The organism is Burkholderia sp. KL41 (assembly GCF_057005415.2).
In genome coordinates this window covers 3114150-3170413 of sequence record NZ_CM174446.1, presented here as the reverse complement: position 1 = coordinate 3170413, position 56264 = coordinate 3114150, and the positions used below count along the sequence as shown (strand labels likewise).

Here is a 56264-nt window from a genome sequence, read left to right as displayed (position 1 = left end):
GTCGTGCATGTGCCGGCGATGAACCCGGCCGCCTGCCAGGCCGCCACTGTCCTGCACATCACCCCATGCTCGAATTCCTGACGTCGCTGCACTGGGGCGCCGTGCTCCAGATCGTCATCATCGATATCCTGCTCGGCGGCGACAACGCCGTCGTCATCGCGCTCGCCTGCCGCAACCTGCCCGCGAACCAGCGGCTGCGCGGTGTCATCTGGGGCACCGCGGGTGCGATCCTGCTGCGCGTCGCGCTGATCACGTTTGCGGTCGCGCTGCTCGACGTGCCGTTCCTGAAGTTCGGCGGCGGGTTGCTGCTGCTGTGGATCGGCATCAAGCTGATGGCGCCGGCCGCCGACGCGCACGACGACATCAAGCCGGCCAGCCGGCTGTGGGACGCCGTGAAGACGATCGTGATCGCCGACGCGGTAATGAGCCTCGACAACGTGATCGCGATCGCCGGCGCGGCCGAGCAGGCCGACCCGTCGCACCGGATCCCGCTCGTGATCTTCGGGCTCGTCGTCAGCGTGCCGATCATCGTGTGGGGCAGCACGCTGGTGCTGAAGCTGCTCGACCGTTTCCCGATCGTCGTGGCGCTCGGCGCCGGGCTGCTCGGCTGGATCGCGGGCGGCTTGATCGTGAACGACCCGGTCGGCGACCGCTGGCCGGTGCTCGATACGCAGCCGGTGCTCTACGGGGCGAGCATCGCGGGCGCGCTGTTCGTGGTGGCGATCGGTTACGCGCTCAGGCGGCGCAGCGGCGCACCGCGCGCACACTGACACTGGCCATCCGGCGGACTGCCGGATTCACGGCCTGCTGGCTACGATCGAGACGCCTGCCTTTAACGGCAGGCGTTTTTCGTTTCCGGAGCCTGCCATGTTCGAAGCCTTTTCCGTTTCCCTGTTCCGTCGTGTTGCCGCCGACCTGCGGCGCGCAAACCGGTCATCGCCGCGCTGGCGGCCGGCCGGCTTCACGCTGATCGAACTGATGATCGTGCTGGCGATCGTCGGCGTGATCGCCGCCTATGCGATTCCCGCGTACCAGGATTACCTTGCGCGCTCGCGTGTCGGCGAGGGGCTCGCGCTTGCGTCGTCCGCGCGGCTGGCCGTCGCCGACAACGCCGCGAGCGGCGCGGGCCTCGACGGCGGCTACAGCCCGCCGGCCGCGACCCGCAACGTCGAATCCGTCGCGATCGACGGCGAGACCGGCCAGATCACGGTCGCCTTCACCACGCGCGTCGCGGCGGCGGGCGCCAATACGCTGGTGCTCGTGCCGTCCGCGCCCGACAAGGCCGACGCGCCCACCGCACGCGTGCCGCTCAAAAAGGGCGCGATGCAGGCCGGCGCGATCGCGTGGGAGTGCTTCGCCGCCGGCAAGGACGCGTCGTCGCTGCCGGCGCCGGGGGCCGGGCCGTTGCCGGGCGATGCCGCGACGCTGCCTGCGAAATATGCGCCGGCGGAGTGCCGTGCGTAGTGCCGGCAGCGGAGCAGGGCGGCACGGGCAGCATGCCGGCCGCCGCTTCGGTCGGCCGGGGCGGCCGCCCCGCGCCGGGGCGCGGCGCGAAGGCCCCGCACAGAGGGGGGAAAGTTTTGTATAGTGCGCCGGTTGCTGACATCCGGTTCGCTCATGCCTTCTACTTTTTCCCGTTCGTTGCCGCTCGTTGCGCTGGCTGTCGCCCTGATCGTGCCGTACGCGATCACGAATCACACGTATCCGATCCCGACCTTCTATTCCGAGTTTTCCGCGCTGGTGCTGTATCTGCTGGTGGGGGTGTCCGTCGTGCTGCTCGCGCGCACCGGTCGCCCGGCCGAACCGTTCGCCGCGCCGGCCGCGTTCGTTGCGCCGCTCGGGTTCGCGATGGTGCTCATCGCGCAGGTCGCGCTGATTCCGCTCAAGGTGCCGTCGATGAACTGGCTCGCGGTCGGCTATCTCGCCGCCGCGCTGGTCGCGATGCAGGCAGGCTTTACGCTCGCGCGCGACGGGCTGGCCGAGGCCGTGTCGCGGATGATGGCCGGCGCGCTGCTCGTCGGCGGCGTGTTCGCGGTCGGCACCCAGATCGTGCAGTTGTTCCACCTCGAGTCGGCGCTGTCGCCGTTCGTCGTGATGTACAACGTCGCAGTCGATCGCCGCCCGTACGGCAACATGGCGCAGGCGAACCATCTGGCCAGCTACATCGCGTTCGCGCTTGCGGGCGCGCTGTATCTCGTGCAGACGCGCCGGCTCGCGGTGTGGGCGTGGCTCGCGCTGTCGCTCGTGCTGTCGGTCGGTCTTGCGCTGACGGTGTCGCGCGGGCCGTGGCTGCAGGTCGCGGTGATGGTCGTCGCGGGCTTCTGGATGGCGTGGCTTGAAACGCGCCGCGCGCCGGGCAATGCGCGCGCGTGGCTGATCCCGGTCGTGCTCGCGGTGGCGTTCATCGCGGTGAACGTCGCGGTGCGCTGGGCCAACGTGCACTATCACCTGAACCTCGCGGAATCCGCGGCCGACCGGATGCGTGACGCGGGGCAGATCGCGCCGCGCCTCGCACTGTGGAAGTACGGGCTCGCGATGTTCCGCGAGCACCCGCTGCTCGGCGTCGGCTGGGGCGAGTTCCCGTCACACCAGTTCGCGCTCGTGCGCGCGCTGGGCGGCGTCGAGATCGCGAACAACTCGCACGACATCTTCATCGACCTGCTGGCGAAGTCCGGCCTCGTCGGCCTGGGCGTGCTCGTCGTCGCGCTCGTGACGTGGTTCGTGCGTGCGGTGCGCGCGCCGCAGTCGAGCATGCGCGTGTTCGGCTTCGCGCTGATCGGCATCCTGCTGATGCATGCGCTGGTCGAGTATCCGCAGCAGTACATGTTCTTCCTGTTGCCGGCGATGTTCGTGATCGGGCTGCTCGACGTGAAGCCGCTGCGTTTCCTGCCGGGGCGCGCAGCCTTCGGGCTGTTCGCGGTGCTGTCGGTCGGCGGCGTGCTGGCGGCGGTGCCCGTGCTGCGCGACTACCAGCGCGCGGAAGTGCTGTATTACGGCAGCGATCCGGCCGCGCAATACCGCGACGCGCCGTCGTTGCTGTTCGGCGCCTGGGGCGAATACGGCGCGGCCACGCTGCTCCCGATTTCGGCGGACGACCTGCCGGCCAAGCTCGCCGCGCACGAGCGCGCGATCGCGCTGCTGCCCGGCGAGACGGTGCTGCGCCGCTATGCGGTGCTGCAGGCACTGGCCGGCCGCGAAGCCGGCGCGCTCGACACCGTCGCGCGCCTGCACGTGTTCGCGAAGGAGCTGAAGGACTGGCCGCAACAGCTGGCGGCGCTGTACAAGCTGTGCGACCAGCAGCCGGCGCTGAAGACGTTCAAGGCGGCGGTCATCGCGAAATACGGCGAAGTTCCGGCCGACGCGGCCGACGACGAGGACGACGACGATTCCGATTGATACGCGCGGCCCCTGCCGGAACGGGGAATGCCCGCAGGGGCCGTGCCGTGCGGGAGCAGCGGCGCGTGCCGAACGCAACCGCCCGGCGTGAACCGGGCGCGGGCGAATCCGGCGCGTATCGATTACCTCGTGGATTGCGCGGATTCCGGCTGAAGGCACGGCGATTCGCGTCAACCATTGTCAATTCGCCGCCGCTCGCCGGGCGGCGCGTGCACAATGCGCGAAAGCGCTCGCGTGCCGGCCCGTGTGAGGCAGGGGCGACGCGAACACCGGCAACACCGGGCTACCCGGGAAGTCCGCCACGCAGGATCGCGGCCGAGCATCGATCGGCCGTGCGGCCGTAACGGGGCGCCGGTCCGATGGCCGCGGCGCGGTGTGACGCATGCGATGCGGCCGGGCGATGTTCCCCGGCGCGCGGCGCGTTCGTCCGCAACAGTGCTGAAGAACGATATTCGACCATGGTTATTCGCTCGACCTACCTGATCCTGCCCGCCGTCGCGATGCTGTTTTCCGGCTGCGCGATGCTGTCGTCGTCGCAGGAAAGCAAGCTGACCTGCCACATTCCGCGCGCCGTCTATCCGGATACCGCGAAGCCGCTCACGCGTCCGGCGACCGTGCTCGTGCGCGCGCTGATGACGACGTCTGGCGAAGCGCAGAACGTCACCGTGACGACGAGCAGCCGTAATGCGGCGGCCGATCGCGCGGCCGTCGACGCGATGACGCACGCAACCTGCGTGCAGACGGGCGCGACCGCGAATCCGTTCCTGCTGACCCAACCGTTCGTGTTCGAGCCGCAGCGCGGCAAGTGATGCGCGGGCGGCGCGGCGTGCGTGCCGGTTGCCGTCCGGTATGGTTTCCTGCCGGCTCCTTCGTGGCGCGCGGCCGCCGAATGTCGCTGCGCGCGGCCGTGGGGCCACGCGTGCCCGACGTTCAGTGCCGCGGCATCAGGTTCGCGCCGCGGCAAGCCGGCTCGGCCGCCGTGCTCAGCCCGAGCAGCGTGAACCCGTTGCGTTCCTGGCGTATCTGCGCATAGTGCCGCGCAACCGTTTCCCCGGTGTTGCCCGTCAGATCGAGTTCGACCTGAAAGCGGTCCTTGCTGTCCGAGCAACTGCGCACCGGGCCGTACTCGAACCCGGTGCCGGGTGCCTTGCGGGCCTTGTCGAACGCCTGCCGGCCCTTTAGCGCGGCAGCCGCGGCGGCGGGTTCGCTCCATTCGCGCGCCTGCACATCGTTCACGTTCAGCCATTCGTCGACGAAATCGCGGCCGTTGAGCGCGACGGGTTGGACGCGCTGCACGGTGTCGCCGTCGACGCGATAGCGGAAGACGCCGGGCCGCGTCAGCACTTCGCTGTCCATCGAGCCGACCGTTGCGCGCACCTCGAAGCCGTCGGGGCGCACCTTGAACCGGAGCGGGTTTTCGTCGAGCACGTAGCTGTTCTCGGCATGGAACAGCACGCGTTGCGCGGTCGGGCCGTTGGCCGGTGCGACCACGTCCGCGGCGAACTGGCTCCAGCGCGACGCGCACCACGGCGTGCCGTGGACGACCGCGACCTGCCCGCCGGGCAGCGCCGAGAACCAGAAGCCGCCGCCGTACGCGCCGCCGATGTCCTTGTAGTCGTCGGCCTGCCAGCGCAGCACGCGCCGCCAGCCGCCGTTTTCCCATGCGTAGGCGGTCAGCAGGTTGTCGTCACCGCATGCGATGTCGAAGCCGGCGCGCACGAAGAGCAACGGGCGGGACGTGCCGCCGCGTTCGACGTCGACGTCCGGATTGCGGCCGAACGCCGATTCGCCGTCTTTCGGCTGGACGGGCCGGGCCGGCACGCCGAGCGCGGCTGCGAGCGTGCGTTTCAGCGCGGCCGGGTCGACCTGTTCGTCGCTGCAGGCGAGCCGCGCATCGATCGCGCCGGCGAGCGCCTGCTTGTACGTACGCAGCGCGTCGCGCAGCGGCGGCGAAATCTCGACGCCGGGCCCGTCGCTCGGCGGATTGCGGACCTGCTGTACGCGGTGCTGCGCGTCGATGGCCGCGCGCGCGGCGGTGTCGGCGGCGGGGCAGGCGCCAGCGGCCGATGCGGCGGCCGGCAGCAGGAGGAACGCGCACAGCAGCGGCGCGGCGCATTTCAGCGTGAGATTCTTCATGAGTGAGGCGTTTTTCTGGTTTTTATCGTTCGAACGGGGCATCGCTACGGCCGGCGCTGCCCCGTGAATGGCTGCTCTTACCGCTGGCGGTCAACTCGCGACGTCTTCCGCTTTCCAGTCTCCCGACTTCCCGCCGCGTTTCTCGCGCACGCTCACGTCGGTGATCACCATCCCGCGATCGACGGCCTTGCACATGTCGTAGACGGTCAGCAGCCCGACCTGGACGGCCTTTTAAATCAAGGGCTTACCGATGGCGATTCATTCGATCTTGTCCCACTCGGTTGATAAAGTGGGACAGCAGTGGGACGGATTTGGGACAACAATCGGGCCGCACTGTGCCGCAAGTTTACGCGATTGGACCGTTCGGGCGGAAGTACATATCGCAGCACGACAGGATGTCCTGGACGCTTTCATTCGGTGCATTGTTGGACGCGCGCCGAAGCGTTCCGACGTGCTGTACCGGGCTGGATCAGATTCACTTAGAGTTGCTGGCGGGGGCATCGTGATTCCGTCAGGTGTCGAGGAATTGGCTGAACGGCATAATGTCGGCTTCGTGGCTTGATCGTCACAATAACAAGCACCTCAGCACTATGACCGCACTCGAAATGCTTCTCGACGCCTTCCGCCAAACCTCCGTTACTGAACGGGAGAAGGGAACATACTTCGAAGAGTTGATCGTCACCTATTTGCGGAACGAAGCCACGTACCGCGACCTATACAGCGACGTGTGGACGTATGCGGAATGGGCTGACCTCCAAGGGCTGGACAAGCGCGACACTGGTATCGACCTTGTGGCAAAAACGCACGGTACGGGTGAATTCCATGCGATCCAGTGCAAGCTATATGCCCCGGACTACAAGGTCCAGAAAGGCGACATTGACAGCTTCTTCACGGCATCGGGCAAGAAGCCATTCATGCGCCGGATCATCGTCGCCACGACGAACCACTGGAGCGAACACGCCGAAGATGCGTTGCTGGATCAGCAGCCACCCGTCAGCAAGATCGATCTGACCGCCCTTGAAGAAAGCCAGATCGATTGGGGCCAGTACCATCCCAAGGCCGCGCCGGTCATCAAGGCGAAGAAGGAACTGCGCTCGCACCAGACCAATGCACTGAATGCAGTTGTTCATGGTCTGGCCGATGCCGACCGTGGCAAGCTAATCATGGCCTGCGGCACCGGGAAGACGTTCACCAGCTTGAAGGTCGCCGAAGCGATGGCCGGTGCTGGCAAGCGAGTGCTGTTCCTTGTGCCAAGTCTGTCGCTGCTTTCCCAGACCTTGACGGAATGGACACAAGAAAGTGCGACGCCGCTGCATAGTTTTGCCGTGTGCTCGGACAGTGATGTTGGCAAGAAGCGCAAGAAAGAAGACGACATGGTGCAGACCTTCGTCCACGAATTGCGCTACCCGGCCACCACGGATTCGGCCCGGCTGGCGGCAGAGATGGCGAAGCGGCACGACGCGGCGCATATGAGTGTCGTTTTCTCCACCTATCACTCGATTGATGTCATCAGCCGTGCGCAGAAACAGTTCGGGATGGCCGACTTCGACCTGATCGTCTGCGATGAAGCGCACCGCACCACTGGCGCGACCTTCGGCGACGATGACGAAAGCACGTTCGTTCGGGTTCACGACGCCGACTACATTCGCGCTTCCAAGCGCCTGTACATGACGGCGACGCCACGTATCTATGGGGATTCGGCCAAGGCAACGGCTGAACGTGACAACGTTGCGCTTTGCTCGATGGACGACAAGGCGCTGTACGGTGACGAACTGTTCGTCATCACGTTCTCGGAAGCGGTCAAGCGTGGGTTGCTGGTCGATTACAAGGTGATCGTGCTGGCAGTTGAAGAAACACACGTCAACCGGCGTCTGCAAGACCTGCTGCGGGATGAGAACAACCAGTTGAAGGTGGACGATGCTGCCAAGATCGTCGGCTGCTGGAAGGCGCTTTCGAAGCAGGGCTTGACCGAAGACTTGGTTGGCGACGGCGATCCTATGAGCCGTGCGGTGGCCTTCTGTCAGGTCATTGAAGTTTCGAAAGGGGCCAAGACGCACAAGGTCAGTTCGAAACAGATCGCCGGGATGTTCCAAGCGGTCGTTGAAGCGTATCAGGAGTCTGAAGAGACGGAAGAATTCGAACAGGCGACGCGACTTCAGTGCGAAGCCGAACACGTTGACGGTGGCATGAATGCCAGCGAGAAGGAAGCGAAGCTGGCATGGCTGAAGGCCGAGACGCCCGAGAACACCTGTCGCATTCTCAGCAACGTCCGGTGCCTGTCCGAAGGTGTGGACGTTCCCGCACTGGATGCCGTGCTATTCCTGACGCCGCGTAACTCTCAGGTTGACGTAGTGCAGTCGGTCGGTCGCGTCATGCGCAACGCACCTGGCAAGAAGCGCGGGTATGTGGTTCTGCCGGTGGTGATTCCGGCTGGCGTCGAACCACACGAAGCCCTGAACGACAACAAGACCTATGCCGTGGTCTGGCAAGTTCTACAGGCACTTCGTTCGCATGATGACCGCTTTGATGCGATGGTGAACAAGCTCGAACTGAACGGGCCGAACACCAGCAAGATGGAAGTCATCGCGATCACTGACAAGATTCAGAAAAAGCAGCAGAAAACCAGCGGAACGAAGAACAAGGACGCCGGTAAGGGCGGATTCACAATCGGCGAAGCGGTCAAGAAGCGCACGACGCCGGAACAGGGCGAACTGCAATTCGAGATCGGCGAGATCGAGAAAGCTATCTATGCCAAGCTGGTCCAGAAGGTCGGCAACAGACACCATTGGGAAGATTGGGCGAACGACATTGCGAAGATCGCCCGCACCCACATTGACCGCATTACGGCCATCGTCGAGAACCCTGCCAACGCGAAGGAACGAGACGCGTTCAATGAGTTTGCCGCAGAACTGCGTGATGACCTGAACGGCAGCATCACGGATGGCGAAATCATCGAGATGTTGGCGCAGCATCTCATCACGAAGCCGGTATTCGATGCGTTGTTTGCGGACTACAGCTTCGCGAAGCACAACCCGATGTCGCTGGCGATGCAGCACGTGTTAGACGTGCTGGAAGAGCACCGACTGGATAAAGAAGCCGACACGCTGGAAGGGTTCTACGAGAGCGTTAAGATGCGGGCCGAAGGCATCGACAATGCCGGTGGCAAGCAGAAGATCGTCGTCGAGTTGTACGATAAGTTCTTCCGCAACGCCTTCCCGAAGATGACCGAGCGGTTGGGGATCGTCTATACGCCGGTGGAGGTCGTGGACTTCATCATCCATAGCGTAGCCCACGTGTTGCAGACCGAGTTCGACCAGACCTTGGGTAGCAAAGGCGTTCATATCATCGATCCATTCGTGGGGACGGGTACATTCGTGACACGTCTTCTGCAAAGCGGCCACATCACACCCGAAGAACTGCCGCACAAGTACAAGCATGAAATTCATGCGAACGAGATCGTGCTGCTGGCTTACTACATCGCAGCCGTGAACATAGAAGCGGTGTATCACGGCATCGTCGGCGGCAATTACCAGCCGTTCGAAGGCATCTGCCTTACAGATACGTTTCAGATGTACGAGACGGAAGACATGGTTGACGCGCTACTGGAGCAAAACAGCGCCCGCCGAAAGCGTCAGAAGAAGCTAGACATTCGCGTGATCATGGCGAATCCGCCCTATTCAGTCGGACAGGAGACGGCCAACGACAATAACCAGAACGTCGAATATCCACATTTGGATGCCCGCGTCCGTAATACCTATGCGGAACGCTCCAAGGCTACAAACAAGAACGCGTTGTATGACAGCTATATTCGTGCGATCCGTTGGGCCAGCGATCGGATTGGGAAGAGCGGCGTGATCGGTTTCGTGACCAACGCGAACTTCTTGGATACAGGCACCTTCAGTGGTCTACGCCAGTGTCTGGCTGACGAGTTCAGCAGCATCTATGTGTTCCATCTACGCGGCAACGCACGCATGTCGGGCGAATTGCGCCGCAAAGAGAAAGATAACGTGTTTGGTATGGGAAGTCGCGCTCCTGTCGCAATTTCGATACTTGTGAAGAACCCGGATGCCGAGCAGCACGGCCAGATTTATTTTCACGACATCGGTGACTACCTGACCCGAGAAGAGAAACTGAACAAGGTCGGTGCGTTTGGCAGCATCGCAGGAATCACGCAAAGCGGTGGCTGGAAAATCATCACACCTGACACGCATGGTGACTGGCTTAAACAGCGGGATGATCGCTTTGGCGATTACATGGTGCTCGGCGACAAGGGAGATGTGGACGAAAAGACTCTGTTCGAGAACTATTCGAGCGGCGTAAAGACGCAACGCGATGCGTGGTGCTACAACGCATCGCGGGCCGGGGCCGAATCAAATATGGCGCGGATGATCGATTTTTATAACAACGAAGTTAAACGGTTCAACAAGACGCATGCTGGACTCGACAAGAAGGCCCGAGAAGCTAAGGTAGACAGATTTATTAACACGGACCCGTCGAAGATCAGTTGGACACGGGCCTTGAAACAGGAATTGGCGAAGGACCGGTGCTTTAAGTTCGACTCGGACCGCCTTAGTCCGAGCATGTACCGACCCTTCACGAAGCAGTGGCTGTATTTCGACCGCCGATTCAACGAAATGGTCTATCAAATGCCACGCATGTTCCCAGATGTGATGGCGCAGAATCGCGTCATCTGCATTAATGGCGTTGGGGCGCAGAAGGAATTCTCGGCCTTGATGACGGATTACCTTCCCGACCTTCATTTGCTACAGACCGGTCAGTGTTTTCCGCTGTACCTATATGATGTCGCCAGACCCGATAACGACGATGAAGGACCGCAAACCGGGCTATTTGCTTCAGACGGTCATGAGAAGGCAAGTCACCGATATGCACTGACCGATGCAGGACTGGTGCACTTTCAGGCAGCCTATCCCGCCGAACAGATCAGCAAGGAAGACATTTTCTACTACGTCTACGGCTTGCTGCATTCGCCGGACTATCGCGAACGCTATGCCGACAATCTAAGCAAGGAACTGCCGCGCATCCCATGCGTGAAGACTGCTGGCGACTTCTGGGCGTTCTCGAAGGCTGGTCGGAAACTGGCCGACCTGCACGTCACCTACGAGACGGTGGAGAAGTACCCGTTGCAAATCGAAGGCGGCGGATTGCTGTTGACCGATGCGGACTACCGCGTCGAGAAGATGAAGTACGGAAAGAGCGGCAAGGACAAGGACCTGACTACTTTGATCTACAACGACAAGATCACTGTGAAGGGCATTCCGTTGGAAGCCTACGAATATGTAGTCAACGGCAAGCCCGCGCTGGATTGGGTGGTCGAGCGCCAGTGCGTCAAGACCGACAAGGACAGTGGCATTGTCAACGACGCGAACGACTACGCGATCGAGACAATGAACAATCCTCGCTACCCGCTGGAATTGTTTCAGAGGGTTGTGACGGTCAGCCTGGAAACGATGAAGATTGTGAAATCATTGCCGAGTCTGGACGTTCAGCAGCCAGTTCACTCCGGCGCCTGCTTGCCGGAAACCACGCCGTGGGTAGCAAGTTAGTGCTTGCGTTCCTCTGCCTGGGGTGATGCCTCCCGTTGCTCATACGGCCCGCTGCACGTTCGGCGGGCCGACACACATTCTCATTCCGCTGACTACTTCGATTCGACCATGAGTGCAGCCACTTTTAAGTTCAAGACCGATTCGCTCAGAAAGCTACAGCTACGCCTATCGTGGGAGTCACCTGAGTTCGCGGGGAAAATCGGAGAAGCTTTGGCGAGAGAGGCTTTCGACGCACTGGGGATCATTTTCGCTGAGGTTGACCAGTCGAGAGGTGCGATCAATCAGGACCTCTGGATGCGTGGAGGCAAGCGCCCAGACTTTATTTTGGAATCTTCTGCTAGTAACCACATCGTCTTGGCCGATGCCAAATACCACAAGACAGCGGGCCAAACCGCGTTCGCACTGACCAGAGACGAGATAGAGAAATACAGAAACCTCAAGGCATACACCGAAGATGAATTTCCGAACCATATAGTGGACGTGGTGTTTTTCCTGTTTCCGCAAGAAGGTCTGGGAGAAAGTCTTGCGCTGATTCTTCTCAGCGACTTCGACAAGGGCACGTCGTGCTTCCTTCAAGGCGAGGATGCGATCTGCGTTAGTCTCGCTGAAAGGCTTCGAGACCCCAAAAGCGGCGAAGTGATTGGTTAAGGAGGAGGCGGTTTGTTCGATAGTGTCAGGCTATAACTCCGTAGAGGGGCAACCCGAACAATATCGGTCGATGCGACGATCGAATGGTTTCGAGAGACCGATGCTCACACGTACCATCATTGCGCACCACCTCCGGTGGCCACTGCTATATCGCAATTGATGGCGCGGGCCACTGCCATTGTGCCACCGCCACCAACGATAGCTCGCTGCGGCGGAAGCCGGACGACTGCAATGCTTAACGCGGCGGCGGATTGTTCAGCTTAAAGTAGGTCAATCCACGGATAGGGACACCGTCTTTCTCATAGCGCCCAAACCCCCAAACGTCATGGTGCTGTTGAAGGACGATCCATACGAATAGTCCAAAGCACTTGCCCGATTCGACTTCATCGTATTCACACGCTTTCCGGTAGATCGGATCGTACACCGTGCCAGACCAGTCGTTCCCGGGCATCCAACTAGACGTGTGAATGTCGTCGCCGTCGATCCGGTTGTTCAGTTCCCCCACGATGGCATCGTATTCGGACTGTGAGAGACGACTTTTCCAGCGATGAAAGTCCTTCTCATAGGGCACGTCCATGATGTACTTCCCGCTGTCGATTGAATAAAGCATTCGATTCCGGTCTCCGTGATGGTTGTTTGTGCGTATGCGACAACGATCTAATTGTAGTTGCATCTCATCGCCATTGAACGGTACGTTCAGCGCGCAACGCTGACTATCGGACAGTGGATGGAAGCGAAGAGGGAATCGGATGCGCTCACTTGGGGATTGGTTCGTGACGGTCCGTGTATGTATGAGCTGATCGATGCCTGGTGGATAGTGGTCGGTTGGATCGGCATCCCCATTGGGAGCGACGAAGTACTGCTGCCATCAATGGACGCAATGTAATGGCTTCGCCGCATCGAGTACGCACCTGGCACCATTGCCGCTGCGGCCTGCCGTTGTCATTGGTGTCGCGTTGCCTCATCGGGATTCATGTACTGCGGTATGGCCGCCATCGGGACCACAAGAATGATGGCGGTGACGCGATTGGTTGCAATCGCCGGGACACCGTTCGACCGGTTCTGTGGCGACCTATGGAGGGCACGGACGATGCGGTACCATACAAAACAACGACCGTCAAATTTTATTGACGTGCCGGTCGCTTTCCTGTATAATGTCAGCTTCTTGGTCAGGATTCTTTCCGAAGTCCAGGTCGAGAATTCTCAAAATTCTCGAATGTATAAATAGTAAGTACGTCCGAATGTCTATTGGACGAAGTCAACGGATACCTGTTCTGGTTCCGTCTACATGAATCTCCCTGATGTTGTCGAACGGCCCCTTGGGCGATTGCATTTGCCTTGCCTCGATGCGAATTATCTTTGATGAAGAACGGAAGGCGTAAACAGCGCCCTTCTATGACAGGGAACAGACACCCTCACAAACAGAAACGAGACGACAAACCTACCTGTCGTTGGCGCTCGAAGACCCTTGTGCAGTCGAGTCAAAATAAAAACACGGAGACAGTAACCAATCTGTCGGGTTAGCCGGAACTAACTTTCAACCCGTCCCTGAAGGTCAGGCTCCTGTTCGTCTATTGGTTTTAGTTGGGCGGTCCCCCTCGTCACGCTATCGTTTTCCTCAAAACGTAAAGTGGGGAGGTAACGATTGTTCTTCATTGTTAACAATCGGTGACCGGTTGGTTCCTAATAAATTAAAAAAAGAGGTTGAGAGCGAACGAAGTGAGCGAACCACCTGCCCAGGGCAGGTGTATAAAAAGAAGACCAACTAATTCATAAATTGTGTTCTTCATATAGCAGCCAACCAGTTCACGTGATGGTCCGAGCGCAGCGAGGACCAGCAACGTTGTTCGGACGCACAGCGGACGAACATATTTGTCCATTGACGAGAACTCAATGAAATCTGATTGCTGCTGGATTTCTGCCGAACAATGAACAAAGAACTTCGGCCTGCGGCCTCAGCAATCAGTGAACTACTTGGACTTCATTCCTAGCACCTGCCATGTGCAGGTGGCTCGCTCCCGGTGGTCGCTCACCAGATCATCTCTTTAGTTCAATGATGAATCAACGAGACGAATGACGACCGATTGGTTCTGCACTACTTGTGACCAATATTCACCGGTCATCACTTCTGCTTGTCTTCTGTGCCTCATTGCCCCGATGGGTTCCGATTGGCCTCATCTTATATGATTGGTGATCTCCGGGTCTCGATTTGCGGTCAACTTCGTGCAATCGAAATCAAAGGCGATGTGGAACTTCATCGATGAACAGAGAACGTCCGCTGCGCGTCCGTGCCGTTGCCGACCCACGCTGCGCTCGGGCCGTCACGTCGTACTGGTCGATGGAATGTGCAAGTCCCCAGTTGCTTCCTACTCGATCTCCACCTCAGTGAATCAATTTTTTCTAGTTGACTTCCTCGTTGTTGGACCGATTCCGCTTGCACTCATCGCGGCCTGCGGCCTTGGTGCGCGTACTAGTTGATGTCATGGCGACCTATGATCGACCTGTGATGCACATCAATGACCTGATCGGGTCAATTGCGAAGCCCAAGCAGAAGAAAAAATTGGATAATCACACCATCAGAAACGCGGCGCGTCCCACCAACTGCGGGAAGAGGGAATCCTACATGGACAATCAACTAGTCAAGTTTTTGAGACAGAAAGACTTCGTGCTTGAGAGGCGCCTCGGGCAAGGAGCGACTGGCAATACAGTGTTGCTTTTTGATAATGTGATTAATGAATATTTTGCCTGCAAGAAGTATGAGCCGTCCCAGCAAGCCTTAGCCACGAAGCTTTTCGATACGTTCGTGCGAGAAATCAAACTCTTGCATCAGGTCAATCATCCAAACGTGGTGCGGGTGTTTAACTACTACCTGTACCCTGACAGGCACTTGGGTTATATTTTGATGGAGTATGTCAAGGGCGCGGATGTTGGAACCCATCTTTTGTTTTCGCCGGAAGATATTAATCGGATATTCGAACAAACGATCAATGGATTCGCATATCTTGAGGAAAGCGGTGTGTTGCACCGAGATATCCGGGAAGACAACATCCTTGTAACTGAACAAGGTGTTGTGAAGATCATTGATTTCGGTTTCGGGAAGCGCGCCAACACACCATCTGATTTTGAAAAAAGCGTGTCTTTAAGCTGGTGGTGTGATCTTCCCGCTGAGTTCAAAAATTCGATCTACGATTTTCGTACGGAAGTGTATTTTGTCGGAAAGCTATTCGAGAAAATCATATCCGATATGAGTATTGAAGTTTTCAAGCATGGTGATCTGCTTGATAGCATGTGCAAGATTGAACCGGATAATCGGATATCATCATTCGCTGAAGTTCGAAATGCCGTATTGACGGCGGATTTTTCCGGTTCAACTTTTGGTTTTTTCGAGCGCCAGATTTATCAGGATTTCTCTCAGAAATTGAGTGATGTCCTCATTGGTATCGAGGCAAGCGCAAAATACTACACGGATGCGTCTACCGTATTAAATAATCTCGAAAGCACCTACAAAAAAGTAATGCTTGAGAAAGATGTGCCGAATTCAAGTGTCGTTTTGCTTTGCTTCGTCAAGGGTGGCGTAAAATATCGCACTAAAATAAAATTTTCCGTAGAGGATCATCTGCGAAAATTTATCGATATGTTTCGATCGGTATCGCGTGAAAAGCAAAACATCACCATTGCCAATCTCTCGAATAGACTTGATGCGGTTGATCGATATACGGACGAAATGGACGATGACATTCCTTTCTAGGTGGCAGCATTCCGGTTTCTGCGACCGTCGAGGCTAGCCAAACGCCCGGTTAAAGCATCGAGTAGAAAATCGAACGTGTGAATTTCTATTTTCGACTCGCGACTGATCTGACGACGCATGTGTCTGGTGTCTTCGGACTCGGTTGCGCGACGCCCCATCAAGATCAGTCCAGGCACTTCGGCATCGATGTCGGTAAGGCCCAGGCCGTCGTCACTGCGCGGTCGCGACGCGTAGTTCTGGTTGTGGGAGAGCCATATGCGCCAGTCTCGAATTTGGCGGATGGCGTGATTCAGCGTCGCAGAAGGGTTACCGGCCTTGGTGAACATGTTTGCCAACGGGCTTTCGAGTTCCACCGCAGTCCAATGAAAGCCCATCGAGTCACAATCGGCGATCATGAAGTCGGTGACGTGCTCACTGCCGAGTCGCTGTTTCGGGATGATCCAGCGTCCATGACCGCCCCCTAAATGCTGGATCAAGAGCAACGGATTCTTTTGCAGGAACTGCTGGATGTCTTCTTCGCGCGTTGCCGTATTCAACACATGACGGAGTGTTTCTACGTCAGACGGCTGCACATCGTCCCACGGGCTGAAAAAGTCCCTGAGCGGGTCGCGTGCACGCAACTTTTCATAAGCTTCACGTGCCGGAGTCAGTTTCATGTGGTTACCGCGTAGAAGTGGTTTGTCAAATTCTATCCTTGACCACCGTGGCACTGAACGGAAGCCACGGAAAACGCCGAAGCAACTTTCGCAAATGCGTCGCTGTCCGAAATCGACCGGTTCCGGACCCCCTAACTTCGCTATGTCCGAAAAATAGCTTGTATACGTATCGGACAGGGAGTATTATTCGTACGTCCTTTTCGGACATGCTGAGGTGTGAATGACACGAATCTTCGCTTACTGCCGGGTATCCACCGCCGAACAGACGACGGACAATCAAGTACAAGAAATCGAAGCAGCCGGTTTTGCAGTAGCGAAGCAGCGGGTCATCAGTGAAACGACCAGTGGATCAGTTCCGGCATTCGAGCGGAAGGCATTCGCGAAGCTGGTAGATCGACTGGAAGATGGTGACGTTCTGATTGTCACAAAACTCGATAGGCTTGGCCGCAACGCAATGGACGTGCGGGCCACGGTCGAACGACTGGCATCCAACGGGGTTCGCGTTCATTGCCTCGCCCTTGGTGGCGTGGACCTGACCAGTGCAGCCGGGAAGATGACGATGGGTGTGATTAGCGCCGTCGCCGAATTCGAACGCGACCTTCTCGTTGAGCGCACTCAGTCGGGGCTTCGCCGCGCCAAGGCAGAAGGCAAGACATTCGGGCGTCCATCTGTACTGACTGAGGCACAGCGTGCGACCGTCATGGACCAACTGAATGCAGGCGTATCCGTTGCGCAGATTGCACGAGACATGATGACCAGCCGTCAGACCATCATGCGGGTACGGAAGTCGGCAATTGCGCCAACGGTCTCATAGTCCAGCTTCGGCCATTAGTTCAGTCATCGTCATTCCGAGCGCATCGGCTATCCGCTTGAGCCTTAGAACGGCGACATTGTTGTCGCCGCGTTCCACTCGCCCGAGATAGCTCATATCGACTTCGGCGGACAGCGCGAGTTGTTCCTGCGACATGTCGCGTTCTTTGCGCATGCGGCGGATCGCTTGCCCGAGGGCGACGAGTACGGGGTCTTGGCGGTGGCTGCTGAGGTTTGGCATCCACCGAATCATTCGGATATGATGCGACCACCACTACGGTACATGTACCTTATTAAATGAAGCCCTGAAATTTGCTGTCGTGAAGCAAGCGTCTGTGCGGGGAATCACAACAATCCGGGGAGTCCAATATGAAGAAATGCCCTTACTGCTACGAAGCCATACAAGATGAAGCCATCCGGTGTAGGCACTGCGGGGCGGACTTTGCCGCTGCCTTGGCGAGCGCGCGGGCAGCCGAAGCCGCAGAAAAGGCTGAGGCACGTGATCGAAGGGACGCAAAGGTGATTGGATGGATCGTGGGCCTTGTCGGGGCCGCGATCTTCTGCATCGTGGCCTTCTTTGCAGTTGCTCTACTAGGGCTGAAGTACGGGGTCATCAGCGTAGTATTCGCGCTCGCGTTTCCGTGGGTCGGTATGCGTGCATTCGCTTTTGGGGCGGCCGTTCGACATGACATGAAGCCTGACATGATCATCGCGTCCAGCATGACCGATCTGTACGTGTCAGCGTCGGATAGATACTCCCCACTTTCGTCGAAGTAAATTTCCCCAGTTTTCATGAGTGCGGTGCGCGGCAGGGATGCCGCGCACCGCACTGACTGATCACCGACCATATCGCCCTTGAGATCCGTCCTGGGAGGTGTCGGTGGTCGAGCTGGGAGAAGTGATGACGATTCTGGAACTGCACCGGCAGGGGCTGAGTATCTCTGCCATCGCCGCTCGACTGAACATGGATCGCAAGACGATTCGCAAATACATCAAGGATGGCGTTCAGGCGCCGCGCTACGGCCCGCGTGCACCGCGACCGTGTGTAGTCGACCCCTTCGTCAGCTATGTGACCGAACGCGTACGCACGTTCCCGGAACTCAGTGTTGAGCGGCTGCTGCGCGAAGTCCGGGCGATGGGTTACAAGGGTGGTCGCACTGCGCTGGGCGACCTGGTACGGGAGGTTCGGCCGCCACGCCAGCGCGGCTTCGAAGTGCGCTTCGAGACCGCCGCCGGCCATCAGGCGCAGGTTGACTTCGCACACTTCAACGTTGAATTCGACGACGCACCGGGCCAGCGACGCTCGATCTGGCTGTTCTCGATCGTCCTCGGACATAGCCGGTACCTGTGGGGCCGATTCGTTGAGCATCAGGACCTGCAGACGGTGCTGCGCTGTCACATGGAAGCGTTCGAACATCTGGGCGGAGTGCCGCGCGAGATTCTCTACGACCGGATGAAGACCGCTGTGCTGGGCGAGGTCGAGAAGCACATCGTCTACAACGCGAAGCTGGTCGCGTTCGCGCAGCACTACAGCTTTACTCCACGGGCTTGCAAGGCTTATCGCGCCAAGACCAAAGGCAAGGTCGAGCGCCCCTACCGGTACATCCGGCAGGACTTCTTCCTGGCTCGCCGCTTCCAGAACCTCGGCGACATGAACCGTCAGTTGCGCGAATGGCTCGACACGGTTGCCAATGTCCGCCTGCATGGCACCACGCATCGTGTCGTCACCCAGCACTTCAGCGAGGAGCGGCCCGCATTGCAGGCCTTACCCGCTGGAACGTTTAACGGTGTGATCCGGCTTGAGCGGCGCGTCAGTCACGAAGGGCTCGTATCCGTCGGCGGCAACTACTACAGCGTGCCGGACCGTACCCGCAGGCGCACGCTCGACATTCACAGCCTGGCTCACGAGATCCGCATTTACGAGGACGGGGAGCTGCTGGCCGTTCATCCAGTGCTCGAAGGCCGTCGACGAACATCGCTGCTGCCGGGGCACCGACGTTCACACGACCGTCAGAAGCAGGCTACACAGCATGCCGCTCCACTGCCAGCGACGCCGGTTGTGCGTCGCCCGCTGGCGTTTTATGACCAGGTGGCCAAACGCCTGGCCGGTGCCGGGAGGCCTGCATGAACAGCATGCCATCATCGACACTCGAACGGATTCGCCGATACCTGGTTGGCCTGCGCATGCCGCGAGCGCTCGAAGCGCTGGACGCCACCATGAAGCGTTTCGAGCAGGGCGACAGCTCCATGATGGAGGTGCTCGAAACCTTGTTGGGCGAGGAGTTCACGACACGTGAAACCCGGCGCATCAAGATGGCACTGCAAACTGCGCGGCTCGGTACGATCAAGACGTTGGCTGGCTACGACTTCAGTTTCCAGCCCAGCCTGGACCGTGATCGCATCATGGCGCTCGCGCAGCTCGAGTTCATTGAGCGGCGGCAAACAGTTCACTTCCTCGGCCCGCCTGGAACCGGGAAGTCCCATCTATGCGTCGCGCTCGGCGTCGAAGCCGTGCGAGCTGGCAAGAGCGTCTACTTCGGCACGCTTGCCGAAATTGTTGCCTCGATGGCCAAGGCCGAGCGCGAGGGCAATCTCACGCAACGTGTGCGATTCCTTGCACGCAACAGCCTGTTGATCGTTGACGAAATCGGGTACCTCCCGATCGGCTCGAACGGCGGCAACCTGTTCTTCCAGCTCGTCAATGCCTGCTATGAGCGATGCGCCATCATCCTGACTTCGAACCGCAGCTTCGGCGAATGGGGCGAAGTGTTCGGCGATAGCGTGGTCGCAGCGGCGCTGCTTGACCGTCTGCTACATCACGCCATTGTGGTGCAAATCGAGGGGTCGTCGTATCGCCTGCGTGAGCACGCCGATCTGCTGCCTGACCATCTGCGCAACCGCACATCCTCGCTGACCCCCGTGCCCGTTGAACCCGCTCGCCGGCGACCGGGCCGCCCCCGTAGGAGTTCACCTGATCACGATGGCGGCTGATCACCGTTCGCACAGGGTGGGGATTTTTACTTCGACACTTCTGGGGAAATTACGCCCGACGTTGACAGTACGCGCAGGAGATGAAGCTTGAAGTGGGGCCGCCGTTTTTCATGGCTGCCGTGGCGTTCGTCGGTGCTGCGTGCCTCTTGGCGGCAGTGCTTTATGGCGTTCATCGAATCGACGGTGGTTCAGCACCTCATGCCGATACCGAACATGTCGTGGCGACCATTGCGGGTGCAACAACCCGACAAGGGGCATCAGTTGCATCCCCGGCAGTTGCATCCTCTACTGGCGAGCGGGCAGATGCGGGCAATGCGACGACGCGAGTTCAATCGACCGTAGAGACGGCTGACAATCAACGTGCCGGCGCGTCAGTTCCTGAGAATGCTGACGTAGTCGGAGCGCATGCGGCGTTTGGCGTCGCAAATGCCGGAAATTTCGCATCCGCCACCTCGGTGATTCAGGCGAGCTTCGACTGCGGTAAGGCTGTGTCAAAGATCGAGAAGCTGATCTGTTCGACGCCTGAAACAGCCGACGCGGATCGCCGACTGAACGCTGCTTATTCCGCCGCACGCTCGAAAACGAACGATCCAGTTGGCCTGAAAGATGATCAGCGCCAGTGGTTGAAGGAGCGCAACGCATGCGACGATGCGGCATGCCTGCTGAATGTGTCCCAAGTCCGAATCGAGAGGCTGTCTGCGATGTAGCGGTAGCGAGATGCGATCAGCAGATGTCGAGATTCGGCATAAACGGAGAACCGCCTGATGGTGAAAGCCTGAAGGCGGTTTTTCTCTTTAGTGACCCGGTATTGGACGCGGGTCCAGTAAAGTGACATGTCCAAGGGGGATCGGATGAACAGTGATCAAGGGTATCTCGGGCTGCGCGACTGCCCTGATGTAAGGATCGGCGGAGTTATCGGCTTGCTTGTCGGTGACGCACTGGGCGTCGGTTTCGAGTTCAAGCGACCAAGCCAAATTCCTGCGCGTGATCGGATTGAAATGACCATGCCCGTGAGCTTCAACCGAACATATGCCGATGTGCAGTCCGGCACGTGGTCGGACGATGGTGCGCAGACGCTATGCTTGCTTGCTAGCCTGCTTGAATGTGGGCGATTCGTCTTGACGGACTTCGCGGATAAGCTGCTTCGTTGGCGGGATGAGGGCTATATGGCCGTCGATGGCGATGTGTTCGACTGCGGAGTCCAGACCGCGCGCAGCCTAGATCGGCTGCATGACGGGGCGTCCCCCGTTGAATCGGGCGGCGTGTCCGTCATGGACAACGGCAATGGCAGTCTGATGCGAACATTGCCGCTCGCCCTGTGGCACAGAGGTTCTGATGACGACCTTGCTCGGGACGCCCACCTTCAATCGTTGCCGACGCACGCACATCCACGTTCGTTGGTTGCTTGCGCGTTCTACTGTCTTGTCGCGCGCGGATACCTGAAGCGGTTGGCTAATCCTTGGTCATCGGCAGACCAACGTCTTGAAGAGATTTACGACGGGTGGCCCGATCAAGCCGAAAGAAAGGCTTTTCAGGCCGAATTGGACGTGCTAAGGCGTTTCCCGAAAACTGATCTGCCCCGTGGCACCGGCTACGTGCTGGACACGATCTGGTCAGTCAGGAAGGCGCTCGAAGAGGAATCGTTCGAAGACGTTGCCCGAACCGCGATCCTGTTCGGGCACGACACCGATACGACGGCGGCGGTCGCGTGCGGACTGGCAGGAATCCGCTTCGGCGTTGATGGAATCCCGAATCGATGGCTAAGACTGCTTCGGGGCTTTGATCTCGTCGAACCGCTGCTTCGAGACTGTCTCGCGCACAGGTAACGAACGCGGTTCGAGAGTGGGACTCGCACGATATTGGATCGTAGAGTCAGGTTGTGCCCGACCGGTCTCTGCTCGGTAGATCAAGCCGCATTTGCTCGGTGGCCCATCGATTGTCCAGCAAAATCGCGATTCCATCGGGCAAAACACCGGACCCTTCAGCAAATCGGCGTTCCGACAAATATCTCGCGACAGAGGTGAACTGACGATTTTCGAGCATCGTCAATACCTTAGTTGGCAGGCCAACCGATATCCCGAGTTCCTCAATCACGCCAAATCGGAACTCATCGCCAGCTATTGACATCTGCTTTGGGTTGGAGTGGATCGCGCGTACTGTGTACGCGTAGTACCGCTCGAAGGCGAGATCGATATTGCCCTGAAAATCGGGCGCGTCGTCGTCGTAGTCATCGGGATCGTCTACCGAAAATTCAAGCTCAGGTGAGAAGAACGCTTGAACCGCAACTCGAACAAACGGGAAGTGACCATTGATCTTCCGAAGCTGTCTGGTTTGTAATTTTGCGGCGGTGGCTGCATCAGGGCTATGGCGATTTGTCCGGCCTTTTGCTTCCACTACGGCCCACTCCATTCTTCGATTGAGACCGATCAAGTCCGGTGCCGACCGGCCAATGAGCGTTGCCGTGCCGCCTAAAGACTGCAACATCGACAAGTGAAAGAGCCATGGTACATCCAGCACATCAGCGGCGACAATTTTTGCCGCCATCATCCCGAGAAAGTAAGAGACAAACCCCTTCTCGGTAGGATCTAACGATTCGTAATAGCTGGATTTGTAGTAGCGGCCAGTGCCTTCACGAAGGTTCGCGTACACCATGTGGCTCCGCACGATAATGTCGCTGACGGAGTGCCAACCGTGATTGGTGAGGAATGGAAAGCCCGGTTTGCCCACTGTTATCGCGGCCCAAACCAAGGTGGGCCATGGTGCCGAAAGTGGGTGGCTACCATTGAAACTTCTACCCCAAGCCGGGCCGAAGGCAGATCGCTTGCAGGGAATGGTTGTCATTGATATGTCTGGACTTCGCGTCGTTCGGCTTATTGTGGCGCAAGGGGGGGCTGGCGATAAACATTCATCTCGCAGCAGCCCGCCGATCCGCCAGTCATTCAGTCGCTTCAGGTATCTTGAACAGGTCGAACCGCACTTTATACTCGTACAAGGACACATTCGGGACCGCTGCTACTGAGTACCGCAGCGTTTCGTTGATTCCCCGCGCGACGATCACTCCATGCACTTCGCGGTCCCGCGCGATGGTTTTCTTCAGCCAGCCCATGTATCGCGCAAGCTGCCCGATTGCATGATCTGGCGCTCGTCCCCGTTTCAATTCGAAGACGACAAATCCACCGTCAGCGTCAGTTGCAAGCACGTCGATGCGTCCAACGGGCGTCTGGAATTCGATGCCTTTGGAACCGCTGGTCGGATCGACGTAGAGCGTCAGCCGTTTGCCGTTGATTGGTACGGATTGGATGTTATACGCGATGAAGTCCTGTAGTTGGGCTTCCAATTCGAACGCTGTTTCGCGGATGTCTTCGTCGTTGTCGAGGGCATCACCGGTACCAAGCATCTCTTGAACACGTCCATCATCGACGAAGCCCGGTGGGAACATGAGGACTTGGGTGTCACTTTCCTCTACCTTCCAGCCAATGCGTCGAAGTTCGTCCCTGACTCGATGCGAATTGACCTGCTTGATGTTTAAACCGGCCGGCATCTCGTCTGGGTGATTGAGACACCACTCTCTCATGGGAAACAGTTCGACACCGCCACCCGGTTTGGCTTGGACTACGAGGAATTGTCGTGACATGTTTGTGCGTTGTTCTTGTGATGCGGGTTTCTCAAGAGTAAGCGACCGACGGTGCGGCTTGTCGTTGTCAGCCATGCCAGAGCGTTGATCGTACCTTGTTCCGGACGAGAAAGTGGCCATCGGGCGGTGCCTTGTCCTTCACCCTAGTTTTCGGGCCAATTCGGTCGCTGACGGGTGGTAATACCGCTTCAGCATGGTCAAGCTGCGATGTCCGGAGACTGCCGCCAGCTCGATGACATTCGGCAGTTTCTGGGCCATTCGCGTGATGGCCGTATGCCGTAGGTCGTGCCAGTGGAAGTCGGTGATCCTTGCTCGTATGCAAGCTTTCCGTAACGCTGCATGCAATGTGAGTCCCTTGACCGGAATGACCCGGCCATCGATGGATCGCGGTAATGCTGCCAACGTGGCGATAGCCTTCTTAGACAGAGGGACGGTTCGTGCTGTCCCGTTCTTGGTCATTGGCAAATGCGCCGTCTGGGCTTCGAGATTGACGTTCGACCACTGAAGTTCGACCAGTTCGCCGCGTCGCATGCCCGTCTCCAAGCTCAGGATTGTTGCCGGAAGCAGCCATACGTTAATGCGGCCGACCGGAACCAGTTCGGCAAGAAGCCGTGTTTCTTCTTCTGGAGACAGTACCCGGTCCCTGCCTTGCGGGGTGGTTGGCTTGCGAATCAACGCAACGGGATTCGTGATGTTGATGTCCCATTCGCGACGAGCGTGGTTGATGATGGCCGAAAGCAAGGCCAGTTCGCGAATTACCGTGGCTGGCTTCACTTTTTTCAGTCGTTCGTCCCGGTAGGCTGCGATAGCCTTGGGCGTCAGTGCAGCCATACTTAGCTTTGCCAGCGTGTTACGGCAAGTAGCACGAAGCCGAATGATTGCGTCCGGGCCACTACGTTGCGTCGGACATACGTCGGTGATGTAGAGGTTGATGATGTCTTCGAGCGTGTTCGCTTCGGCCTCACTGCGACTGACGAAGCTTCCGCGATCCATCTCCGTTTCGATGGATCGCGCCCATCGCTCCGCATCGGTGCGCGTGTTGAACGTTTTTGCTTCGTCGGCGAATCCTCGACGCCGAACACGTACCTGCCATTTCCCGTCTCGTTGGCGAATTGAAGCCATTCCAGTCTCCCGTGGGACAGGAGTGGGACAAGATCGATTTTTCGTATGCCAGCAGTCAGATTCGAGGCGATTTCGTCAGACGAAGGTGATACCGGACGGCAGCTATGGAATCGAGGAAAGGACTTACGAAACAAAGCCTTACTCTTCCGCCTTCCAGTCCCCCGACTTCCCGCCGCGTTTCTCGCGCACGCTCACGTCGGTGATCACCATCCCGCGATCGACGGCCTTGCACATGTCGTAGACGGTCAGCAGCCCGACCTGCACGGCGGTCAGCGCTTCCATCTCGACGCCGGTCCGGCCGAACGTCTCGACCTGCGCGACGCAGTGGACGCCCGGCAGCGCGTCGTCGAGCTCGAAATCGACGGCCACGCGCGTCAGCGCGAGCGGGTGGCACAGCGGGATGAGGTCGGCCGTGCGCTTGGCGCCCTGGATGGCGGCGATGCGCGCGACGCCGAGCACGTCGCCCTTCTTGGCCTTGCCGTCGCGGATCAGCGCGAACGTGGCCGGCAGCATCCGGATCGTGCCGCGCGCGATCGCGATGCGTTGGGTTTCCTGCTTGCCGCCGACGTCGACCATGTGCGCATGGCCGGCGGCGTCGAAATGGGTGAGTCCTGACATGTCATGCTCCAGTGGAACGGCGTGCTTGCACGAGCACGTCCGTCGATCCTGCTTCGCGATCGGGCAGCGCGCGGCATCCGAAACCGGCTCCCCGACCCGATGCAACGCTTCAACGGGCGCTTATCATAGCAGCGGCGTTCGCGTCGCCGGAGCGCAGATGGCGCCGGCGCGGCACGGGACAGTCATCGCGGCGCCGGTACAATGGCCCGAATATTCAGACCAAACGCCGCGATGCGCGCCCGGCGCGCGGGACGGCGTCGTTTTCATCCTGCCATGCGTGTCAAACAGTTGCTTGCCGTGTCGTTGTCGGTGGCGCTCGCATTGCCGCCGAGCGGCCATGCGCAGCGTGCGTCCGCACCGCCGCTCGAAGCGGCGGCCGACGGCGCCCGCTCGATTTCCACCGTGCCGTCCGGCATCGCGGCCGGCGTATTCGGTACGTACGGCGGCGCGGAGAGCCGGTTCTCCGACGCGGGAGGCGCATCGGCACCGGCCGCGAGCCTGCGCGCGCCGCTGCGCGCGCTCGAGCTGCCCGACCTGGGCGACGGCTCCGGCGGTTCGCTGACGCCGCAGGCCGAGCGCCGGCTCGGCGAGCGGGTGATGCGCGAAGTGCGGCGCGATCCCGACTACCTCGACGACTGGCTCGTGCGCGACTACCTGAATGCGATGGCGGCGCGGCTCGCGGCTGCGGCGGCCGCGCGCTTCATCGGCGGCTACACGCCGGACTTCGACCTGTTCCCGGTGCGCGATCCGCAGATCAACGCGTTCTCGATGCCGGGCGGCTTCATCGGGATCAACAGCGGGCTCGTCGTCACGACGCAGACGGAGTCGGAACTCGCGTCGGTGGTCGGCCACGAGATGGGCCACGTGCTGCAGCGGCACATCGCGCGGATGATCGGCGCGAACGAGAAGACCGGCTATACGGCGCTCGCGACGATGCTGCTCGGCGTGCTGGCCGGCGTGCTCGCGAGAAGCGGCGACCTCGGCAGCGCAATCGCGGTGGGCGGGCAGGCATACGCGGTGGACAACCAGCTGCGCTTCTCGCGTTCGGCGGAGCGGGAGGCCGATCGCGTCGGCTTCCAGTTGCTCGCGGGCGCGGGCTACGACCCGTACGGGATGCCGGGTTTCTTCGAGCGGCTCGATCGCGCGTCGATGGGCGATGCGGGCGTGCCCGCGTATGCGCGCACGCACCCGCTGACCGGCGAGCGGATTGCCGACATGGAGGATCGCGCGCGCCGCGCGCCGTACCGGCAGCCGCGCCAGTCGCCCGAATACGGGTTCGTGCGCGCGCGGCTGCGGGTCCTGCAGAACCGCGTGCCGACCGACATCGCGGCCGAAGTGCGCCGGATGCAGTCCGAGATCGACGATCGCACGGCGCCGAACGTCGCGGCGAACTGGTACGGCATTGCGCTCGCGAACGCGCAGCTCGGCGAGTACGACGCGGCCGGCAAGGCGCTCGCGTCGGCACGCACTGAGTTCGACGCGCGCGAGCGGCGCGAGGACGATCCGGCGACGAGTTCGCCGAGCCTCGACGTGCTGGCCGCCGACATCGCGCGCCGTGCGGGGCGCACCGACGAAGCGGTGCGGCTCGCGGCGCTCGCGCAGCGGCGCTGGCCGGCGTCGCACGCGGCGATCGTCGGGCATCTTCAGGCACTGATCGCGGCGCGCCGTTTCGCCGACGCGCAGGCGCAGGCGCGCGCGCAGGCGAAGGCCGACCCCGAGCAGCCGGACTGGTGGGACTATCTCGCGAAGGCGAGCGACGGCAAGGGCGACGTGCTGGCGCGGCGCCGCGCGCTCGCGGAGAAGCTTGCGCTCGACGGCGCGTGGCCGTCGGCGATTCGTCAGTTGAAGGAAGCGCGCGACGCGAAGGACGTCTCGTTCTACGAGCAGTCGATGATCGGCGCGCGGCTGCTGGAATTCGAGGCGCGCTACAAGGAAGAGCGCGACGACGAGAAGAACGGCCGCGGGTAGCGTCCGGCGCGCGCCGGGCGCGGGCGAAGCCGCTGCGGGTCAGGCGTCGCCGCCGGCCGCGGCGCGGGCCTGTCGTGCCGGGCTGGCGACGTAGCCGAACCGTGCAGGCACGTCCGCGCAGACGATGCTGCCGAGCGGCAGCGTGCGGCCGTCGCGCCAGCGCAGTACCGGCGGTGCGGCGTCGAAATCCGCGTGATCGGCGAACAGCCCGAGATCGTGATCGTGCAGCGCCGCGAGGCGCGGCGCCGTGCCGGCCGAGCGAAACAGCACGCCGCCCGCGTCGTCGAGCCATGCTTCGTCCGGTTCGAACGGCGTACCGGTCTGGTCGGTAAGCGCGAGTTGCCCGTCGCGTTCGGCCAGGCGGACGACCCACGGCGTATAGGCAAGCTCGACGTACACGCGCTGCGGTCCGTTCTGGAAAAACCACTGGCCCTGCGCGTCGCATTCGTAGTTGCGGCCGATGAACGCGTTCAGCGCCGCATGCCGGATCGGCGAGCCGAGCTCGCCGGCCGCCTGGGCCGCGTCGTCGCGCAGCCGCCATTCGCCGCGCCGGTCGAGCAGCAGCCAGCCGGTACAGTGCGGCACGTTCGGCCATTTGGCGAGGGCCTGCCTGACGATGTCATCCATGGTCGACGAATTTGGAGCAATAGCCGAACACCCGCGCCGACAGCCAGTCGAGACGGCCGGGGAACGGCCCGGTCATGAATCCCGCGTGTCCGCCGTCCGCGGGCTGGTCGAGCTCGACGGCCGGCGATACGTCGGCCGGGCCGGGCAGCGCGGATTCGGGCAGGAACGGGTCGTTGCGGGCGTTGAGGATCAGCGTCGGCACGTCGATCGCGGGCAGCAGCGGCCGGGTCGTCGCCTTCGTCCAGTAGTCGTCCGCGTTCGCGAAACCGTGCAGCGGGGCGGTCACGACCTCGTCGAAGTCGCGCATCGTCACGGCCTGCAGCATCGCTTCACGGTCGAACAACCCCGGATACTGGTCGAGCTTCGCGAGTGCCTTGCGCTTGAGCGTCTTCAGGAAGCTGCGCGTGTAGACCATCGCGAAGCCCTGCGATAGCGCGCGCCCGCCCGCGTGCACGTCGATCGGCGTCGAGATCGCGGCGGCGGCCCGCAGGATCGACGTGTCGCTGCGATGCTCGCCGAGCCAGCGCAGCAGCACGTTGCCGCCGAGCGACACGCCGGCCGCAACCAGCGGCCCGCGATGCTGCGTGGCGAGCCGGCGCAGGATCCAGTCGACTTCGGCGCTGTCGGCGAGATGGTAGAAGCGCGGCTGGCGGTTGATCTCGCCGCTGCAACTGCGAAAGTGCGGGACGACCGCGTGCCAGCCCTTCGCGCGCGCGGCGGCCATCATCGCGAGCGCGTAGTGCGAGCCCGAGCTGCCTTCGAGGCCGTGGAACAGCACGAACAGCGGCGCATCGGGCGGCGGCGCCGCGCTGTCGAGATGCGCGACCCAGTCGAGATCGATGAAATCGTGGTCGGGGGTTTCCCATCGCTCTCGTCGGTAAGCGACGGCCGGGCGCCGTGCGAACAGCGCGGGCACGATGGTCTGGGCATGGCTGTTCGGCAGCCAGCGCGGTGCGCGATAGCGCGATGAATCGTCGTTGGGGGCCGGGGCCCCGGTCAGCGGCGAGGTGGGCGGAGAAGCCGTACTCATGATCGCCCCGCTAATGCGTTGCTTCGTTCTTCGTCAGTGCAGCGGACCCTGCCCGTGACGGATTTTCGCGGCGAATTGTCCGGCCGCCTGTTCGGGAATCGGGCTCGCGTGAATATGCGCGATGCGCCACTCGCCGCGCTCGTGAATCATCACGTACGTGGCGAAAACCATGTCGGGTTCGGCCGTCAGGTCGGCCTGCTGATGCGCTTCGGCGATCGTATAGACGACCGTGCCGAGGCTGTCGTACACGCGGATGTCGAGCGGCTCGATCGTCACGGGGCGCGTGGCGAGCCGGTTGGCGAGCCCGCTGCGGATCTGGTCGAGGCCGTGCAGATGCTCGCCGTCCGCCCATACGCAGCTGGCGAAATCCTCGTCGATCCACAATCCCAGCAGCGCGTCGAGATTGGCATCGGCGACGGCCTGGTAATAGGCGTTCAGCGTATCGGCGGCGGCTTCGAAGAGGCGGGCAAAACGTGGCATCGGGGTTATCTCTCGCGCGCGTCGCGCGCCGTATTCAGCACGGCGGCCCGGATGGAGCCGCCGTACACCGGTGAATCGGATTGCCCGGCGCGTCGTGCGACGCTGCCGGCCAGGGTCAGCGTTGCCCGACGAGCATGCCGCGCAAATCGCCGAATACCTGCTCGGGACCGAGTTCGCGCAGGCACTTCAGGTGGCCGAGCGGGCACTCGCGTTCGAAGCAGGGACTGCATTCGAGATGAAGCCATTGTACCTTCGCCAGGTCCGACAGCGGAGGGGTGTGGCGCGGATCCGTCGAGCCGTACAGCGCGACGAGCGGCCGGCGCAGCGCGGCGGCGACGTGCATCAGCCCCGAATCGTTGGTGACCACCGCGTTCGCGCGCGCGATCAGCGCGCATGCCTCCGACAGCGACGTCTGCCCGCACAGGTTGCGCACGTTCGGCGCGTGGTCGGCGATCGCCTGCGCGGCCGCGGCGTCCTTCTGCGAGCCGAGCGCGACGATCTGCGTGTACGGGAACGACTGGTGGACGATGGTGGCGAGCGACGCGAAGTGCTCGGGCGGCCAGCGCTTGGCCGGGCCGTATTCCGCGCCGGGGCAGAACACGACGAGCGGCTTGCGGGTGTCGAGGTTGAAGCGCGCGGACACGCGCGCCGTCTCGTTCAGGTCCGCGTCGAGGCGCGGCGCGGGCAGCGTCTTCATCGACTCGGGCAGCTTCGCACCCGGCGCGTACGCAAGCGCCGCGTAGTGGGTCGTCATCGGCGGCCGCTCGCCCGACTTGGTCGGGTTCGCGTGCCGCACGTTCAGCAGCCCGTAGCGGTGCTCGCCCGTGTAGCCGATCCGCAGCGGGATGTTCGCGAGCCACGGGATCACCGCGGACTTCAGCGAATTCGGCAGCACGTACGCCGCGTCGTAGCCGACGTCGCGCAGGTCGCTCGCGAGCTGCCAGCGGCGCAGCAGCTGCAGCTTGCCGTGCGCGAGATCGGTCGCGTAGACATCGTGGATCTCGGGCATCCGCTCGAGCACGGGCGCGACCCACGAGGGCGCGACGGCATCGATCGCGATGCGGGGATGGAGTTTCTTCAGCAGCGCAAAAAGCGGCTGCGCCATCAATGCGTCACCGATCCAGTTCGGTGCGATAACCAGCGCTCGACGCATCAGGTCGACTTCCGATGTCTTGATGAAGCGCGGCGCCCAGGCGCCGCGTTCGGGTTGCCAGAATGGAGAACGGCGGCGCGCCGGAAGCCCGGCTGCGCCGCGTTGGGTCGGCGGGCCTGCAAGCCTGCAGGCCCGGCCGCCGGGGCTCAGTGGCCCTTGACGACCTCGCCGTCGCGCAGCTTGTAGCGCGTGCCGCAGTACGGGCAGCGTGCTTCGCCGTGCGAGACGTCGATGAAGACGCGCGGGTGCGCGCTCCAGCGCGCCATGGCCGGGTTCGGGCAGTACGCGGGAAGATCCTTGGCCGTCAGCTCGACCAGCGGCATTTCCTTGATTTCACTCATGAGACTTTCTCTTATCACTCTTTTGTGGGGCGGTCGGTGGCGCGGCGCGCTCAGACCTTCGTCAGCCAGTGCGCGTACTTCGCGTTCTTGCCCGACACGATATCGAAAAACGCCGACTGGAGCTTTTCCGTGACGGGGCCGCGCGCGCCGCTGCCGATCGTGCGGTTGTCGAGCTCGCGGATCGGCGTGACTTCAGCGGCCGTGCCGGTGAAGAACGCCTCGTCGGCCGTGTAGACCTCGTCGCGCGTGATGCGCTTCTCGATCACCTCGATGCCGGCGTCCTTCGCGAGCGTGATGACCGTGTCGCGCGTGATGCCGTCGAGGCACGACGACAGGTCGGGCGTGTACAGCTTGCCGTTGTTCACGAGGAAGAAGTTTTCGCCGGAGCCTTCCGACACGTAGCCGTCGACGTCGAGCAGCAGCGCCTCGTCGTAGCCGTCGGCCGTTGCTTCCTGGTTCGCCAGGATCGAGTTCACGTACCAGCCCGACGCCTTCGCGCGGACCATCGACACGTTCACGTGGTGGCGCGTGAACGACGACGTCTTCACGCGGATGCCCTTCGCGAGGCCTTCCTCGCCGAGGTACGCGCCCCACGGCCATGCGGCGATCGCGACGTGGATCGTGTTGCCCTTCGCGGCCACGCCGAGCTTTTCCGAGCCGACCCAGATGATCGGGCGCAGGTAGCACGACTCGAGCTTGTTCTCGCGCACGACTTCCAGCTGCGCGGCTTCGAGCGTTTCCCGGTCGAACGGCACGTCCATCTGGAAGATCTTCGCCGAATTCAGCAGACGTTTCGTGTGCTCGTACAGGCGGAAGATCGCGGTGCTGCCGTCAGCCGACTTGTATGCGCGCACGCCCTCGAAGACACCCATGCCGTAGTGCAGCGTGTGGGTCAGGACGTGGATCTTGGCGTCGCGCCAGTCGATCAGCTTGCCGTCCATCCAGATCTTGCCGTCGCGGTCGGCCATTGACATAGGATTCTCCTGGGAAGCAGTTGTACAGCGGGTTGTATGCAGCGTTGAGCCGGAAAGACGCTTATTTTAGCGTCATTTGCCGGCGATCCGGTCGGTCGGCACGGGGCCGGCGCTATAATCGCCCGGTACCGATTCCAATAACGACGGGTCGTACCGGCAGGAGGCGCCGGCGGCCCGACGAACCGCCCGCCGCGGCCCGCTTCCCATGCTCGCTCGATTGTCCGCCACCGACCGCTTCGCGCTGATCCAGGGCGCGCGCGACTATTCCCCGACGCTGATGGCGATTCTCTCGTGGGGGCTCGTCACCGGCATCGCGATGAGCAAATCGGTCATGACACTCGCGCAGGCGAGCGCGATGTCGCTGCTGGTCTACGCGGGCTCGTCGCAGCTCGCGGTGCTGCCGCTCCTCGCGGCGAAGCTGCCGATCTGGACCATCCTGCTCACGGCCGCGATGGTCAACACGCGCTTCGTGATCTTCAGCGCCGGGCTTGCGCCCCATTTCTCCTACCTGCCGCTGTGGCGGCGCCTGGCGATCGGCTATTTCAATGGCGACGTGATCTACCTGCTGTTCCAGAAACAGGGCTTCGCCTACGGTCACGTGCCCGGCAAGGAAGCGTATTTCTGGGGGATGGCGCTCGCGAGCTGGCTGTCCTGGCAGGTGTCGTCGCTCGCCGGCATCCTGCTCGCGAGCTTCTTCCCCGCGAGCTGGGGGCTGGAGCTGGCCGGCACGCTCGCGCTGATCCCTATCATGGTGTCGGCGGTCGCAAACCGCTCGACGCTCGCGGCCGTCGCGGTCGCGGGCATCGTGGCGCTGGTCGCGTTCGACCTGCCGTACCGGCTCGCGCTGCCGCTCGCGGTGCTCGCCGCGCTCGCGGCCGGCTGCACGGCCGACTTCTTCGTCGAACGGGCCGACTGGCGGCGCATCCGCACCGAAACCGTGCACGAGAAGGAGATCGAATGAGCGCGACGGAGATCTGGATCGTCATCATCGGGATGACGATCGTCACGGCGGTCACGCGCGCGCTGTTCCTGATCGGCGGCGAGCGCACCGTGCTGCCCGAACGCGCGCAGCGCGCGCTGCGCTACGCGCCGGCCGCCGCGCTCGTCGCCGTCGTGCTGCCCGACGTGCTCGAAACGCCGGCCGGGCTGTCGTTCGCGCTGTCCAACCATCCGTTCTACGCGGCGCTTGCCGGCCTCGGCTGGTTTTTGTGGCGCCGCAGCATGCTCGGCACGATCGTCGTCGGGATGCTCGTGTTCACCGCGCTGCGCGTGATCTTCTGATGAGCCGCCGTCCAGGCCCGCCGGGCACCGGCCGCTCGCGCAGGTGCATTGCTGCATTGCGGCAATGTGTCCGTTCCCGCGCGCGATCCCAAATAGGCGGAATTCGCCGCCGCACGGGTCAGTCTGCCAGGTGGATCGGCTAGAATGCCCGTTCGAGATTTTTTACCCGTGCGCGTCATGCGAACCGCCAGCCACGGCCGCATCCGGCGCCCTTTCGCGGCAGCCCGCGCACGTCCAGCGTGAACCCCCTTTCCCCATCCACTACTTCAATCTGTTCAACATGAGCCAAGTCAAGCGTCTTACCGACCTGATCGCCGCCGGCCAGCTCGCCGGCAAGCGGGTATTCATCCGCGCCGACCTGAACGTCCCGCAGGACGACCAGGGCAACATCACCGAGGACACGCGCGTGCGCGCGTCCGTGCCGGCCATCCAGGCCGCGCTCGACGCCGGTGCGGCCGTGATGGTCACGTCGCACCTGGGCCGCCCGACCGAAGGCGAATTCAAGCCGGAAGATTCGCTCGCGCCGGTCGCGAAGCGCCTCGCCGAGCTGCTCGGCCGCGACGTGCCGCTCGTCTCGAACTGGGTCGAGAACGGCGTGAACGTCGCGCCGGGCCAGGTCGTGCTGCTCGAGAACTGCCGCGTGAACAAGGGCGAGAAGAAGAATTCGGACGAGCTCGCGCAGAAGATGGCGAAGCTCTGCGACGTGTACGTGAACGACGCGTTCGGCACCGCGCACCGCGCGGAAGCGACCACGCACGGGATCGCGAAGTACGCGCCGGTCGCGTGCGCGGGCCCGCTGCTGGCCGCCGAACTCGACGCGCTCGGCAAGGCGCTCGGCAACCCGGCCCGTCCGCTGGTGGCGATCGTCGCCGGCTCGAAGGTGTCGACCAAGCTCACCATCCTGAAGTCGCTGGCCGGCAAGGTCGACCAGCTGATCGTCGGCGGCGGCATCGCGAACACGTTCATGCTCGCGGCCGGCCTGTCGATCGGCAAGTCGCTCGCGGAAGCCGACCTCGTCAACGAGGCGAAGGCGATCATCGACGAAGCGCGCGAGCGCGGCGCGTCGGTGCCGATCCCGACCGACGTCGTGACGGCCAAGGAATTCTCGCCGACGGCCGTGGCCACGGTGAAGCAGGTCGCCGACATCGAAGCGGACGACATGATCCTCGACATCGGCCCCGATACGGCGAAGGCGCTCGCGAGCCAGCTCGAGAAGGCCGGCACGATCGTGTGGAACGGCCCGGTCGGCGTGTTCGAGTTCGACCAGTTCGGCAACGGCACCAGGACGCTCGCGGAAGCGATCGCCAAATCGTCCGCGTTCTCGATCGCGGGCGGCGGCGATACGCTCGCGGCCATCGCGAAGTACGGCATCCACGACCAGGTCAGCTACATCTCGACGGGCGGCGGCGCCTTCCTCGAGTTCCTCGAGGGGAAGAAGCTGCCGGCGGTGGAAGTGCTCGAAACGCGGGCGGCCTGAGCGTGGCGGCGCGCGCAGGGGTGACGAAGGCCGCGCGCTCCGCGAAAGCGGAGCAGCCGGCCGGCGCGGGCAAGCGCAAACGCGCGCCCGCGCGGGCGAACACCGCCCCGCGCGCACCGGCGGCCGCTGGCGACGCGGCCGAGCAGCACCACGAGATTCAGAACAAAGCGATGCCGGGCGCAAGCACCGGCACGCCCCCCGGAACGGCCGCCGCTGGGCCTGCCGCTTCCGGCTCTCGCAGCGTTTCACCCAGCGCATCCACCTTGATCCAGATGAGGAGTTTCATGCAGCGCGCCACCAAGATAGTCGCCACGATCGGCCCGGCTTCCAGTTCGCCGGAGATTCTGCTGCAGATGATGCAGGCGGGCCTCGACGTCGTGCGGCTCAATTTTTCGCACGGCACGGCCGACGATCACCGCCAGCGCGCCGAGATGGTGCGCGAGGCCGCCCGCAAGGTCGGCCGCGAGATCGCGATCATGGCCGACCTCCAGGGCCCGAAGATCCGCGTCGGCAAGTTCGAGAACGGCAAGACGACGCTGACGCCGGGGCAGCCCTTCATCCTCGATGCCGGTTGCGAGCTCGGCAACGACGAGCGCGTCGGGCTCGACTACAAGGAACTGCCGCGCGACCTGAAGCCGGGCGACCTGCTGCTGCTGAACGACGGCCTGATCGTGCTGACCGTCGAGCGCGTGCTCGGCGACGAGATCCACACGATCGTCAAGGTGGGCGGCGAGTTGTCGAACAACAAGGGCATCAACCGCCAGGGCGGCGGCCTGTCGGCCCCCGCGCTGACCGCGAAGGACATGGAAGACATCCGCACCGCGATGTCGCTTGGCGCGGACCTGGTTGCGGTGTCGTTCCCGAAGAACGCGACCGACATGGAAATGGCGCGCCAGCTCGCGAACATCGCGGGCGCGCCCTACGGCATCAAGCCGAAGATGATCGCGAAGATCGAGCGCGCGGAAGCGATTCCGGCGCTGCAGAGCATTCTCGACGCGTCCGACGGCATCATGGTCGCGCGCGGCGACCTCGCGGTGGAAGTGGGCAACGCGGCCGTGCCGGCGCTGCAGAAGCGCATGATCCGGATGGCGCGCGAGTCGAACAAGCTCGTGATCACCGCGACGCAGATGATGGAGTCGATGATCCACGCGCCCGTGCCGACCCGCGCGGAAGTGTCGGACGTCGCGAACGCGGTGCTCGACGGCACCGACGCGGTGATGCTGTCGGCCGAGACGGCTGCCGGCAAGTACCCGGTCGTCACGATCGAGACGATGGCGGCCGTGTGCGTCGAGGCGGAGAAGTCCGAAGAGGTCGAGCTCGACAAGGATTTCCTCGACCGTACGTTCACGCGGATCGACCAGTCGATCGCGATGGGCGCGCTGTTCACCGCGTACCACCTCGGCGCGAAGGCGATCATCGCGCTGACCGAATCGGGCGCGACCGCGCTGTGGATGTCGCGTCACTACACGCACGTGCCGATCTTCGCGCTGACGCCGCGCGTCGGCAGCGAGCGCACGATGGCGCTGTACCGCAACGTGACGCCGCTGCACGTCGACTTCAACAGCGACCGCGACTCGGCGCTGCAGGCGGCGCTCGAGATCGTCGTCAAGCAAGGTTACGTGCAGCACGGCGACATGGTCGTGCTGACCGTCGGCGAGCCGATGGGGCAGGCAGGCGGCACCAACACGCTGAAGATCGTGCGGGTCGGCGAGCACTATTGAGCACCGACTGAGCATCGCGGCGGCCAGTGCGCCGGCCGCCCGGATCGGCTGAAAAATCGATCCGGCACCGTTTTATACGCGAAAGCCGCGTGGGGTCCGAAGCCCCACGCGGCTTTTTTTCTCTTTTTTGCCCGCATTGTGCCGTGCGAACGTAACAAATTGCGAGCCGGCGCCACCGGGCGGTCGGAATCGGAGGCGCTTCGCGATAAAATGCGGCTATTCGACGCTCAGCCGCGCCGCGCCACCCCGGTTCGAACGGGAGCGAGCGCCGCGCCGGCGTCAGGGCGCACCGGTTTTCATTCCAAGGAGTTCCACAATGCCTCTCGTATCAATGCGTCAATTGCTGGACCACGCGGCAGAGCACGGTTACGGCCTGCCGGCCTTCAACGTGAACAACCTGGAGCAGGTCCAGGCGATCATGGCGGCGGCGGACCAGGTCGGCGCGCCCGTGATCATGCAGGCATCGGCCGGCGCGCGTAAGTATGCGGGCGAGCCGTTCCTGCGCCACCTGATCGAAGCGGCGGTCGAATCGTACCCGCACATCCCGGTCGTGATGCACCAGGATCACGGCCAGTCGCCGGCAGTCTGCACGGCCGCGATCCGCAGCGGCTTCACCAGCGTGATGATGGACGGTTCGCTGGAAGCCGACGGCAAGACGGTCGCGTCGTACGAGTACAACGTCGACGTGTCGCGCAAGGTCGTCGAGATGGCGCACTCGATCGGCGTGACGGTCGAGGCCGAACTCGGCGTGCTCGGCTCGCTCGAGACGATGAAGGGCGACAAGGAAGACGGCCACGGCGCGGAAGGCACGATGACCCGCGAGCAGCTGCTGACCGATCCGGAGCAGGCCGCCGACTTCGTGAAGCTCACGCAGTGCGATGCGCTCGCGATCGCGATCGGCACGTCGCACGGCGCGTACAAGTTCTCGAAGAAGCCGACGGGCGACATCCTGTCGATCCAGCGCATCAAGGAAATCCACGCGCGCATCCCGAACACCCACCTCGTGATGCACGGTTCGTCGTCGGTGCCGCAGGAGCTGCTGGCCGAGATCCGCGAATTCGGCGGCGACATGAAGGAAACCTACGGCGTGCCGGTCGAGGAAATCCAGGAAGGCATCAAGCACGGCGTGCGCAAGATCAACATCGACACCGACCTGCGTCTCGCGATCACCGGCGCGATCCGCCGCTACCTGTTCGAGAACCCGGGCAAGTTCGATCCGCGCGACTACCTGAAGCCCGCGCGCGAAGCGGCGAAGCAGGTGTGCGTCGACCGCTACCTCGCGTTCGGCTGCGAAGGCCAGGCCGGCAAGATCAAGCCGCTGTCGCTCGACAAGATCGCCGAGCAGTACAAGTCCGGCGCGCTCGCGCAGGTCGTGCGCTGAGACTGTAGTACGATTGCCCCCGCCCGGTACTGCCGCCGGGCAAGGGCTGGCCGCCCGGTTGCCGGATCCGATCCGGCCCCGGTAGCCGCTCCGTCCGGCCGAACAAGGGCCGGCCGGCAACCGCCGGGCGCCGTCGCCCGCCGGTTCGCCGACGTATTGCAAGACCGCCGTTCCCGCCTGCCGCGGGGAACGGCGTTTCCCTTTTTGTTTGGCTCCTTATCTGCGAAAAGACGATGTCTACCCTTTACGAATCCACGCTCCGCTCGCTGCCGCTCCTCGGTCGCGGCAAGGTCCGCGATAACTACGCGGTCGGCAACGACAAGCTCCTGATCGTCACGACCGACCGCCTGTCGGCATTCGACGTGGTGATGGGCGAGCCGATTCCGAACAAGGGCCGCGTGCTGAACCAGATGGCGAACTTCTGGTTCGACAAGCTCGCGCACATCGTGCCGAACCACCTGACGGGCGACGCGCCGGAAGCGGTCGTCGCGGCCGACGAGGTCGAGCAGGTGAAGGGCCGCGGCGTGGTCGTCAAGCGCCTCGAGCCGATCATGATCGAAGCGGTCGTGCGCGGCTACCTGGCCGGCAGCGGCTGGAAGGAATACCAGGCGTCGGGCGCCGTGTGCGGCGTGCAGCTGCCGGAAGGCCTGCAGAACGCGCAGAAGCTGCCCGAGCCGATCTTCACGCCGGCCGCGAAGGCCGAGATGGGCGAGCACGACGAGAACATCACGTTCGAGGAAACCGAGCGCCGCATCGGTACCGAGCTGGCCGCAACCATTCGCGACATCTCGATCAAGCTGTACAAGGAAGCGGCCGATTACGCGGCGACGCGCGGCATCATCATCGCCGACACGAAGTTCGAATTCGGCCTCGACAACCACGGCAAGCTGTACCTGATGGACGAAGTGCTGACCGCCGATTCGTCGCGCTTCTGGCCGGCCGACCAGTACGAAGTCGGCACCAACCCGCCGTCGTTCGACAAGCAGTTCGTGCGCGACTGGCTCGAGGCGCAGCCGTGGGGCAAGACGGCGCCGGCGCCGGCGCTGCCGGCCGACGTCGTCGAGAAGACGGCCGCGAAGTACCAGGAAGCGCTCGAGCGCATCACCGGCCAGGCGCTCGCCTGATCGAGGTACATACGACATGAGCGAAATCCAGACTGCCCACACGCACAGCGCGCCGCTCGTCGGCGTGCTGATGGGTTCGAGTTCCGACTGGGACGTGATGAAGCACGCGGTCGCCATCCTGCAGGAATTCGGCGTGCCGTACGAAGCGAAGGTCGTGTCCGCGCACCGGATGCCCGACGAGATGTTCGACTATGCGGAGAAGGCGCGCGAGCGCGGGCTGCGCGCGATCATCGCGGGCGCCGGCGGCGCAGCGCACCTGCCCGGCATGCTGGCCGCGAAGACCACGGTGCCGGTGCTCGGCGTGCCGGTCGCGAGCAAGTACCTGAAGGGTGTCGATTCGCTGCACTCGATCGTGCAGATGCCGAAGGGCGTGCCCGTCGCGACGTTCGCGATCGGCGAGGCCGGCGCCGCGAATGCCGCGCTGTTCGCGGTGTCGATCCTGTCCGGCACGTCGACCGACTACGCGAACCGGCTCGCCGCGTTCCGCGTGCGCCAGAACGAAGCCGCGCACGCGATGGTGCTGCCGCCGCTGGAATGACGGCATGGCGCGCGGCCGCACGACGCGGCCGGCGCCGGATTTTCCCACTGCGGCGGGCATTTTCGCGTTCCGCCGCGACCGACCACTGACATGACCGCAACTCCTGATTCCGTTTCCCCGATCCTGCCCGGCGCGTGGCTGGGCATGGTCGGCGGTGGCCAGCTCGGCCGCATGTTCTGCTTTGCCGCCCAGTCGATGGGCTATCGCGTCGCCGTGCTCGATCCCGATCCGACGAGCCCTGCGGGCGCGGTCGCCGACCGCCACCTGCGCGCCGCATATGACGACGAAGCCGCGCTCGCGGAACTGGCCGACCTGTGCGAGGCCGTATCGACGGAGTTCGAGAACGTGCCGGCCGCGAGCCTCGATTTCCTCGCGCGCACGACGTTCGTCGCACCCGCCGGCCGCTGCGTCGCGGTCGCGCAGGATCGGATCGCGGAGAAGCGTTTCATCGAGGCGTCGGGCGTGCCCGTCGCGCCGCACGTCGTGATCGAATCGTCGGCGGCACTCACCGCGCTCGACGATGCCGCGCTCGACGCGGTGCTGCCGGGCATCCTGAAGACGGCGCGCCTCGGCTACGACGGCAAGGGCCAGGTGCGCGTCGCCACCGCGCAGGAAGCGCGCGACGCGCATGCCGCGCTCGGCGGCGTGCCGTGCGTGCTCGAGAAGCGCCTGCCGCTGAAATACGAAGTGTCGGCGCTGATCGCGCGCGGCGCGGACGGCCGCTCGGCCGCGTTCCCGCTCGCGCAGAACGTGCATCACAACGGCATCCTCGCGCTGACGGTCGTGCCCGCGCCGGCCGCCGATGCCGCGCGCGTCGAAGAGGCGCAACAGGCCGCCGTGCGGATCGCCGATACGCTCGGCTACGTCGGCGTGCTGTGCGTCGAATTCTTCGTGCTGGAAGACGGCTCGTTCGTCGCGAACGAAATGGCGCCGCGCCCGCACAACTCCGGTCACTACACGGTCGATGCGTGCGCAACGAGCCAGTTCGAGCAGCAGGTGCGCGCGATGACGCGCATGCCGCTCGGCAACCCGCGCCAGCATTCGCCGGCCGCGATGCTGAACATCCTCGGCGACGTGTGGTTCCCCAACGGGGCGGCGGCTGACGCCGTCACGCCGCCGTGGGACACGGTCGCCGCGATGCCGGCCGCGCACCTGCACCTGTACGGCAAGGAGGACGCACGCGTCGGCCGCAAGATGGGCCACGTGAACTTCACGGCCGAAACGCGCGACGAAGCCGTTGCCGCGGCCACCGCGTGCGCGCAGCTGCTGCGCGTGCCGCTCGACTGAGGCGCCGGCCGATGTCCATCGATCTCCCGAACGCCGTGACGGCCGCGCAGATCGACGCGGCCGCCGCGTTGCTCGACGCGGGCCAGCTCGTCGCCTTTCCGACCGAAACCGTCTACGGGCTCGGCGGCGACGCGGCGAATCCCGAGGCCGTCGCGCGCATCTACGCGGCGAAGGGGCGGCCGGCGAACCATCCGGTGATCGTGCACCTGCCGCCGGGCGGCGATCCCGGTTACTGGGCCGACGATCTGCCGGCCGATGCGCAGGCGTTGATCGATGCATTCTGGCCGGGCCCGCTGACGCTGATCCTGAAGCGTCATGCGCGCATTCCGGACGCCGTGAGCGGCGGCCAGGATTCGGTCGGGCTGCGCTGCCCGTCGCATCCGGTCGCGCAGGCGCTGCTGGCCGCGTTCAGCGCGCGGCGTGGCGGGCATGGCGGCGTGGCCGCGCCGTCCGCGAACCGGTTCGGCCATGTGAGCCCGACCACCGCGCAGCACGTACGCGACGAATTCGGCGACACCGTGCACGTGCTCGACGGCGGCGCGTCCGAAGTCGGCATCGAATCGACGATTCTCGACCTGTCGCGCGGTTTCCCGGCGCTGCTGCGCCCGGGCCACGTGACGCCGCAGCAGATCGCCGACGTGCTCGGCCGCGCGCCGAAGCTGCCGGACGGCAGCGACGCGACCGCGCCGCGCGCATCGGGCACGCTGAAGGCGCATTACGCGCCGCGCACGCCGCTCGCGCTGCTGCCGTTCGACACGCTCGAGCCGTTGCTCGCGGCCGCGCAAGCCGACGGCGAGCGTGTCGCGCTCGTCGCCCGTGCGTCGCGCGCGGGACGCTGGGCGCAGGCCGATGGCGTGCATTTCGTCGCGGCGCCGGAAGATCCGCAGGCGTATGCACGCGACCTGTACGGGATGCTGCGCGCGCTCGACCGCGCGCAGGTCGCACGCATCCTCGTCGAGAAGCTGCCCGAGACCGTCGAATGGATCGCGGTCAACGATCGTCTCGGCCGTGCGGCGGCCGCGTTCGAAGCGCGCGACTGACACGCTCGACGGCTGATCCAGGAATGAAAAAACGCCCGACCGGCGAACCGGTCGGGCGTTTCTGTTTGGGCGCGTGGCCGGCGGCTTACTTGCCGACGCCCGACTTCGCGATCTGCTGTTCGACGAACTGCGCGAACAGCGCGTGCAGGTGCGTCGTCGGGTGGACCGTGTCGGCGAACATGTAGGTCTGGTCCGCGTTCGCGACCGTGTAGGTCTGCGGCGAGCAGAACAGCGACGAGCCGAATGCGGTCGCGTTCGCGACGCCGTACTGCGTGGCGGCCTGGACCATCGCCTTCAGGTTGCAGGCGGTATCGGTGTTCGACACGCTGAAGCCGTTCGCCTTGTAGTTCGCCGCGATGCCGTCCTGCCACGTGAACGTGTCGAGCAGCGCGACCTTCGTCGTGTCGACCTTCAGCGCGGCCAGCGTGCCGGCGAGCGTCTGGTTGAACAGCCCCGACAGTTGCGTGAACGCGGCCTGCGTCGGCGCGCCGCCCTGCAGCGCGAGCGGCGTGCCGCCGATGTCCGGCACGTTCGATACGTACACGTGCGTCGCGCCTGCCGCGACGATCTGCTGGACGATGCCGCCGAGCTGCTGCGCGGCCAGGCCGATCGCCTGCGCCGCCGCGAGTTGCGCGGCCGGCGTGTTGCCTTGCGCCTGCGCGACCTGCGCCTGGTAGAAGATGTCGTTCGCGCCGCCGTTGACCAGCACGATCTGGCCGGCGTTGAAGCTGCCGTGCTGCGACAGGTACTGCTTGACCTGGTCGGCGATCGGCGTCGTGGTGGCCTGCGCGTAGTCGGCGTTCGGCACGCTCGCGTCCGCGTGACCGATACCCGGCTGCAACGTCACGCGCGAGCCGCCCTGTGCGTAGCCGAGACCGCCGGTGGCCTGCAGCGGAATGCCGAACCCGCCCTGGTTCGCGGGCTGCAGCGTGTCGCCGTAGTACTGCGCGACGTTCTGCGTCCATACCTGGCCCGGGTTGGTCGTGAAGCGGCCGCCGCCGAAGCCGAGCTTGATCTGCGAGTAGGTGCCCGCGTCGGACAGGCTGTCGCCGAACGACACGACCTGCATCTTCACGCCCGACGGCGGCGTGTTCGACGCGCTGTTGTTGTTGTCGTCACCGCCGCCGCCGCATGCGGCGAGCAGCGCGAGCGCGGCGCCGGCGATCGCGACCTGCGCGGTGCGCAGCATGCGCTGCCGGGTGCGGGAAGGTGCGTGTTGTTGTGTCTGCATCGTTCGATCTCCTCGTAGATATGGCCTGATGTGTTTCTCATCTGCCGCGTGCCTGCTCGGTTCCGGGCTGCGCGGCGGCCGTTGGCTGAAACGGTTTATTGGTTACGCGCAGCCGCCGGCGGCACGGTGCGCGGATCGGGGTTCGCGGCCTCGGCAATCTGCGCATGATAAGCGCTCGCCCATTCGGGCGGGCCGAAAATCGCGCGCAGCTTGTTGCGCCATCCGTCGACGCGCAATGCGTCGCCGGCCATCGATATCCACTCGTGGAACGTCGCGACGAGCGGGTTGTTCGAGCCGAGCCGCTCGACGATCCCGTACCGCGGCGGATCGTCGGGCGTTTCCTCGACATAACTCCCGAACAGGCGATCCCAGATCACAAGGACGCCTGCGTAATTGCGGTCGATGTAGCGCGGATTGCGCGCATGGTGCGCACGGTGGATCGACGGCGTGTTCAGCACGTATTCGATCCAGCCGAGCTTGCCGATCGCCTGCGTGTGCACGAAGAACTGGAACGCGAGGTTGATCAGCACGATGCCGACGACCTGCTGCGGCGGAAAGCCGGCGAACGCGAGCGGCAGCCAGAACACCCACATGCCCGCGACGGGGTACATCAGGCTCTGGCGGAACGCGGTCGAGAAATTCATCCGCTCGGACGAGTGATGCACGACGTGCGCGGCCCACAGCCAGCGCACGCGATGGCTCGCGCGGTGGAACACGTAGTAGAGGAAATCCTGCGCGACGAACAGCACCGCGAACGACAGCCAGCCGTCGTGCCACGTGAACAGGCGGTAGTGCCGGTAGCAATACGCGTAGACGGGGATCACGAACAGCCACGCGATCTTGTCGGCGCCCTGGTGCATCAGCGCGAGCGCCGCGTTGCACAGCGTGTCGCGCCACGCATAGAGATGGTCCTGCGCGCGGGTGCGGGCGAGGTGCCAGGCCTCCCACGCGATGCAGAGCAGGAAGACGGGCGCCAGCGCGAGCAGAAGCAATTCGACGTCGAATCGCATGGGCGTGTCTCCTTCTTTCCCCTGCAAGCCTTGAGGCCGGGCGTATGGCCCGTTGTAGATATCGGTCAGGCCAACAGCCTACGCAATCGCCACGCGCTAGGCGAGGGGGCAGCGTAGAGGGTTCCCTCTGAGGACAGGGTTTCTACGGAAGCCGCGCGGCACGGGGCCGGGCGGTGTGGCCCTGTTTTGTCGGTGTGATCGGTGCGCGGTGTGTCGCGCGAGGGCGGCGGCTGCCGTTTCAAACCGGGGAGGGCGGGATTCCGTGCGCGGGGGCGCTTGCGGGCCGCCCCGATTGCCCGTCGGGGCGACCCGCTGCGCGGTGCGGCCCCGTGGCCGGTACAAGCCGGCGCGGGCCGGCAGCCGGCGGCGCCGCGCCATGCCGCGGCGCGCGGATCGTCATTGTGCGCCGGCGTAGATCCATTCGAGCAGCGTGTCGTGCGCGGCGCGCGCGGCTTCCGCGTGATCGTTGTTGATGAAACTGACGACGATGTAGCTCTGGCCGTCGGCGCCCGCAACGTAGCCGGCGATCGCGCGCACGTCGCGCAGCGTGCCGGTCTTGATGTGCGCATTGCCGAGCACGCCGGCGTTGGTGAGGCGGTTCTTCATCGTGCCGTCGATGCCCGCGATCGGCAGCGAATCGATGAAGGCCTGCGCGACGGGGCTCGCGTTCGCGGCCTGCAGCAGCGCGGCGAGCGACAGCGCGCTCACATGCTCTTCGCGCGACAGGCCCGAGCCGTTTTCGAGCACGAGGTCGGGCATCGCGATGCCGTTCTTCTGCAGGAACGCCTGTATCACGCGGCTCGACTGCTCGGGCGTCGCGGGCGGCCTGCCGCCGACCGCGCCGATCGTCAGGAACAGGTTGCGCGCCATCACGTTGTTGCTGAACTTGTTGATGTCGTAGACGATGCTGCCGAGCACCGGGCTGTGATGCACGGCGAGCGGCCGCGCGGTGGTCGGCACCTTGCCTTCGCTCACGGGCCCCGTGATCGTGCCGCCGTCCTGCTGCCACAGCGCGAGGAAGCCGCGGGCGAAGAACGTCGTGTGATCGAGGATCGCGAGGTTGGTCGTGTGCGCGCCGCAACGCAGCGGGTAGTCGCCGGCGAACGAAGCGGTCATGATCCCGCTGCCGGCCGTCAGCGTCGGCCGCGCGGCCGCGGCGGCCGCGCTGCACGAGCCCGAGCCTTCGACCAGCTGGTTGTCGATCGACAGGTCCGCGAGCGGCGGCAGCACGTCGACGGCCACCTTGCCGTCGTCGCCCGGCGTGACGGTGAACGACACGGCCTTGAACGCGTACAGCAGCGGATCGGGGCCGACGTTGTACGGCGCGCTCGCATCGTCGTCGAACGAAGGGAGATCGCGCGTCGACGCCGCGAAGTAGCTCTTGTCGAGCACGAGGCCGCCGGCTACGCGCTTGACGCCGGCCTTGCGGAGCTTGTCGACGAGGTCGATCAGCTCTTCGGGGACGAGCTTCGGATCGCCGGTGCCCTTGATGTACAGGTTGCCCTGCAGCGTGCCGTCGGGGTCGACCGTGCCGTCCGTGTAGGCGGTCGTGCGCCAGCGGTAGTCGGGGCCGAGGATCGACAGGCCCGAGAAGGTCGTCACGAGCTTCATCGTCGAGGCGGGCAGCATCGGCCGGCTCGCATTCCACGCGATCAGCGGTTCCGGATCGCCGACGCGCTCGACGACGACGCTCATCGCCGACGCCGGCACCTTCGCGCGCTGCAGCGCGACGAGCACGGACGCCGGCAGGCCGGCCGCGCGCGCGGCCGGCGACACGACCGCGGTCTTGCGCGCTTCCTTGTGGGATTTCTTGCGGGCCTGCGCGGCAGGCGCGAAGGCGAGGGCCGTGCAGGTGGCGACGATGGCGGCCGCCCGCAGGCAGACGCGGGCGCGGGGGGCGAACCGGTTGGAAAGATCGGAAATCGGCATGAGCGAATACGGGGAAAGCACGACGTTCGGGCAGGGCGCGCGCGGCGCCAAAGCGCACATTGTAGAGACAAGTCCGGACAGCCCCCTTGCAATCCGCCTTTCTGTTGCATTGCACGGTGCCGCGCGCCGGGTTCGCGGCGCTACAATGGTCGGCGTGTTTGACTCGCCCCATGGATGCCTGTCCCGATGCGGATTCTGCTTGTCGAAGATGATCGAATGATTGCCGAAGGCGTGCGCAAGGCGCTGCGCTCGGACGGCTTTGCAGTCGACTGGGTGCAGGACGGCGACGCCGCACTGACGGCGCTCGGCGGCGAGACGTACGACCTGCTGCTGCTCGATCTCGGGCTGCCGAAGCGCGACGGCATCGACGTGCTGCGCACGCTGCGCGCGCGCGGGCTGGCGCTGCCGGTGCTGATCGTCACCGCGCGCGACGCGGTGGCCGATCGCGTGAAGGGTCTCGACGCGGGCGCCGACGACTACCTCGTCAAGCCGTTCGACCTCGACGAGCTCGGCGCGCGAATGCGCGCGCTGATCCGCCGCCAGGCGGGGCGCAGCGAATCGCTGATCCGCCACGGCGCGCTGACGCTCGATCCCGCCTCGCACCAGGTGACGCTCGACGGCGCGCCCGTCGCGCTGTCCGCGCGCGAGTTCGCGCTGCTCGAGGCGCTGCTCGCGCGGCCCGGCGCGGTGCTGTCGAAGAGCCAGCTCGAGGAGAAGATGTACGGTTGGGGCGAGGAGATCGGCAGCAACACGGTCGAGGTCTACATCCACGCGCTGCGCAAGAAGCTCGGCTCCGACCTGATCCGCAACGTGCGCGGGCTTGGCTACATGGTCGTCAAGGAAAGCTGACGCGTGAGGTCGATTCGTCATCAATTGCTGATCTGGCTGCTCGCGATCGTCGTCGCGGGCGTGGGCATCGCGGGCTGGCTGATCTACCGGCAGGCGCTCGCGGAGGCGAACGAACTGTTCGACTACCAGTTGCAGGAAATCGCCGCGGCGCTGCCGTCGGAACCGTTCTCGCAGGTATTCGGCTCGCGTACCAACGGCGACGAAGGCATCGTGATCCAGATCTGGAACCGCAACGGCGTGCTGATGTACTTCTCGCATCCGCGTGCGCCGATCGCGCCGCGCGCGGAGCTCGGGTTCTCGACCGAGCGCACCGATCGCGGCGAATGGCGCGTGTACGGGGCGATCGTCGGCGACAACGTCGTGCAGCTCGCGCAGCCGCTGTCGGTGCGCAACCGGCTCGCGGCGAACGTCGCGCTGCGCACGCTGTGGCCGCTGATCGTGCTGCTGCCGTTCCTCGGCGCGGCCGTGTGGGTGATCGTCGGGCGCGGGCTCGCGCCGCTCGGCCGCGTGACGCGCGCAGTCGAGGCGCGCCGGCCGGAAGCGCTCGATCCGCTGCCCGATGCGCGCCTGCCGCTCGAGGTGCAGCCGCTCGTGCGGGCGCTGAACGGGCTGCTCGCGCGGCTGTCGGCCGCGCTCGACACGCAGAAGGCGTTCGTGGCCGACGCCGCGCACGAACTGCGCACGCCGCTCGCGGCCGTGCAGATCCAGGCGCAACTCGTCGCCCGCGCGAAGGACGACGCATCGCGTCGCGAGGCGGTCGCGGATCTCCAGGATGGCGTGTCGCGCGCGACGCGTCTCACGGAGCAACTGCTCGCGCTGGCTCGCGCCGAACCCGACGGCGCGACGATGCGCGAACCGGTCGACCTGCAGGCACTGCTCGCCGAATGCGTGGCTGCGCTTGCGCCGCTCGCGCAGCGGCGCGACATCGATCTCGGCTTCGAGGAGACGCACGCGGCGAGCGTCGTCGCGGACGTCGGCGCGCTGCGCGTGATGTTCGGCAACCTGCTCGACAACGCGGTGAAGTACACGCCGGACGGCGGCCGCATCGACGTGTCGCTCACCCGCGACGCGGCCGGCCGCGCGTGCGTGCAGATCGGCGACAGCGGGCCCGGCATCCCGGCCGACGAGCGCGAGCGCGTGTTCGACCGTTTCTACCGCGACAGCTCCGCGCGGGCGCGCACCGATGTGTCGGGCAGCGGGCTCGGGCTCGCGATCGTCAAGCGCGTGGCGGCGCAGCAGGGGGCGACGGTGTCGCTCGGCGACGCGGCCGCGGGCGGCCTGCTCGTCAGCGTCGTGTTCCGCGACGCCGAGATGCCGGCCGAGGCGCCGCAGCCTTCCGAATCCGCGTGACGCGTGCCGCCGGGCGGGCGCCGGCGGCCGCTTAAGCCCCGCTTAAGGCTGATTAAGCCTCCTTTAAGTCAGGGTCGTTACGCTGCGTCCTAACAAAGAGGAGGTCCTACGATGAATACCCGATTCCTTGCGCGCGGCGCCGTCGCGGTCGCCGTGGCGGCCGCCCTGTCCGCCGGTTATGTCGCCGGCACCCGCCGCGCCGATCCGCAGATCATCACGCCCGCACAGGCTGCCGCGCTGATGCCGGCCGAAGCGGCCGCCAAGACCGGCATTCCCGATTTCTCCGGGCTCGTCGAGACTTACGGCCCGGCGGTGGTGAACATCAGCGCGAAGCACGTCGTGAAGCAGGTGTCGCGGCGCGTGCCGCAGCCGCAACTGCCGATCGATCCGAGCGATCCGTTCTACCAGTTCTTCAAGCACTTCTACGGCCAGGTGCCGGGCATGGGCGGCGACGCGCAACCGGACGACCAGCCGAGCGCGAGCCTCGGTTCCGGGTTCGTCATCAGCTCCGACGGGTACATCCTCACCAATGCGCACGTGATCGACGGCGCGAACGTCGTCACGGTCAAGCTGACCGACAAGCGCGAATACAAGGCGAAGGTCGTCGGCTCGGACAAGCAGTCGGACGTCGCGGTGCTGAAGATCGATGCGAGCGGCCTGCCGACCGTGAAGATCGGCGACCCGGCGCAGAGCAAGGTCGGCCAGTGGGTCGTCGCGATCGGCTCGCCGTACGGCTTCGACAACACGGTCACGTCGGGCATCATCAGCGCGAAGTCGCGCGCGCTGCCGGACGAGAACTACACGCCGTTCATCCAGACCGACGTGCCGGTGAACCCCGGCAACTCGGGCGGCCCGCTGTTCAACCTGCAGGGCGAGGTGATCGGCATCAACTCGATGATCTATTCGCAGACGGGCGGCTTCCAGGGCCTGTCGTTCGCGATCCCGATCAACGAGGCGATCAAGGTGAAGGACGAACTCGTGAAGACGGGCCACGTGAGCCGCGGCCGCCTCGGCGTCGCCGTGCAGGGGCTGAACCAGACACTCGCGAGCTCGTTCGGACTGCAGAAGCCGGACGGCGCGCTCGTCAGCTCGGTCGATCCGAACGGCCCGGCCGCGAAGGCCGGCCTGCAGCCGGGTGACGTGATCCTGTCGGTCAACGGCTCGCCGGTTGCCGATTCGACGTCGCTGCCCGCGCAGATCGCGAACCTGAAGCCGGGTTCGAAGGCCGACCTGCAGATCTGGCGCGACAAGTCGAAGAAGTCGGTCAGCGTGACGCTCGGCGCGATGGCCGATGCGAAGCTCGCGTCGAACGACGGCGGGCCCGTCGAGCAGGGGCGCCTGGGCGTCGCGGTGCGTCCGCTGTCGCCGCAGGAGCGCAGCGCCGACAACCTGTCGCACGGCCTGATCGTGCAGCAGGCCGGCGGGCCGGCCGCCAACGCGGGCATCCAGCCCGGCGACGTGATCCTCGCGGTCAACGGCCGCCCGGTCACGAGCCCCGAGCAGTTGCGCGACGCGGTCAAGGGCGCGGGCAACAGTCTTGCTCTACTGATCCAGCGCGATAATGCCCAGATCTTCGTGCCGGTCGACCTGAGCTGACCGGCCACGGCCGACGGCCGGCCAGGCCGGCCGCGGCGGGCGCCGCCGCCGCTCGAATGCGTGACGCCGCGCCCTGTATGTGTTCCGACCCCAAGGAGAGAGCCATGCAATATCTACGCAACGTGTCCCGATTTGCCGTCGCCGCGGCGCTGGCCGCCGGCCTCGCGGCCGGAGCGACCGGCGCGTACGCGCAGTCGGACGGCTTGCCCGCCGCGGGCCAGCAGGGCGACGTCACCTTCGTGTCCGGCGGCGTCGGGCAGGACGAATCGACGGCGTTCCAGCGCAACGAGCCGAAATGGCCGCTGGCGCTGCGCTTCACCGGCAAGGGCGGCGAGTTCCTGGCCGACGTTCATGTGCGGATCGTCGACGGCAAGGGCGACGAGGTGCTGAAGACCGACGCGCGCGGGCCGTACATGCTCGTGAAGGTGCCGCCGGGCCGCTATACGGTGCATGCGTCGTACCAGGGCAACGAGGAATCCCGTGCCGTCACGGTCGGCGCGAAGGGCGGCGCGAAGACGGCGTTCCAGTGGAGCGCGCAGTAGCCTGTCGCGCGCGGCGCCGGCCCGGGTCGCGCATTCGGCTGCGGTTTCGCCGATAATGAAAGCCACGGCACCCGTGCCGTGGCTTTTTTCGTTTCCTGAGCCCGGCCAGCCGGGCCGCCCCAAGGAGAAACGATGTCCGACGCCGCCGACCCTCGTCTCGAAATCGTGCCGAACCGTCATCGTGTGCGCGTGATCCATCGCGGCATCACGTACGCCGATTCGCACGGCGCGCTGACCGTGCGCGAAACGGGCCTGCCGGACATCCACTACCTGCCGCGCCGCGACGTCAACATGCGCCGGCTCGTGAAATCCGGTGTCACGTCGGTCTGCCCGTTCAGGGGCGAGGCCGTGCACTTCGACTTGCAGACGGAAGACGGCGTGATCGAGAACGCCGCATGGAGTTACGAGGAACCGAAGGAGGCGGCGTCGGCGCTCGCGCTCTACGTCGCCTTCGACGCCGCACGGATCGACAGTCTCGTCGAGACATCCTGATGCGGCGCGTGTTCACCGGGGAGGCGTCATGGAACTGAACGACACATTGCGCATACCGCTCGCGCCGCCCGTCGTGCGGGAGGCATTCGAGGATCTCGCGCTGCTGCGCGCGAGCTTCGATCATTGCGAATCGTTCGTGAAGCTTGCGGACGGCGAGTTCGCGCTGACGATCACGGTGCCGCTCGGCCCGCTGCGCGCCCGCTACGACGTGCGTGCGCATGCGGCCGCCGAGCAGGGCGATGCGGAAGGCCAGCCGCGCCGCGTGCTCAATTTCAAGGCGCGGGCCGACGGGCTCGGCGCGCTGCGCGGCCAGGTCGAACTCGTGCTGATGCCGGATGACGACGCGAACGCCACGCGTATCGAGTACGTGGTCTGGGCGACGGCGAGCGGCCCGCTCACCGAGCTGCCGGGGCGGCAGATCGAAAATACGCTGCGTGAATGGACCGACGATTTCTTCCGTGAATTCTGCGCGGTCGTACAGGCGAAGCACGGTCTCGCACCGAATCGCGCGCGCTCGGCCGCGCCGCGGCGCCAGCACGTGTTTCTGCGGCCGGCGTCGCTGGTGGCCGCGACGAAGCGGGCGCTGCCGCCGCACCTCGGTGGCGCGCTGACCGGGCGTGCCGCCAGCGCACTCCCGCATCGCGGCTCCGGCACGGTGCCCGTGTGGGCGTGGGCCGCGATGATCGTCTTCGTCGCGCTGCTGCTCTACGCGGCGCGCTGGATCAACGGCGGCTGAGCGGCCGGCCGTTTCCGCTGCGAGGTTCGCCCGCCGCGCGCCTACCGCGCGGCATCGGCGCCGGCTCCGGCGCCGCGAAATTCCCTTCGATACGCCGACGGCGACGTGCCGAGCGCACCCGCGAAATGCTGGCGCAGCGACACGCTCGACCCGTAGCCGGCCGCCTGCGCGATCGCATCGATCGACTGCCCGGTGGTTTCCAGCAGATGCTGCGCGCGCGCCAGCCGCTCGGCCTGCAGCCACGCGGTGACGGTCGTGCCGGTCGCCTGGCGGAAGTGGCGCGTGAACGTGCGCCGGCTCATCAGCACGCGTTCGGCGAGCGAGTCGACGCTGTGCGCGGCGTCGAGGTGCGCGCGCACCCAGTCGAGCAGGCCCGCGAGCCGCGCATCGCGCGGGTGCGCGGCGACCGGCTGCGGCACGTATTGCGCCTGCCCGCCCTGACGGTGCGGCGGGATCACGAGGCGGCGCGCGATCTGGTTCGCGGCGTCCGAGCCGAAGCGCCGCCGCACGACGTGCAGGCAGCAGTCGAGCCCCGCAGCCGTGCCGGCCGACGTCATCAGGTTGCCGTCGTCCACGTACAGCACGTCCGGATCGAGCTTCACGCGCGGGAAGCGTTGTGCGAAGTCGTCGGCCCATGCCCAGTGCGTGGTGGCCGGGCGGCCGTCGAGCAAGCCGGCCGCGGCGAGCACGTATGCGCCGAGGCACAGCCCGACGAGCTGCGCGCCGCGCGCGGCGACCGCGCGGACGGCGTCGAGCAGCACGTCGGGCGGCGCTTCGTCCGGGTCGCGCCACGCCGGCACGATGACGATGTCCGCGTCGTCGAGCCCGTCGAGGCCGTAGGGCGCGGTGATCGTGAAACCGCCCGTCGTCGACAGCGGGCCGCGCTCGGCCGAGCAGACGCGAAACTCGAACGCGGGCGACGCGGCCGCGTCGCGTTCCTTGCCGAACACGACGGACGGCACCGACAGGTGAAACGGGCTGATGCCGTCGTACGCGATCACGGCAACGACGGTCGGGGCGGGCCGGGTGGACGAGGCGGCGGTCATGGCGGGCTCCGGATGGGTGATGGCCCGATTCTATCGAAGAATGGCTATCGGGCCACTGTCCACGTGAGCGTCGCGCCCCGACAATGCATCGCATCGCGCCGCTGACCACCCCGTTCCGGGGCGGGGCCGCGCCCCCGGACCAGGAGCCAGCCATGTCGAACGCCGTCCCGCATTCCGTTTCCCATTCTGCTTCCCGCCGCGCGCTGATCGTGATCGACGTCCAGAACGAGTACGTGACGGGTAACCTGCCGATCGAATATCCGCCGCTCGACGTGTCGCTCGCGAACATCGGCCGCGCGATCGATGCCGCGCATGCGGCCGGCGTGCCCGTGATCGTCGTCCAGCACGTCGCGCCGGCCGGCGCGCCGATCTTCGCGCCCGGCACCGACGGCGTCGCGCTGCACGCGGTCGTCGCCAGCCGGCCGTATGCACACCTGATCGAGAAGACGCACGCAAGCTCGTTTGCCGGGACCGACCTTGCAGCGTGGCTCGATGCGCACGGGATCGACACGCTCGCGGTGGCCGGCTACATGACGCACAACTGCAATGCGTCGACGGTCTATCACGCGGCGCATGCGGGGCTGAATGTCGAATACCTGAACGACGCGACGGGCGCGCTGCCTTACGAGAACGAAGCAGGCGCGGCGAGCGCCGAGGAGATTCACCGCGCGTACGCGGTGGTGTTCCAGTCGAATTTCGCGGCCGTGATGTCCACCGATGCGTGGATCGCGGGGCTGGCAGGTGCGCCGATGCCGAAGCGCGATTCGGTCGCCGCGTCGAACCGGCGGGCCCGCGCGCAGCGCGCGAAGGCGGCCTGAACCGGGCGGGGAGAAGGGGAGGCGGGTCGGGCGTCGGCGCGATTGGCGGCCCGCCCGATGAAACGAAGACCCGAACCGCTGGCGAACGCACGTCGCGCGGTCATTCGCCGTCCTTCAGCATCGCCGGGCTGTAGCGCAGCATGTCGAAACAGCCGTCGACGAGCTTTTCCGCATGCTGCTCGGCGTCGATCTCGTCGGGCAGCATCAGCATGTCGCGCACGAAACCGCTGACGAGCGTGTGCAGCATCAGCGTCGCGCGCCACGTATCGAGCCGCTCGGGCAGCAGCTTGAGCCGCACGGCTCCCGCGAGATCGGCGTCGATCGCGTGCAGTGCCTCGCTCATCCCCGCGCGGTTGCGCTGCAGCAGCGGCTCCAGGTCCGCGACGTATTCGCACTTCATGAACAGGATGCTGAACACGCGGCGCAACTGCGCGTCGCGCTGCACGCCGAGCAGGCACCAGATCAGGATCTGGCGGATCTTGTCGAGCGGATTGCCGCCCGGCGCGTCGAGCGGCATCCGCTTCAACTCGTCGATCGGCAGAAACACGCGATCGAACATCGCGTCGAACAGTTCGCTCTTGTTCGCGAAATGCCAGTAGATTGCGCCGCGCGTCACGCCGGCATGTTGCGCGATGTCCGCGAGCGACGTGTGCGACACGCCTTTCTCGAAGAACACGTGCTCGGCGGCGTCGAGAATGCGATTGCGCGTCTCGAGCGCCTCCTCCTTGGTACGTCTGACCATGTGCAGGCCTGATTGGATCGATCGTAGGTGAATATAGGGTCTGCAACCCTCGGCGCCGTCATATAGACTGGCTATGCTCGCGGCTGGTAACAATCCGTAAGACTGGACAGCCGGTCGCGCACAAGCGGGCTTTTTACATACATTCATGAATGTATATACAATACCACCCTACGATCGAATGACCCAAGTGGCAATCAGTTAATATCCCACTCTGCTGATTCCCGCCAAAGTACCAGTCCGCAGTTGCGGGGCATCCTGTCGGCACGGAGGTTTCGTGCCGCTTGCTGTATCTAGCAGTCCAGTAATTCAGGTGTTCGATCTGCGCCGTGAGGCGCATCCGTGTTGCGCTCGCTCCGGTCGGGTGTGGCACTTATTCCATTGGTTATACACAGAGGTCGCTCCATGCGCGTCGAACGGGTTCCATACCGCTTAATCACTGTCGCGACGGCCGCCGTTTTCCTGGCCGCGTGCGGGAAAAAAGAATCGGCACCGCCGCCGCAAACGCCGGAAGTCGGCGTCGTCACCGTCCAGCCGCAAGCCGTACCGGTCTTCACCGACCTGCCGGGCCGCACCAGCGCGTTCCTCGTCGCGCAGGTCCGCGCGCGGGTCGACGGCATCGTGCTGCGTCGTGAATTCACCGAAGGCACCGACGTCAAGGCCGGTCAGCGCCTCTACAAGATCGACCCGGCGCCTTACATCGCCGCGCTGAACAGTGCAAAGGCAACGCTCGCGAAGGCGCAGGCGAACCTCGTCACGCAGAACGCGCTGGTCGCACGCTACAAGGTGCTGGTGGCCGCGAACGCGGTCAGCAAGCAGGACTACGACAACGCGGTGGCCACGCAAGGCCAGGCCGCGGCGGACGTCGCGGCCGGCAAGGCGGCGGTCGACACCGCGCAGATCAACCTCGGCTATACCGATGTCGTGTCGCCGATCACCGGCCGCGTCGGCATCTCGCAGGTGACGCCGGGCGCGTACGTGCAGGCGAGCCAGGCGACGCTGATGTCGACGGTGCAGCAGCTCGACCCGGTGTATGTGGACCTCACGCAGTCGAGCCTCGAAGGGCTGAAGCTGCGCCAGGACGTGCAGAGCGGCCGCCTGAAGACGTCCGGCCCGGGCGCGGCGAAGGTGTCGCTGATCCTGGAAGACGGCAAGACCTATTCGGAGCCGGGCAAGCTGCAGTTCTCGGACGTGACGGTCGACCAGACCACCGGCTCGGTGACGATCCGCGCGGTCTTCCCGAACCCGGGCAAGGTGCTGCTGCCGGGCATGTTCGTGCGTGCACGGATCGAGGAAGGCGTGAACGAGAACGCGTTCCTGGTGCCGCAGATCGGCGTCACGCATGACCAGAAGGGGCAGGCGATCGCAATGGTGGTGAACGCCAGCAACAAGGTCGAGCCGCGTCCGCTGAAGACGACGGGCATGCAGGGCCCGAACTGGGTGGTCGAAGGTGGTCTGCAAGCGGGTGATCACGTGATCGTGCAGGGCGTCGACAAGGTGCGCCCGGGGGCGACCGTGAAGACGGTCCCCGCGCAGCTCGCACCGGCGGCCGATGCCGCGTCGGGTGCGGCTGCCGCGTCCGCCGCGCCGGCTGCCGCCGGTTCCGGCGCCGCTGCCGCTTCCGGTGCTGCCGCATCGGGCGCTGCGCCGGCGAGTGCTGCCGCTGCTTCGAGCGCGCAATAACAGGGAGCCTGTTTCATGGCAAAGTTTTTTATCGATCGCCCGATCTTCGCGTGGGTGATCGCCATCATCCTGATGCTGGCCGGGGTTGCGGCGATCTTCACGCTGCCGATCTCGCAGTATCCGACGATCGCGCCGCCATCGATCCAGATCACCGCGAACTACCCGGGCGCTTCCGCGAAGACGGTGGAAGACACGGTGACGCAGGTGATCGAGCAGCAGATGAGCGGTCTCGACAACTTCCTGTACATGTCGTCGACCAGTGACGACTCGGGCAACGCGACGATCACGCTGACATTCGCGCCGGGTACCAACGCCGACATCGCGCAGGTCCAGGTGCAGAACAAGCTGTCGCTCGCGACGCCGATCCTGCCGCAGGTCGTGCAGCAGCTCGGCCTCTCGGTGACGAAGTCGAGCAGCAGCTTCCTGCTGGTGCTCGCCTTCAACTCCGAAGACGGCAGCATGAACAAGTACGACCTCGCGAACTTCGTGGCGTCGCAC

The 56264-nt window shown here is 64.4% G+C and carries 52 protein-coding genes and 1 pseudogene (1 of these 53 only partly in view); 32 read left to right on the top strand and 21 right to left on the bottom strand.

All coding sequences use genetic code 11. The features are described 5' to 3' along the window. Positions 1-65 precede the first annotated feature (65 nt). From PQB87_RS14930 to PQB87_RS14915, 4 genes are all read left to right on the top strand, one after another. Positions 66-770: a TerC family protein gene (locus tag PQB87_RS14930; RefSeq protein ID WP_059688801.1), complete on the top strand. Its 705-nt coding sequence runs from the start codon at positions 66-68 to the stop codon at positions 768-770. Positions 771-867: 97 nt separating this feature from the next. Then, on the top strand, positions 868-1464 hold the full coding sequence (locus PQB87_RS14925; protein WP_027789216.1) for a pilin: 597 nt from the start codon (positions 868-870) through the stop codon (positions 1462-1464). A 153-nt stretch (positions 1465-1617) separates the two neighbouring features. Next, positions 1618-3396 (top strand): PglL family O-oligosaccharyltransferase, encoded by a 1779-nt coding sequence (locus PQB87_RS14920; RefSeq protein WP_489242307.1) that lies wholly within the window; start codon positions 1618-1620, stop codon positions 3394-3396. A 458-nt stretch (positions 3397-3854) separates the two neighbouring features. Next, positions 3855-4205, top strand: coding sequence for a TonB family protein (locus tag PQB87_RS14915; RefSeq protein ID WP_060067221.1), 351 nt, complete (start codon positions 3855-3857; stop codon positions 4203-4205). A gap of 121 nt (positions 4206-4326) precedes the next feature. Here the strand turns inward: PQB87_RS14915 and PQB87_RS14910 are convergent, their stop codons facing one another. Both PQB87_RS14910 and PQB87_RS14905 read right to left on the bottom strand, forming a co-directional pair. Next, a complete protein-coding gene (locus PQB87_RS14910) occupies positions 4327-5532 on the bottom strand; it encodes a hypothetical protein (RefSeq protein WP_489242305.1) in 1206 nt (401 codons plus the stop codon). Between the two features lie 90 nt (positions 5533-5622). Further along, positions 5623-5760 (bottom strand): annotated as a pseudogene (locus tag PQB87_RS14905) (cyclic pyranopterin monophosphate synthase MoaC); the annotation flags it as partial. A gap of 362 nt (positions 5761-6122) precedes the next feature. Here PQB87_RS14905 and PQB87_RS14900 point away from each other — a divergent pair. Then, positions 6123-11096, top strand: coding sequence for a DEAD/DEAH box helicase (locus tag PQB87_RS14900; RefSeq protein WP_489242303.1), 4974 nt, complete (start codon positions 6123-6125; stop codon positions 11094-11096). 108 nt (positions 11097-11204) lie between these two features. Further along, complete coding sequence (locus tag PQB87_RS14895; protein WP_059796173.1) at positions 11205-11744, top strand: hypothetical protein; 540 nt, start codon at positions 11205-11207, stop codon at positions 11742-11744. 235 nt (positions 11745-11979) lie between these two features. Here the strand turns inward: PQB87_RS14895 and PQB87_RS14890 are convergent, their stop codons facing one another. Continuing rightward, the gene (locus tag PQB87_RS14890; protein WP_489242301.1) at positions 11980-12321 is read right to left on the bottom strand and encodes a hypothetical protein; all 342 of its coding nucleotides are present in this window, start codon (positions 12319-12321) and stop codon (positions 11980-11982) included. A gap of 1905 nt (positions 12322-14226) precedes the next feature. On the opposite strand from PQB87_RS14890, the gene PQB87_RS14885 reads away from it, so the two are divergent. After that, positions 14227-15492 (top strand): protein kinase family protein, encoded by a 1266-nt coding sequence (locus PQB87_RS14885; protein WP_489242299.1) that lies wholly within the window; start codon positions 14227-14229, stop codon positions 15490-15492. Here the strand turns inward: PQB87_RS14885 and PQB87_RS14880 are convergent. Next, the gene (locus PQB87_RS14880) at positions 15489-16148 is read right to left on the bottom strand and encodes a Shedu anti-phage system protein SduA domain-containing protein (protein ID WP_489242297.1); all 660 of its coding nucleotides are present in this window, start codon (positions 16146-16148) and stop codon (positions 15489-15491) included. The genes PQB87_RS14885 and PQB87_RS14880 overlap by 4 nt on opposite strands. A gap of 220 nt (positions 16149-16368) precedes the next feature. Between PQB87_RS14880 and PQB87_RS14875 the strand changes: the two genes are divergently transcribed. Next, positions 16369-16962: a recombinase family protein gene (locus PQB87_RS14875; protein ID WP_489242295.1), complete on the top strand. Its 594-nt coding sequence runs from the start codon at positions 16369-16371 to the stop codon at positions 16960-16962. On the opposite strand, the gene PQB87_RS14870 is transcribed toward PQB87_RS14875, so the two are convergent. Further along, on the bottom strand, positions 16957-17199 hold the full coding sequence (locus PQB87_RS14870) for a helix-turn-helix domain-containing protein (RefSeq protein ID WP_489242293.1): 243 nt from the start codon (positions 17197-17199) through the stop codon (positions 16957-16959). The two genes, PQB87_RS14875 and PQB87_RS14870, sit on opposite strands and share 6 nt — an antisense overlap. Before the next feature lie 128 nt (positions 17200-17327). Here PQB87_RS14870 and PQB87_RS14865 point away from each other — a divergent pair, with 128 nt between their 5' ends. The 5 genes from PQB87_RS14865 (at position 17328) to PQB87_RS14845 (ending at position 21775) form a co-directional block, all read left to right on the top strand. Continuing rightward, on the top strand, positions 17328-17735 hold the full coding sequence (locus tag PQB87_RS14865; protein ID WP_489242291.1) for a hypothetical protein: 408 nt from the start codon (positions 17328-17330) through the stop codon (positions 17733-17735). 124 nt (positions 17736-17859) lie between these two features. Further along, complete coding sequence (gene istA, locus PQB87_RS14860; protein ID WP_248557994.1) at positions 17860-19086, top strand: IS21 family transposase; 1227 nt, start codon at positions 17860-17862, stop codon at positions 19084-19086. Beyond that, on the top strand, positions 19083-19949 hold the full coding sequence (istB, locus tag PQB87_RS14855; RefSeq protein WP_489241748.1) for an IS21-like element helper ATPase IstB: 867 nt from the start codon (positions 19083-19085) through the stop codon (positions 19947-19949). The genes istA and istB overlap by 4 nt, the downstream gene beginning before the upstream one ends. Positions 19950-20029: 80 nt before the next feature. Next, complete coding sequence (locus PQB87_RS14850) at positions 20030-20656, top strand: lysozyme inhibitor LprI family protein (protein ID WP_489242289.1); 627 nt, start codon at positions 20030-20032, stop codon at positions 20654-20656. Between the two features lie 126 nt (positions 20657-20782). Continuing rightward, complete coding sequence (locus PQB87_RS14845) at positions 20783-21775, top strand: ADP-ribosylglycohydrolase family protein (RefSeq protein WP_489242287.1); 993 nt, start codon at positions 20783-20785, stop codon at positions 21773-21775. A 46-nt stretch (positions 21776-21821) separates the two neighbouring features. On the opposite strand, the gene PQB87_RS14840 is transcribed toward PQB87_RS14845, so the two are convergent. The 4 genes from PQB87_RS14840 to moaC form a co-directional block, all read right to left on the bottom strand. After that, a complete protein-coding gene (locus tag PQB87_RS14840; protein ID WP_486422773.1) occupies positions 21822-22790 on the bottom strand; it encodes a hypothetical protein in 969 nt (322 codons plus the stop codon). A gap of 94 nt (positions 22791-22884) precedes the next feature. Next, positions 22885-23658: an endonuclease NucS domain-containing protein gene (locus tag PQB87_RS14835; RefSeq protein ID WP_489242285.1), complete on the bottom strand. Its 774-nt coding sequence runs from the start codon at positions 23656-23658 to the stop codon at positions 22885-22887. Positions 23659-23721: 63 nt separating this feature from the next. Beyond that, positions 23722-24705 (bottom strand): tyrosine-type recombinase/integrase, encoded by a 984-nt coding sequence (locus PQB87_RS14830; RefSeq protein ID WP_489242283.1) that lies wholly within the window; start codon positions 24703-24705, stop codon positions 23722-23724. Between the two features lie 138 nt (positions 24706-24843). After that, entirely contained in the window at positions 24844-25323 is a 480-nt protein-coding gene (gene moaC, locus PQB87_RS14825; protein WP_420210175.1) for a cyclic pyranopterin monophosphate synthase MoaC, read from the bottom strand. 273 nt (positions 25324-25596) lie between these two features. Here moaC and PQB87_RS14820 point away from each other — a divergent pair, with 273 nt between their 5' ends. Then, entirely contained in the window at positions 25597-27291 is a 1695-nt protein-coding gene (locus PQB87_RS14820) for a M48 family metalloprotease (protein WP_111938829.1), read from the top strand. Between the two features lie 39 nt (positions 27292-27330). Here PQB87_RS14820 and PQB87_RS14815 read toward each other — a convergent pair whose 3' ends face one another. The 6 genes from PQB87_RS14815 to PQB87_RS14790 all read right to left on the bottom strand — a co-directional run bounded on the left by PQB87_RS14815 (position 27331) and on the right by PQB87_RS14790 (position 31896). Further along, positions 27331-27918, bottom strand: coding sequence for a DUF2946 family protein (locus PQB87_RS14815; protein WP_153488770.1), 588 nt, complete (start codon positions 27916-27918; stop codon positions 27331-27333). Further along, positions 27911-28948: a hydrolase gene (locus PQB87_RS14810; protein WP_059688808.1), complete on the bottom strand. Its 1038-nt coding sequence runs from the start codon at positions 28946-28948 to the stop codon at positions 27911-27913. Before PQB87_RS14810 ends, PQB87_RS14815 begins: the two co-directional genes overlap by 8 nt. 33 nt (positions 28949-28981) lie before the next feature. Continuing rightward, positions 28982-29428, bottom strand: a complete 447-nt coding sequence (locus PQB87_RS14805) for a nuclear transport factor 2 family protein (protein WP_006749968.1) — start codon at positions 29426-29428, stop codon at positions 28982-28984. Positions 29429-29543: 115 nt separating this feature from the next. Then, positions 29544-30581, bottom strand: coding sequence for a lipopolysaccharide heptosyltransferase II (waaF, locus tag PQB87_RS14800; protein WP_027785312.1), 1038 nt, complete (start codon positions 30579-30581; stop codon positions 29544-29546). Between the two features lie 146 nt (positions 30582-30727). Then, positions 30728-30922: a zinc-finger domain-containing protein gene (locus tag PQB87_RS14795; protein WP_006749970.1), complete on the bottom strand. Its 195-nt coding sequence runs from the start codon at positions 30920-30922 to the stop codon at positions 30728-30730. A gap of 50 nt (positions 30923-30972) precedes the next feature. After that, complete coding sequence (locus PQB87_RS14790; protein WP_011353071.1) at positions 30973-31896, bottom strand: branched-chain amino acid transaminase; 924 nt, start codon at positions 31894-31896, stop codon at positions 30973-30975. 205 nt (positions 31897-32101) lie between these two features. On the opposite strand from PQB87_RS14790, the gene PQB87_RS14785 reads away from it, so the two are divergent. From PQB87_RS14785 to PQB87_RS14775, 3 genes are all read left to right on the top strand, one after another. After that, positions 32102-32857: an AzlC family ABC transporter permease gene (locus PQB87_RS14785; protein WP_048025000.1), complete on the top strand. Its 756-nt coding sequence runs from the start codon at positions 32102-32104 to the stop codon at positions 32855-32857. Next, positions 32854-33177, top strand: coding sequence for an AzlD domain-containing protein (locus PQB87_RS14780; protein ID WP_021163740.1), 324 nt, complete (start codon positions 32854-32856; stop codon positions 33175-33177). Before PQB87_RS14785 ends, PQB87_RS14780 begins: the two co-directional genes overlap by 4 nt. A 280-nt stretch (positions 33178-33457) precedes the next feature. Beyond that, positions 33458-34654 (top strand): phosphoglycerate kinase, encoded by a 1197-nt coding sequence (locus tag PQB87_RS14775; RefSeq protein WP_060199198.1) that lies wholly within the window; start codon positions 33458-33460, stop codon positions 34652-34654. Between the two features lie 157 nt (positions 34655-34811). Here PQB87_RS14775 and PQB87_RS14770 read toward each other — a convergent pair whose 3' ends face one another. Then, entirely contained in the window at positions 34812-34940 is a 129-nt protein-coding gene (locus PQB87_RS14770; RefSeq protein WP_021164118.1) for a hypothetical protein, read from the bottom strand. On the opposite strand from PQB87_RS14770, the gene pyk reads away from it, so the two are divergent. The 6 genes from pyk to PQB87_RS14740 all read left to right on the top strand — a co-directional run bounded on the left by pyk (position 34939) and on the right by PQB87_RS14740 (position 41745). Next, complete coding sequence (pyk, locus tag PQB87_RS14765) at positions 34939-36375, top strand: pyruvate kinase (protein WP_021164117.1); 1437 nt, start codon at positions 34939-34941, stop codon at positions 36373-36375. The genes PQB87_RS14770 and pyk overlap by 2 nt on opposite strands. Positions 36376-36691: 316 nt before the next feature. Next, positions 36692-37756, top strand: a complete 1065-nt coding sequence (gene fba / locus PQB87_RS14760) for a class II fructose-bisphosphate aldolase (protein WP_027789227.1) — start codon at positions 36692-36694, stop codon at positions 37754-37756. A gap of 233 nt (positions 37757-37989) precedes the next feature. Next, positions 37990-38880 (top strand): phosphoribosylaminoimidazolesuccinocarboxamide synthase, encoded by an 891-nt coding sequence (locus PQB87_RS14755; protein WP_021164115.1) that lies wholly within the window; start codon positions 37990-37992, stop codon positions 38878-38880. A 16-nt stretch (positions 38881-38896) separates the two neighbouring features. After that, positions 38897-39418, top strand: a complete 522-nt coding sequence (gene purE / locus PQB87_RS14750) for a 5-(carboxyamino)imidazole ribonucleotide mutase (RefSeq protein WP_021164114.1) — start codon at positions 38897-38899, stop codon at positions 39416-39418. A 90-nt stretch (positions 39419-39508) separates the two neighbouring features. Continuing rightward, positions 39509-40705, top strand: coding sequence for a 5-(carboxyamino)imidazole ribonucleotide synthase (locus PQB87_RS14745; RefSeq protein ID WP_489242273.1), 1197 nt, complete (start codon positions 39509-39511; stop codon positions 40703-40705). Positions 40706-40716: 11 nt separating this feature from the next. Next, on the top strand, positions 40717-41745 hold the full coding sequence (locus PQB87_RS14740) for an L-threonylcarbamoyladenylate synthase (RefSeq protein ID WP_021164112.1): 1029 nt from the start codon (positions 40717-40719) through the stop codon (positions 41743-41745). An 85-nt stretch (positions 41746-41830) separates the two neighbouring features. On the opposite strand, the gene PQB87_RS14735 is transcribed toward PQB87_RS14740, so the two are convergent. The 3 genes from PQB87_RS14735 to dacB form a co-directional block, all read right to left on the bottom strand. After that, entirely contained in the window at positions 41831-42976 is a 1146-nt protein-coding gene (locus PQB87_RS14735; RefSeq protein ID WP_222156240.1) for an SGNH/GDSL hydrolase family protein, read from the bottom strand. A gap of 95 nt (positions 42977-43071) precedes the next feature. Continuing rightward, positions 43072-43986: a sterol desaturase family protein gene (locus PQB87_RS14730; protein WP_060067239.1), complete on the bottom strand. Its 915-nt coding sequence runs from the start codon at positions 43984-43986 to the stop codon at positions 43072-43074. Positions 43987-44382: 396 nt separating this feature from the next. Then, complete coding sequence (gene dacB / locus PQB87_RS14725) at positions 44383-45915, bottom strand: D-alanyl-D-alanine carboxypeptidase/D-alanyl-D-alanine endopeptidase (RefSeq protein ID WP_059688813.1); 1533 nt, start codon at positions 45913-45915, stop codon at positions 44383-44385. A gap of 186 nt (positions 45916-46101) precedes the next feature. On the opposite strand from dacB, the gene PQB87_RS14720 reads away from it, so the two are divergent. The 6 genes from PQB87_RS14720 (at position 46102) to PQB87_RS14695 (ending at position 51480) form a co-directional block, all read left to right on the top strand. Continuing rightward, on the top strand, positions 46102-46764 hold the full coding sequence (locus tag PQB87_RS14720) for a response regulator (protein WP_021164091.1): 663 nt from the start codon (positions 46102-46104) through the stop codon (positions 46762-46764). Between the two features lie 3 nt (positions 46765-46767). Further along, entirely contained in the window at positions 46768-48114 is a 1347-nt protein-coding gene (locus PQB87_RS14715) for an ATP-binding protein (RefSeq protein ID WP_059523396.1), read from the top strand. Positions 48115-48225: 111 nt separating this feature from the next. Further along, positions 48226-49710, top strand: coding sequence for a DegQ family serine endoprotease (locus PQB87_RS14710; RefSeq protein ID WP_489242268.1), 1485 nt, complete (start codon positions 48226-48228; stop codon positions 49708-49710). Positions 49711-49814: 104 nt separating this feature from the next. Beyond that, on the top strand, positions 49815-50252 hold the full coding sequence (locus PQB87_RS14705; RefSeq protein WP_027789234.1) for a carboxypeptidase-like regulatory domain-containing protein: 438 nt from the start codon (positions 49815-49817) through the stop codon (positions 50250-50252). 132 nt (positions 50253-50384) lie between these two features. Further along, a complete protein-coding gene (locus PQB87_RS14700; protein WP_021164094.1) occupies positions 50385-50744 on the top strand; it encodes a DUF427 domain-containing protein in 360 nt (119 codons plus the stop codon). 28 nt (positions 50745-50772) lie between these two features. Continuing rightward, positions 50773-51480: an SRPBCC family protein gene (locus tag PQB87_RS14695; RefSeq protein ID WP_059552841.1), complete on the top strand. Its 708-nt coding sequence runs from the start codon at positions 50773-50775 to the stop codon at positions 51478-51480. A 41-nt stretch (positions 51481-51521) separates the two neighbouring features. Here the strand turns inward: PQB87_RS14695 and PQB87_RS14690 are convergent, their stop codons facing one another. Beyond that, the gene (locus PQB87_RS14690) at positions 51522-52526 is read right to left on the bottom strand and encodes a helix-turn-helix domain-containing protein (protein ID WP_021164096.1); all 1005 of its coding nucleotides are present in this window, start codon (positions 52524-52526) and stop codon (positions 51522-51524) included. Between the two features lie 152 nt (positions 52527-52678). Between PQB87_RS14690 and PQB87_RS14685 the strand changes: the two genes are divergently transcribed. Then, positions 52679-53344 carry a cysteine hydrolase family protein gene (locus PQB87_RS14685; protein WP_489242265.1) on the top strand — a complete coding sequence of 222 codons (666 nt, stop codon included), beginning with the start codon at positions 52679-52681 and terminating at the stop codon, positions 53342-53344. A gap of 100 nt (positions 53345-53444) precedes the next feature. On the opposite strand, the gene PQB87_RS14680 is transcribed toward PQB87_RS14685, so the two are convergent. Next, entirely contained in the window at positions 53445-54086 is a 642-nt protein-coding gene (locus tag PQB87_RS14680; protein ID WP_027789239.1) for a TetR family transcriptional regulator, read from the bottom strand. 402 nt (positions 54087-54488) lie between these two features. Here PQB87_RS14680 and PQB87_RS14675 point away from each other — a divergent pair, with 402 nt between their 5' ends. Both PQB87_RS14675 and bpeB read left to right on the top strand, forming a co-directional pair. After that, a complete protein-coding gene (locus PQB87_RS14675) occupies positions 54489-55766 on the top strand; it encodes an efflux RND transporter periplasmic adaptor subunit (protein WP_060049512.1) in 1278 nt (425 codons plus the stop codon). Between the two features lie 15 nt (positions 55767-55781). Further along, a protein-coding gene (bpeB, locus tag PQB87_RS14670; protein ID WP_059490398.1) for an efflux RND transporter permease BpeB crosses the window boundary here: on the top strand, positions 55782-56264 show its 5' portion. Its footprint extends 2718 nt past the window's final position; 483 of the gene's 3201 nt are visible here — the first part of the coding sequence; the start codon lies at positions 55782-55784; the stop codon falls past the right edge of the window.

Bases quoted from the DNA above. Each gene is read 5' to 3' on its own strand.
- PQB87_RS14930 (WP_059688801.1), top strand. From the start codon at position 66: ATGCTCGAATTCCTGACGTCGCTGCACTGGGGCGCCGTGCTCCAGATC.
- PQB87_RS14925 (WP_027789216.1), top strand. From the start codon at position 868: ATGTTCGAAGCCTTTTCCGTTTCCCTGTTCCGTCGTGTTGCCGCCGAC.
- PQB87_RS14920 (WP_489242307.1), top strand. From the start codon at position 1,618: ATGCCTTCTACTTTTTCCCGTTCGTTGCCGCTCGTTGCGCTGGCTGTC.
- PQB87_RS14915 (WP_060067221.1), top strand. From the start codon at position 3,855: ATGGTTATTCGCTCGACCTACCTGATCCTGCCCGCCGTCGCGATGCTG.
- PQB87_RS14910 (WP_489242305.1), bottom strand. From the start codon at position 5,532: ATGAAGAATCTCACGCTGAAATGCGCCGCGCCGCTGCTGTGCGCGTTC.
- PQB87_RS14900 (WP_489242303.1), top strand. From the start codon at position 6,123: ATGACCGCACTCGAAATGCTTCTCGACGCCTTCCGCCAAACCTCCGTT.
- PQB87_RS14895 (WP_059796173.1), top strand. From the start codon at position 11,205: ATGAGTGCAGCCACTTTTAAGTTCAAGACCGATTCGCTCAGAAAGCTA.
- PQB87_RS14890 (WP_489242301.1), bottom strand. From the start codon at position 12,321: ATGGACGTGCCCTATGAGAAGGACTTTCATCGCTGGAAAAGTCGTCTC.
- PQB87_RS14885 (WP_489242299.1), top strand. From the start codon at position 14,227: ATGGCGACCTATGATCGACCTGTGATGCACATCAATGACCTGATCGGG.
- PQB87_RS14880 (WP_489242297.1), bottom strand. From the start codon at position 16,148: ATGAAACTGACTCCGGCACGTGAAGCTTATGAAAAGTTGCGTGCACGC.
- PQB87_RS14875 (WP_489242295.1), top strand. From the start codon at position 16,369: ATGACACGAATCTTCGCTTACTGCCGGGTATCCACCGCCGAACAGACG.
- PQB87_RS14870 (WP_489242293.1), bottom strand. From the start codon at position 17,199: ATGCCAAACCTCAGCAGCCACCGCCAAGACCCCGTACTCGTCGCCCTC.
- PQB87_RS14865 (WP_489242291.1), top strand. From the start codon at position 17,328: ATGAAGAAATGCCCTTACTGCTACGAAGCCATACAAGATGAAGCCATC.
- istA (WP_248557994.1), top strand. From the start codon at position 17,860: ATGACGATTCTGGAACTGCACCGGCAGGGGCTGAGTATCTCTGCCATC.
- istB (WP_489241748.1), top strand. From the start codon at position 19,083: ATGAACAGCATGCCATCATCGACACTCGAACGGATTCGCCGATACCTG.
- PQB87_RS14850 (WP_489242289.1), top strand. From the start codon at position 20,030: ATGAAGCTTGAAGTGGGGCCGCCGTTTTTCATGGCTGCCGTGGCGTTC.
- PQB87_RS14845 (WP_489242287.1), top strand. From the start codon at position 20,783: ATGTCCAAGGGGGATCGGATGAACAGTGATCAAGGGTATCTCGGGCTG.
- PQB87_RS14840 (WP_486422773.1), bottom strand. From the start codon at position 22,790: ATGACAACCATTCCCTGCAAGCGATCTGCCTTCGGCCCGGCTTGGGGT.
- PQB87_RS14835 (WP_489242285.1), bottom strand. From the start codon at position 23,658: ATGGCTGACAACGACAAGCCGCACCGTCGGTCGCTTACTCTTGAGAAA.
- PQB87_RS14830 (WP_489242283.1), bottom strand. From the start codon at position 24,705: ATGGCTTCAATTCGCCAACGAGACGGGAAATGGCAGGTACGTGTTCGG.
- moaC (WP_420210175.1), bottom strand. From the start codon at position 25,323: ATGTCAGGACTCACCCATTTCGACGCCGCCGGCCATGCGCACATGGTC.
- PQB87_RS14820 (WP_111938829.1), top strand. From the start codon at position 25,597: ATGCGTGTCAAACAGTTGCTTGCCGTGTCGTTGTCGGTGGCGCTCGCA.
- PQB87_RS14815 (WP_153488770.1), bottom strand. From the start codon at position 27,918: ATGGATGACATCGTCAGGCAGGCCCTCGCCAAATGGCCGAACGTGCCG.
- PQB87_RS14810 (WP_059688808.1), bottom strand. From the start codon at position 28,948: ATGAGTACGGCTTCTCCGCCCACCTCGCCGCTGACCGGGGCCCCGGCC.
- PQB87_RS14805 (WP_006749968.1), bottom strand. From the start codon at position 29,428: ATGCCACGTTTTGCCCGCCTCTTCGAAGCCGCCGCCGATACGCTGAAC.
- waaF (WP_027785312.1), bottom strand. From the start codon at position 30,581: ATGCGTCGAGCGCTGGTTATCGCACCGAACTGGATCGGTGACGCATTG.
- PQB87_RS14795 (WP_006749970.1), bottom strand. From the start codon at position 30,922: ATGAGTGAAATCAAGGAAATGCCGCTGGTCGAGCTGACGGCCAAGGAT.
- PQB87_RS14790 (WP_011353071.1), bottom strand. From the start codon at position 31,896: ATGTCAATGGCCGACCGCGACGGCAAGATCTGGATGGACGGCAAGCTG.
- PQB87_RS14785 (WP_048025000.1), top strand. From the start codon at position 32,102: ATGCTCGCTCGATTGTCCGCCACCGACCGCTTCGCGCTGATCCAGGGC.
- PQB87_RS14780 (WP_021163740.1), top strand. From the start codon at position 32,854: ATGAGCGCGACGGAGATCTGGATCGTCATCATCGGGATGACGATCGTC.
- PQB87_RS14775 (WP_060199198.1), top strand. From the start codon at position 33,458: ATGAGCCAAGTCAAGCGTCTTACCGACCTGATCGCCGCCGGCCAGCTC.
- pyk (WP_021164117.1), top strand. From the start codon at position 34,939: ATGCAGCGCGCCACCAAGATAGTCGCCACGATCGGCCCGGCTTCCAGT.
- PQB87_RS14770 (WP_021164118.1), bottom strand. From the start codon at position 34,940: ATGAAACTCCTCATCTGGATCAAGGTGGATGCGCTGGGTGAAACGCTG.
- fba (WP_027789227.1), top strand. From the start codon at position 36,692: ATGCCTCTCGTATCAATGCGTCAATTGCTGGACCACGCGGCAGAGCAC.
- PQB87_RS14755 (WP_021164115.1), top strand. From the start codon at position 37,990: ATGTCTACCCTTTACGAATCCACGCTCCGCTCGCTGCCGCTCCTCGGT.
- purE (WP_021164114.1), top strand. From the start codon at position 38,897: ATGAGCGAAATCCAGACTGCCCACACGCACAGCGCGCCGCTCGTCGGC.
- PQB87_RS14745 (WP_489242273.1), top strand. From the start codon at position 39,509: ATGACCGCAACTCCTGATTCCGTTTCCCCGATCCTGCCCGGCGCGTGG.
- PQB87_RS14740 (WP_021164112.1), top strand. From the start codon at position 40,717: ATGTCCATCGATCTCCCGAACGCCGTGACGGCCGCGCAGATCGACGCG.
- PQB87_RS14735 (WP_222156240.1), bottom strand. From the start codon at position 42,976: ATGCAGACACAACAACACGCACCTTCCCGCACCCGGCAGCGCATGCTG.
- PQB87_RS14730 (WP_060067239.1), bottom strand. From the start codon at position 43,986: ATGCGATTCGACGTCGAATTGCTTCTGCTCGCGCTGGCGCCCGTCTTC.
- dacB (WP_059688813.1), bottom strand. From the start codon at position 45,915: ATGCCGATTTCCGATCTTTCCAACCGGTTCGCCCCCCGCGCCCGCGTC.
- PQB87_RS14720 (WP_021164091.1), top strand. From the start codon at position 46,102: ATGCGGATTCTGCTTGTCGAAGATGATCGAATGATTGCCGAAGGCGTG.
- PQB87_RS14710 (WP_489242268.1), top strand. From the start codon at position 48,226: ATGAATACCCGATTCCTTGCGCGCGGCGCCGTCGCGGTCGCCGTGGCG.
- PQB87_RS14705 (WP_027789234.1), top strand. From the start codon at position 49,815: ATGCAATATCTACGCAACGTGTCCCGATTTGCCGTCGCCGCGGCGCTG.
- PQB87_RS14700 (WP_021164094.1), top strand. From the start codon at position 50,385: ATGTCCGACGCCGCCGACCCTCGTCTCGAAATCGTGCCGAACCGTCAT.
- PQB87_RS14695 (WP_059552841.1), top strand. From the start codon at position 50,773: ATGGAACTGAACGACACATTGCGCATACCGCTCGCGCCGCCCGTCGTG.
- PQB87_RS14690 (WP_021164096.1), bottom strand. From the start codon at position 52,526: ATGACCGCCGCCTCGTCCACCCGGCCCGCCCCGACCGTCGTTGCCGTG.
- PQB87_RS14685 (WP_489242265.1), top strand. From the start codon at position 52,679: ATGTCGAACGCCGTCCCGCATTCCGTTTCCCATTCTGCTTCCCGCCGC.
- PQB87_RS14680 (WP_027789239.1), bottom strand. From the start codon at position 54,086: ATGGTCAGACGTACCAAGGAGGAGGCGCTCGAGACGCGCAATCGCATT.
- PQB87_RS14675 (WP_060049512.1), top strand. From the start codon at position 54,489: ATGCGCGTCGAACGGGTTCCATACCGCTTAATCACTGTCGCGACGGCC.